Source organism: Pseudomonas sp. SDT291_1_S447 (assembly GCF_054070155.1).
In genome coordinates this window covers 1-57671 of record NZ_JBSVXS010000013.1, presented here as the reverse complement: position 1 = coordinate 57671, position 57671 = coordinate 1, and the positions used below count along the sequence as shown (strand labels likewise).

General features: G+C 59.5%; 51 protein-coding genes (1 of these 51 running past the window's edge). 29 read left to right on the top strand and 22 right to left on the bottom strand.

The window, feature by feature from the left end; all coding sequences use genetic code 11:
• Positions 1–396 carry the start of a hypothetical protein gene (locus ACW9IR_RS07125; RefSeq protein WP_457462393.1) on the bottom strand. Its footprint begins 672 nt before the window's first position, so 396 of the gene's 1068 nt are visible here — the first part of the coding sequence; the start codon lies at positions 394–396; the stop codon falls past the left edge of the window.
• A 110-nt stretch (positions 397–506) separates the two neighbouring features.
• A complete protein-coding gene (locus tag ACW9IR_RS07120; RefSeq protein ID WP_007918829.1) occupies positions 507–710 on the bottom strand; it encodes a hypothetical protein in 204 nt (67 codons plus the stop codon).
• A 243-nt stretch (positions 711–953) separates the two neighbouring features.
• Between ACW9IR_RS07120 and ACW9IR_RS07115 the strand changes: the two genes are divergently transcribed.
• The 4 genes from ACW9IR_RS07115 (at position 954) to paoC (ending at position 6901) form a co-directional block, all read left to right on the top strand.
• On the top strand, positions 954–2708 hold the full coding sequence (locus ACW9IR_RS07115; protein WP_110719469.1) for an L-lactate permease: 1755 nt from the start codon (positions 954–956) through the stop codon (positions 2706–2708).
• Between the two features lie 421 nt (positions 2709–3129).
• Positions 3130–3753, top strand: coding sequence for an aldehyde dehydrogenase iron-sulfur subunit PaoA (gene paoA, locus ACW9IR_RS07110; protein WP_095118347.1), 624 nt, complete (start codon positions 3130–3132; stop codon positions 3751–3753).
• Positions 3750–4706 (top strand): FAD binding domain-containing protein, encoded by a 957-nt coding sequence (locus ACW9IR_RS07105; RefSeq protein ID WP_457462390.1) that lies wholly within the window; start codon positions 3750–3752, stop codon positions 4704–4706. The genes paoA and ACW9IR_RS07105 overlap by 4 nt, the downstream gene beginning before the upstream one ends.
• Positions 4703–6901, top strand: coding sequence for an aldehyde oxidoreductase molybdenum-binding subunit PaoC (gene paoC / locus ACW9IR_RS07100; protein WP_457462388.1), 2199 nt, complete (start codon positions 4703–4705; stop codon positions 6899–6901). The genes ACW9IR_RS07105 and paoC overlap by 4 nt, the downstream gene beginning before the upstream one ends.
• 328 nt (positions 6902–7229) lie before the next feature.
• Here paoC and ACW9IR_RS07095 read toward each other — a convergent pair whose 3' ends face one another.
• Positions 7230–7706, bottom strand: coding sequence for a (R)-mandelonitrile lyase (locus ACW9IR_RS07095; protein ID WP_457462386.1), 477 nt, complete (start codon positions 7704–7706; stop codon positions 7230–7232).
• A gap of 97 nt (positions 7707–7803) precedes the next feature.
• Here ACW9IR_RS07095 and ACW9IR_RS07090 point away from each other — a divergent pair, with 97 nt between their 5' ends.
• Positions 7804–8697 (top strand): LysR family transcriptional regulator, encoded by an 894-nt coding sequence (locus ACW9IR_RS07090; protein WP_150730264.1) that lies wholly within the window; start codon positions 7804–7806, stop codon positions 8695–8697.
• Between the two features lie 359 nt (positions 8698–9056).
• Here ACW9IR_RS07090 and ACW9IR_RS07085 read toward each other — a convergent pair whose 3' ends face one another.
• Positions 9057–10001 carry an aldo/keto reductase gene (locus ACW9IR_RS07085; RefSeq protein WP_181429353.1) on the bottom strand — a complete coding sequence of 315 codons (945 nt, stop codon included), beginning with the start codon at positions 9999–10001 and terminating at the stop codon, positions 9057–9059.
• A gap of 112 nt (positions 10002–10113) precedes the next feature.
• Between ACW9IR_RS07085 and ACW9IR_RS07080 the strand changes: the two genes are divergently transcribed.
• Both ACW9IR_RS07080 and ACW9IR_RS07075 read left to right on the top strand, forming a co-directional pair.
• Complete coding sequence (locus ACW9IR_RS07080) at positions 10114–10884, top strand: alpha/beta hydrolase (protein ID WP_110719463.1); 771 nt, start codon at positions 10114–10116, stop codon at positions 10882–10884.
• Positions 10885–11157: 273 nt separating this feature from the next.
• Positions 11158–12024: a CAP domain-containing protein gene (locus tag ACW9IR_RS07075; protein WP_102899259.1), complete on the top strand. Its 867-nt coding sequence runs from the start codon at positions 11158–11160 to the stop codon at positions 12022–12024.
• Here the strand turns inward: ACW9IR_RS07075 and ACW9IR_RS07070 are convergent.
• The 3 genes from ACW9IR_RS07070 to ACW9IR_RS07060 form a co-directional block, all read right to left on the bottom strand.
• Positions 11994–12935, bottom strand: coding sequence for a DHH family phosphoesterase (locus ACW9IR_RS07070; RefSeq protein ID WP_457462382.1), 942 nt, complete (start codon positions 12933–12935; stop codon positions 11994–11996). The two genes, ACW9IR_RS07075 and ACW9IR_RS07070, sit on opposite strands and share 31 nt — an antisense overlap.
• A gap of 127 nt (positions 12936–13062) precedes the next feature.
• A complete protein-coding gene (locus ACW9IR_RS07065) occupies positions 13063–14346 on the bottom strand; it encodes a Zn-dependent hydrolase (protein WP_457462380.1) in 1284 nt (427 codons plus the stop codon).
• Positions 14347–14490: 144 nt separating this feature from the next.
• Complete coding sequence (locus tag ACW9IR_RS07060; protein ID WP_457462378.1) at positions 14491–15975, bottom strand: NCS1 family nucleobase:cation symporter-1; 1485 nt, start codon at positions 15973–15975, stop codon at positions 14491–14493.
• Between the two features lie 626 nt (positions 15976–16601).
• Between ACW9IR_RS07060 and hydA the strand changes: the two genes are divergently transcribed.
• The 3 genes from hydA (at position 16602) to preA (ending at position 20841) form a co-directional block, all read left to right on the top strand.
• On the top strand, positions 16602–18041 hold the full coding sequence (gene hydA, locus ACW9IR_RS07055) for a dihydropyrimidinase (protein ID WP_122843432.1): 1440 nt from the start codon (positions 16602–16604) through the stop codon (positions 18039–18041).
• Between the two features lie 157 nt (positions 18042–18198).
• Positions 18199–19566, top strand: a complete 1368-nt coding sequence (locus ACW9IR_RS07050; RefSeq protein ID WP_102899379.1) for an NAD(P)-dependent oxidoreductase — start codon at positions 18199–18201, stop codon at positions 19564–19566.
• Positions 19567–20841, top strand: a complete 1275-nt coding sequence (gene preA / locus ACW9IR_RS07045) for an NAD-dependent dihydropyrimidine dehydrogenase subunit PreA (RefSeq protein ID WP_077573438.1) — start codon at positions 19567–19569, stop codon at positions 20839–20841. It abuts the gene before it with no gap.
• Positions 20842–21128: 287 nt separating this feature from the next.
• Here the strand turns inward: preA and ACW9IR_RS07040 are convergent, their stop codons facing one another.
• Positions 21129–21749, bottom strand: coding sequence for a TetR/AcrR family transcriptional regulator (locus tag ACW9IR_RS07040; RefSeq protein WP_038365564.1), 621 nt, complete (start codon positions 21747–21749; stop codon positions 21129–21131).
• 139 nt (positions 21750–21888) lie between these two features.
• Between ACW9IR_RS07040 and copC the strand changes: the two genes are divergently transcribed.
• Positions 21889–22251, top strand: coding sequence for a copper homeostasis periplasmic binding protein CopC (gene copC / locus ACW9IR_RS07035; protein ID WP_102899264.1), 363 nt, complete (start codon positions 21889–21891; stop codon positions 22249–22251).
• A 3-nt stretch (positions 22252–22254) separates the two neighbouring features.
• The gene (gene copD, locus ACW9IR_RS07030; protein ID WP_457462374.1) at positions 22255–23112 is read left to right on the top strand and encodes a copper homeostasis membrane protein CopD; all 858 of its coding nucleotides are present in this window, start codon (positions 22255–22257) and stop codon (positions 23110–23112) included.
• 114 nt (positions 23113–23226) lie between these two features.
• On the opposite strand, the gene ACW9IR_RS07025 is transcribed toward copD, so the two are convergent.
• Both ACW9IR_RS07025 and ACW9IR_RS07020 read right to left on the bottom strand, forming a co-directional pair.
• On the bottom strand, positions 23227–24369 hold the full coding sequence (locus ACW9IR_RS07025; RefSeq protein WP_223027695.1) for an HlyD family secretion protein: 1143 nt from the start codon (positions 24367–24369) through the stop codon (positions 23227–23229).
• Entirely contained in the window at positions 24366–26021 is a 1656-nt protein-coding gene (locus tag ACW9IR_RS07020; protein WP_457462371.1) for an MFS transporter, read from the bottom strand. Before ACW9IR_RS07020 ends, ACW9IR_RS07025 begins: the two co-directional genes overlap by 4 nt.
• Positions 26022–26329: 308 nt before the next feature.
• On the opposite strand from ACW9IR_RS07020, the gene ACW9IR_RS07015 reads away from it, so the two are divergent.
• From ACW9IR_RS07015 to ACW9IR_RS06990, 6 genes are all read left to right on the top strand, one after another.
• Positions 26330–27625 (top strand): OprD family porin, encoded by a 1296-nt coding sequence (locus ACW9IR_RS07015; protein ID WP_457462369.1) that lies wholly within the window; start codon positions 26330–26332, stop codon positions 27623–27625.
• 276 nt (positions 27626–27901) lie between these two features.
• Positions 27902–28726, top strand: coding sequence for an NAD-dependent epimerase/dehydratase family protein (locus tag ACW9IR_RS07010; protein ID WP_457462367.1), 825 nt, complete (start codon positions 27902–27904; stop codon positions 28724–28726).
• Positions 28727–28756: 30 nt separating this feature from the next.
• On the top strand, positions 28757–29650 hold the full coding sequence (locus ACW9IR_RS07005) for an SMP-30/gluconolactonase/LRE family protein (protein WP_457462365.1): 894 nt from the start codon (positions 28757–28759) through the stop codon (positions 29648–29650).
• Between the two features lie 64 nt (positions 29651–29714).
• Positions 29715–30686: a TRAP transporter substrate-binding protein gene (locus ACW9IR_RS07000; protein ID WP_095118327.1), complete on the top strand. Its 972-nt coding sequence runs from the start codon at positions 29715–29717 to the stop codon at positions 30684–30686.
• A gap of 76 nt (positions 30687–30762) precedes the next feature.
• Positions 30763–31290: a TRAP transporter small permease gene (locus tag ACW9IR_RS06995; RefSeq protein ID WP_102899272.1), complete on the top strand. Its 528-nt coding sequence runs from the start codon at positions 30763–30765 to the stop codon at positions 31288–31290.
• On the top strand, positions 31290–32570 hold the full coding sequence (locus tag ACW9IR_RS06990; RefSeq protein ID WP_102899273.1) for a TRAP transporter large permease: 1281 nt from the start codon (positions 31290–31292) through the stop codon (positions 32568–32570). Before ACW9IR_RS06995 ends, ACW9IR_RS06990 begins: the two co-directional genes overlap by 1 nt.
• Positions 32571–32614: 44 nt before the next feature.
• Here ACW9IR_RS06990 and ACW9IR_RS06985 read toward each other — a convergent pair whose 3' ends face one another.
• From ACW9IR_RS06985 to ACW9IR_RS06975, 3 genes are all read right to left on the bottom strand, one after another.
• A complete protein-coding gene (locus tag ACW9IR_RS06985; RefSeq protein WP_102899274.1) occupies positions 32615–33415 on the bottom strand; it encodes a sulfite exporter TauE/SafE family protein in 801 nt (266 codons plus the stop codon).
• Positions 33416–33424: 9 nt separating this feature from the next.
• Positions 33425–34669, bottom strand: a complete 1245-nt coding sequence (locus tag ACW9IR_RS06980) for an FAD-dependent oxidoreductase (RefSeq protein WP_457462362.1) — start codon at positions 34667–34669, stop codon at positions 33425–33427.
• A gap of 164 nt (positions 34670–34833) precedes the next feature.
• Positions 34834–35175: an ArsR/SmtB family transcription factor gene (locus tag ACW9IR_RS06975; protein ID WP_457462360.1), complete on the bottom strand. Its 342-nt coding sequence runs from the start codon at positions 35173–35175 to the stop codon at positions 34834–34836.
• A gap of 91 nt (positions 35176–35266) precedes the next feature.
• Between ACW9IR_RS06975 and ACW9IR_RS06970 the strand changes: the two genes are divergently transcribed.
• Both ACW9IR_RS06970 and ACW9IR_RS06965 read left to right on the top strand, forming a co-directional pair.
• On the top strand, positions 35267–36130 hold the full coding sequence (locus ACW9IR_RS06970) for an MBL fold metallo-hydrolase (RefSeq protein WP_457462358.1): 864 nt from the start codon (positions 35267–35269) through the stop codon (positions 36128–36130).
• Positions 36131–36255: 125 nt separating this feature from the next.
• The gene (locus ACW9IR_RS06965) at positions 36256–37113 is read left to right on the top strand and encodes a tyrosinase family protein (protein ID WP_457462356.1); all 858 of its coding nucleotides are present in this window, start codon (positions 36256–36258) and stop codon (positions 37111–37113) included.
• Between the two features lie 3 nt (positions 37114–37116).
• Here the strand turns inward: ACW9IR_RS06965 and bkdR are convergent, their stop codons facing one another.
• A complete protein-coding gene (gene bkdR / locus ACW9IR_RS06960) occupies positions 37117–37605 on the bottom strand; it encodes a Bkd operon transcriptional regulator BkdR (RefSeq protein WP_016985245.1) in 489 nt (162 codons plus the stop codon).
• 185 nt (positions 37606–37790) lie between these two features.
• Here bkdR and ACW9IR_RS06955 point away from each other — a divergent pair, with 185 nt between their 5' ends.
• The 5 genes from ACW9IR_RS06955 (at position 37791) to ACW9IR_RS06935 (ending at position 43973) form a co-directional block, all read left to right on the top strand.
• Positions 37791–39026, top strand: a complete 1236-nt coding sequence (locus ACW9IR_RS06955) for a 3-methyl-2-oxobutanoate dehydrogenase (2-methylpropanoyl-transferring) subunit alpha (RefSeq protein WP_110719448.1) — start codon at positions 37791–37793, stop codon at positions 39024–39026.
• 1 nt (position 39027) lies between these two features.
• Positions 39028–40086, top strand: a complete 1059-nt coding sequence (locus ACW9IR_RS06950; protein ID WP_003224000.1) for an alpha-ketoacid dehydrogenase subunit beta — start codon at positions 39028–39030, stop codon at positions 40084–40086.
• On the top strand, positions 40087–41358 hold the full coding sequence (locus ACW9IR_RS06945) for a dihydrolipoamide acetyltransferase family protein (protein ID WP_457462352.1): 1272 nt from the start codon (positions 40087–40089) through the stop codon (positions 41356–41358).
• Positions 41359–41365: 7 nt separating this feature from the next.
• Positions 41366–42739: a dihydrolipoyl dehydrogenase gene (lpdA, locus tag ACW9IR_RS06940; protein ID WP_457462350.1), complete on the top strand. Its 1374-nt coding sequence runs from the start codon at positions 41366–41368 to the stop codon at positions 42737–42739.
• A 214-nt stretch (positions 42740–42953) separates the two neighbouring features.
• The gene (locus tag ACW9IR_RS06935) at positions 42954–43973 is read left to right on the top strand and encodes a branched-chain amino acid aminotransferase (protein ID WP_008086978.1); all 1020 of its coding nucleotides are present in this window, start codon (positions 42954–42956) and stop codon (positions 43971–43973) included.
• A 269-nt stretch (positions 43974–44242) separates the two neighbouring features.
• Here ACW9IR_RS06935 and ACW9IR_RS06930 read toward each other — a convergent pair whose 3' ends face one another.
• The 3 genes from ACW9IR_RS06930 to ACW9IR_RS06920 all read right to left on the bottom strand — a co-directional run bounded on the left by ACW9IR_RS06930 (position 44243) and on the right by ACW9IR_RS06920 (position 47190).
• Positions 44243–45067, bottom strand: coding sequence for a TIGR03915 family putative DNA repair protein (locus ACW9IR_RS06930; protein WP_102899281.1), 825 nt, complete (start codon positions 45065–45067; stop codon positions 44243–44245).
• Positions 45064–46284, bottom strand: a complete 1221-nt coding sequence (locus ACW9IR_RS06925; RefSeq protein WP_007915071.1) for a putative DNA modification/repair radical SAM protein — start codon at positions 46282–46284, stop codon at positions 45064–45066. The genes ACW9IR_RS06930 and ACW9IR_RS06925 overlap by 4 nt, the downstream gene beginning before the upstream one ends.
• Positions 46285–46440: 156 nt before the next feature.
• The gene (locus ACW9IR_RS06920) at positions 46441–47190 is read right to left on the bottom strand and encodes an ArsR/SmtB family transcription factor (RefSeq protein WP_102899282.1); all 750 of its coding nucleotides are present in this window, start codon (positions 47188–47190) and stop codon (positions 46441–46443) included.
• Between the two features lie 79 nt (positions 47191–47269).
• Here ACW9IR_RS06920 and ACW9IR_RS06915 point away from each other — a divergent pair, with 79 nt between their 5' ends.
• Positions 47270–48373, top strand: coding sequence for a cytochrome P450 (locus ACW9IR_RS06915; RefSeq protein WP_457462347.1), 1104 nt, complete (start codon positions 47270–47272; stop codon positions 48371–48373).
• Positions 48374–48500: 127 nt separating this feature from the next.
• Here ACW9IR_RS06915 and ACW9IR_RS06910 read toward each other — a convergent pair whose 3' ends face one another.
• Both ACW9IR_RS06910 and ACW9IR_RS06905 read right to left on the bottom strand, forming a co-directional pair.
• Positions 48501–49820 carry an Nramp family divalent metal transporter gene (locus ACW9IR_RS06910; RefSeq protein WP_102899284.1) on the bottom strand — a complete coding sequence of 440 codons (1320 nt, stop codon included), beginning with the start codon at positions 49818–49820 and terminating at the stop codon, positions 48501–48503.
• A 71-nt stretch (positions 49821–49891) separates the two neighbouring features.
• Positions 49892–50428 (bottom strand): chalcone isomerase family protein, encoded by a 537-nt coding sequence (locus ACW9IR_RS06905; protein ID WP_457462345.1) that lies wholly within the window; start codon positions 50426–50428, stop codon positions 49892–49894.
• A gap of 147 nt (positions 50429–50575) precedes the next feature.
• On the opposite strand from ACW9IR_RS06905, the gene ACW9IR_RS06900 reads away from it, so the two are divergent.
• A complete protein-coding gene (locus ACW9IR_RS06900) occupies positions 50576–51349 on the top strand; it encodes a hypothetical protein (RefSeq protein ID WP_457462343.1) in 774 nt (257 codons plus the stop codon).
• 84 nt (positions 51350–51433) lie between these two features.
• Positions 51434–51991 (top strand): DcrB/PsbP domain-containing protein, encoded by a 558-nt coding sequence (locus ACW9IR_RS06895; protein ID WP_150693983.1) that lies wholly within the window; start codon positions 51434–51436, stop codon positions 51989–51991.
• Here ACW9IR_RS06895 and ACW9IR_RS06890 read toward each other — a convergent pair.
• A complete protein-coding gene (locus ACW9IR_RS06890; RefSeq protein ID WP_457462341.1) occupies positions 51981–52697 on the bottom strand; it encodes an alpha/beta hydrolase in 717 nt (238 codons plus the stop codon). The genes ACW9IR_RS06895 and ACW9IR_RS06890 overlap by 11 nt on opposite strands.
• Before the next feature lie 239 nt (positions 52698–52936).
• Between ACW9IR_RS06890 and ACW9IR_RS06885 the strand changes: the two genes are divergently transcribed.
• On the top strand, positions 52937–55216 hold the full coding sequence (locus ACW9IR_RS06885) for an nSTAND3 domain-containing NTPase (protein WP_457462339.1): 2280 nt from the start codon (positions 52937–52939) through the stop codon (positions 55214–55216).
• Positions 55217–55269: 53 nt separating this feature from the next.
• On the opposite strand, the gene ACW9IR_RS06880 is transcribed toward ACW9IR_RS06885, so the two are convergent.
• Together ACW9IR_RS06880 and ACW9IR_RS06875 are read right to left on the bottom strand one after the other, a co-directional pair.
• On the bottom strand, positions 55270–56382 hold the full coding sequence (locus ACW9IR_RS06880; protein ID WP_457462337.1) for a succinylglutamate desuccinylase/aspartoacylase family protein: 1113 nt from the start codon (positions 56380–56382) through the stop codon (positions 55270–55272).
• A gap of 198 nt (positions 56383–56580) precedes the next feature.
• Positions 56581–57360, bottom strand: a complete 780-nt coding sequence (locus tag ACW9IR_RS06875; protein WP_016775210.1) for an ABC transporter substrate-binding protein — start codon at positions 57358–57360, stop codon at positions 56581–56583.
• Positions 57361–57671: the final 311 nt, after the last annotated feature.

Below are 57671 nucleotides of genomic sequence, written 5' to 3'. Positions count from 1 at the left end.
TTCGGCGCCGCGCTCCGGTTTCAAGTTGAATCCGGTACCACAGGTACCATGCCCCAACTGAGTCATGACCTGGAGATACAGGTCTTTTTCCGGCGGCAATTTGATTTCCAGATAACCACGGGCGTCTTTGGGTGCGGCGACGCTCATGCCGACCCGGCGCTGGCTCTCGGCGATAAACAGATTGTTCAGCGGCCCGGTGCTCATGCCATCGCAATGCTCGGCATCGAAATAATTGAGGGTGGCATTGGACATGTTAGCGACGAAACGCAGTTTGGCTGCGTCAGGCACGCTGGCGTCCTGATAAGTCCCCGTCTGCGTGCAGCCGACGAGTGCAAAAGCGGCTACGACAGAGCTGAACAGCGCAGGCGAATAGCGCAGAAAAGAAGCGACAGACATGATCATCCTTGGAGGAAGGCGCGAAAAAGCGGCGATGCTACTGAATTGCCACTACTGCGTCCACCCTCGTCATGTCTGTTCGCTTGGGTGTCTACCGATTATTTCACGGCTCAGTCATCATCCCGATCGCGATAGTAACGACGCCCGTCGCGGCGATCATCGCGATCATCCCAACGCCGATCGTGGTCGTAATTGCGGCCATGATCGCGGTCGTAATGCCGGCCATGGCGGTGGTCATCATCAAAATCCGCGACGCAGCCGCCGAGCAATACGGCGGCAGTCACAGTCAGCAGCATCGTTGTTGCACGCTTCATTCAACACTTCCCTAAAACCAAGGTCTTGACGACGGAATCGGCGACGCCGCCCACGCCTTCAGGACGCGGTGCGCGCAGCCGCAGATACGACCGGGCAAATCAGCGTTGATTCAGTGGCCACCATTGACCGTTGGTCGCCCCGTCCGCGCTGTACGAGCGGCGGCGAAATGCCACCTATACTGCTTGCAACCTAGCCCCACGCAATGGATCTGCGCCCTCAATAACAACAAGCAGAGGTGGACCATGGTCTGGCAGCAAATTTACGACCCGTTCGGCAACCCGGTGATCTCCACGCTCATGGCCGCCGTACCGGTGGTGGTGATGCTCGCGGCGCTGGCGTTCTTCCACGTCAAGGCGCATCTGGCGGCGCTGCTGGCGCTGGCTTCCGCCCTGCTGATTTCGATTTTTGCCTTCGGCATGCCGGCGAGCATGGCGGGCTCTGCGGCGTTGTTTGGCGCGGCCAATGGCTTGTTGCCGATCGGCTGGATCGTCCTCAACATCATCTTCCTGCATCGCCTTACCACCGAGAACGGCTCGTTTAAAGTGCTGCAGGATTCTCTCGCGCGCATCACCGATGACCGTCGTTTGCAGTTGCTGCTGATCGCGTTTTGCTTCGGTGCGTTTTTCGAAGGTGCGGCGGGATTCGGTACGCCGGTGGCGGTAACCGGGGCGATTCTGATCGGTCTCGGTTTTTCGCCGCTGGCCGCGTCCGGTCTGGCGCTGATCGCCAACACCGCCCCAGTCGCATTCGGCGCGCTAGGCACGCCGATCATCACGCTGGCCAAAGTCACCGGGCTGGATGAAATGGAGCTGTCGATGATGGTCGGTCGGCAGTTGCCGTTTTTCTCGGTGCTGGTGCCGTTCTGGTTGATCTGGGCGTTTGCCGGTTGGCGCAAGATGCTGGAGATCTGGCCAGCGATTCTGGTGGCGGGCGTCAGCTTCGCGATCCCGCAATTTCTGGTATCTAACTACCACGGGCCGATGCTGGTGGATGTGATCGCCGCGCTGATTTCCATGGCCTGCCTGACGCTGTTCTTGAAGGTGTGGAAACCGGCGACCATTCACACCTCCGCTGCGCTTTCGGGGCGTGTCGACAACTCCAAGGTCGATGAAGAAAAAATCACTGCCAGCGCCGCGTTCAGCGATCAGGCGCGCCCGGCGGTGATGCGCGCATGGATGCCATGGATCATCCTCACCGTGTTTGTGTTTGCCTGGGGCACGCAGGGCTTCAAGAATATGTTCGACACCCGTCCGGCGATTGATCCGGTCACCCAGTCGGCCAAGCTTGATCCCGCCGGCAAACCGCTGCGCGAGGCCAACCCGATTTTCGCCCCGGCGGTGACGTTCACCAGCCTGCACCTGCAAATCGAAAAGGTCCCGCCCGTGGTTGCCGCGCCGAAAGCGGAAGAAGCGGTGTACAAATTCACCTGGCTCACCGCCACCGGCAGCGGGATCTTGCTGGCGGCGATTGTCGGCGGTTTGCTGATGGGCTATTCGATTCCGCAACTGATCAAGCAATACCTGCGCACGTTGTGGGTGGTGCGGTTTTCGCTGATCACCATTGCGGCGATGCTGGCGCTGGGATTCCTCACGCGCTACTCGGGACTCGACGCGACCATGGGTCTGGCGTTTGCGGCGACGGGGATTTTCTATCCGATGTTCGGCACCTTGCTCGGTTGGCTGGGTGTGGCGTTGACCGGTTCGGATACGGCGTCGAACGTTCTGTTTGGCGGGTTGCAGCGGGTGACGTCGGAACAGCTCGGGATCAGTCCGGTGCTGATGGCGGCAGCGAACAGTTCCGGTGGGGTGATGGGCAAAATGGTCGACGCACAATCGATCGTGGTCGCCTCCACCGCGACCCGCTGGTATGGGCATGAGGGCGAGATTCTGCGCTACGTGTTCTTCCACTCGATCGTGTTGGCGATCCTGGTCGGTGGGCTGGTGACGTTGCAGGCGTATGTGGCGCCGTTTACACATATGGTGGTTGGCTCGCATTAGCCAGGTACACCCCATTCCCCTGTGGGAGCGAGCTTGCTCGCGAAGGCGTCCGTTCAGTCAGTGAAGAGGTTGACTGTGCCGGCCTCTTCGCGAGCAAGCTCGCTCTCACAGGGTTCAGGTTGTTAGTGAAATGGTGGTTACAGCGCAGATCCTTGTAGGAGTGAGCCTGCTCGCGATAGCGGTGTGTCAGTCACCACATCGCTCACTGGTCTATCGCTATCGCGAGCAGGCGAAGGCCTACAGGGGATTGTGTCGTACCGTCGATTAATGAGCTACGCACATAACTCTATAGCGAAAATCCGACAAAACCTTTTCCTCTCTCCGGCAGTCACTCCTTAACGAGACCGGCGATGACGCTGGCTGCCCGCTTGGGCCATCCACGACCCTGCTGCCCTGATGAAGAGAGAAAAGGAATCGAACCATGACGATTTCCCGACGCGGATTTCTGATCCTCGGCGCCGTGACCGCCACCGCCTTCGCGATGCCGCCGTTTATCAGCCTCAAGGCCTACGCGGCCAATCTGGAGCAACCGGCCATGAGCAAAGTGACGATCAACGTCAACGGCAAGCCGCGTGCGCTTGACGTCGACACCCGCACCACCCTCCTTGATGCCCTGCGCGAGCACCTGCACCTGACCGGCAGTAAAAAAGGCTGCGACCACGGCCAGTGTGGCGCCTGCACGGTGATCGCCGATGGTCGACGCATCAACTCGTGCCTGACCCTGGCGGTGATGCACGAAGGCAGTGAGATCACCACCATCGAAGGTCTCGGCATGCCCGACAATCTGCACCCGATGCAGGCCGCATTCATCAAGCACGACGGCTATCAGTGTGGCTATTGCACACCGGGGCAGATTTGCTCGGCGGTGGCGGTGATCAAGGAAATCCGCGATGGCATTCCCAGCCACGTCAGTGAAAGCCTCACCGAGGCGCCACGGTTGATTGCCAGTGAGTTTCAGGAACGCATGAGCGGCAACATCTGCCGCTGCGGTGCCTACTCGAACATCATCGAAGCGATCACTGAAGTCGCGGAGGTGCCGGCATGAGACCGTTCAATTACAGCCGCGCCGACTCCCCCGCCGCGGCCGCCGCACAAGCAGCACAAGTTGAAGGTGCGCGGTTTATCGCTGGCGGCACCAACCTGCTCGACCTGATGAAACTCGACATCGAAACGCCGTTGCACCTGATCGACGTCAATCACCTTGGCCTGGACCAGATCGAAGCCACGCCCGAAGGCGGATTGCGCATCGGTGCGCTGGTGCGCAACACCGATCTGGCCGCCGACGCGCGCATCAGAAAAGACTACGCCCTGCTCTCCCGCGCCCTGCTCGCCGGGGCTTCCGGGCAGTTGCGCAACATGGCCACCACCGCCGGCAATCTGTTGCAACGCACGCGCTGTCCCTACTTCTACGACACGAATCAGGCCTGCAACAAACGCCAACCCGGCAGCGGTTGCGCAGCGATTGGCGGAGTCAGTCGGCAACTGGGCATCATCGGCGTCAGCGACGCGTGCATCGCCACGCACCCGAGCGACATGGCAATTGCCATGCGCGCGCTCGATGCGCAGATTGAAACGGTGAAACCCGATGGCACGACCCGCAGCATCGCCATGGCCGATTTCCATCAATTGCCCGGCACCACGCCGAACATCGAAACCAGCCTCACGCCCGGCGAGTTCATCACCTCGGTGACATTGCCCGCACCGCTTGGCGGCACTCACGTTTATCACAAGGTGCGCGATCGCTCGTCCTATGCGTTCGCGCTGGTGTCGGTCGGTCTGATCCTGCAAAAGGACGGCAGCGGCCGCATCGCCGTCGGCGGTATCGCGCCGAAACCCTGGCGGGTTGAAGCCGCCGAAGCGTTGCTGCCCCAAGGCGCCAAAGCGGTCAGCGCACGCCTGCTCGACGGCGCCACGCCGACCCACGACAACCAATTCAAACTGACCCTGGTCGAGCGCACGCTCGGTTCGGTGTTGGCGCAAGCGAGGGATGAAGCATGAAATTCGACACGCCCGCCACCACCAACTCGATCGACCAGTTGAAGGTCATCGGCCAACCCACCGACCGCATCGAAGGCCCGCTGAAAACCAGCGGTCAGGCGCCTTACGCCTACGAGCAGCATGAGGCGGTGGCCAATCAGGCTTACGGTGTCATGGTCGGCTCAGCCATCGCCAAGGGCCGCATCAACAATATCGATCTTGAACAGGCGAAAGCCGCGCCGGGTGTGCTGGCCATCGTCACCGCCGCCAACGCCGGCAAGCTCGGCAAGGGCAAATACAACGCCGCGCATTTGTTGGCCGGGCCGGAGATTCAGCACTATCACCAGGCTGTTGCACTGGTGGTTGCCGAGACGTTCGAGCAGGCCCGTGCGGCTGCGCAATTGGTCAAGGTCGACTACGTCGCGGCCAAAGGCGAGTTCGATCTGGCCAGCGTGCGTGGCCAAGGCGTCGAGCCGAAAGACGAGTTGCCCGACGTCAGCCACGGTGATTTCGCCAAGGCCTTCGCCGCCGCGCCGGTGCAGTTCGATCAGACCTACACCACGCCGGATCAGTCCCACGCGATGATGGAGCCGCACGCCACGCTGGCGGCTTGGAAAGGCGATCAACTGACCTTGTGGACGTCGAACCAGATGATCGCGTGGAGCGTCGGCGACATCGCCACAACGCTCGGTTTGCCCAAGGAAAAGGTGCGGCTGATTTCGCCGTACATTGGTGGCGGTTTCGGCGGCAAGTTGTTCGTGCGCGCCGATGCGATTCTTGCCGCCCTCGGTGCGCGCATGGCTGGCAGGCCGGTAAAAGTCGCCCTCGCCCGCCCGCAGATCGCCAACAACACCACCCACCGCCCGGCGACGATTCAGCGCATTCGCATGGGCGCGACAGCGGACGGCAAACTCACTGCGATCGCCCACGAAGGCTGGTCGGGCAATCTCGCGGAAGGCAAAGTCGAGGTTGCGGCGCAGCCGAGCCAGTTGTTGTACGCGGCGGAAAATCGCCTGGTCAGCATGCGCCTTGCGCCGCTGGATTTGCCCGAAGGCAACGCCATGCGCGCACCCGGTGAAACCCCGGGGCTGATGGTCCTGGAAATTGCCATGGACGAGATGGCCGAGCAGCTCAAGCTTGATCCGGTCCAGTTCCGCATTCTCAACGACACGCAGGTCGATCCGGTGAAAACCGAGCGGCCGTTTTCGCAGCGGCGCCTGATCGAATGCCTGCAAACCGGTGCCGAGAAATTCGGTTGGGACAAACGCAATGCGCAACCAGGTGCACGGCGTGAGGGTCGCTGGCTGATCGGCATGGGCGTCGCGGCGGCGATCCGCAACAACCTGCTGGTCAAGTCGGGCGCGCGGGTGCGGCTGGAGCACGATGGCAAGGTCACGGTAGAAACCGACATGACCGATATCGGCACCGGCAGCTACACGATCATCGCGCAGACGGCGGCCGAGATGATGGGCGTTGGTTTGAAGGATGTGAGCGTGCATCTGGGCGATTCGAACTTTCCGGTGTCCGCAGGTTCCGGCGGGCAATTTGGCGCTAACTGCTCGACTGCCGGGGTGTATGCCGCGTGCATGAAGCTGCGTGAGGCGGTGGCTGGCAAGTTGGGCATGGCGGCGGATCAGGCGGAGTTTGTCGACGGTGAGGTGCGCGTCGGCAGCAAGAGCTTGCCATTGCGCAATGCGACTGAAGGCGGCGCGCTCGTAGGCGAGGACAGCATCGAGTTCGGTGATCTGGCCGAGAAGTATCAGCAGTCGACCTTCGGTGCGCATTTCGTCGAAGTCGCTGTCGACGCTGCCACCGGTGAAGTACGCGTGCGGCGCATGTTGGCGGTGTGTGCAGCGGGGCGGATTCTCAATCCGAAAGCGGCGCGCAGCCAGGTTATCGGCGCGATGACTATGGGCGTTGGTGCGGCGTTGATGGAAGAGTTGGCGGTGGACAAGAAACTCGGCTTTTTCGTCAATCATGATCTCGCCGGATATGAAGTGCCGGTGCATGCCGATATTCCGCATCAGGAAGTGATTTTTCTTGATGAGACCGATCCGGTGTCTTCGCCGATGAAGGCCAAAGGTGTTGGTGAGTTAGGGATTTGCGGGGTCAGTGCGGCGGTGGCGAATGCGATTTACAACGCCACGGGGGCTAGGGTGCGGGAGTATCCGATTACGCTGGACAAGATTTTGTCGTCGTTGCCGGAGATGATCTGAAAGCCCCGGAAAAGCCCCTCACCCTAGCCCTCTCCCAGAGGGAGAGGGAACCGATTGGGGGATATTGGAGAATTTCACCGACCTGAAAGCTCCAATGTGAATCCATAATCGACTCGGTCTCTCAAGTCGATGTATGACGCAAGACACTGCGGTCGGCCCCCTCTCCCTCCGGGAGAGGGCTGGGGTGAGGGAAATTGGAGAATTTCACCGACCTGAAAGCTTCAATGTGAATCCATAATCGACTCGGTCTCCCAGGTCGATGTATGACGCCAGACACCTCGGTCGGCCCCCTCTCCCTCCGGGAGAGGGCTGGGGTGAGGGAAGCGCTTCACTCGGAACGCGAATACTGCTCATCACTCACCTGCTCCATCCACTCCACCACCTTGCCATCCTGCACTTCAGCAATAGCAATATGCGTCATCGCCGTAGTCGGCGCCGCCCCGTGCCAATGCTTTGCCCCCGGCGCGATCCACACCGTATCCCCAGGACGAATCTCACGCACCGGCTGCCCCCATTCCTGCACAAACCCGGAACCGGCCGTGACGATCAATGTCTGTCCCAACGGATGCGTGTGCCAAGCGGTACGCGCGCCCGGCTCAAATGTCACCGTCGCACCACTGACCCGCGCCTCGTCTGTGCCTTTGAACGGCGCATCGACACGAACAGTGCCTGTGAACCAATCCGCCGGGCCTCTGGCCGAAGGTTGCGAGCCATTGGGCGTGACCGTCACACGCGGGGTTTCATCGGCCTGCACCTCACCCGCCAACAGAGATAGGGTCAACGCAGAAGCAGCAATCGGGTTCATGGTGGTTCCTCCGGATATTCAATGCCACCACTGTATCGACACCAACTCTTCAGATAATCGACTAGAATTAAAAAAAACTTATGCAGGACACTCATCAATGCTTCGGGAAAACGCCACTGACCTCCTCGCCTTCCTCGCCGTAGCCCGCGAGCGCAGTTTCACCAAAGCGGCGGCCAAACTCGGCGTATCGCAATCGGCGCTCAGCCACACGATTCGCGCCCTCGAAGCCCGTTTGGGCCTGCGTCTGCTGACCCGCACTACTCGCAGCGTCTCGCCCACCGAAGCCGGTCAACATCTGCTGCAAACCATCGGCCCGCGCTTCGAAGAAATCGAACTGGAACTCGCGGCGCTGAGTAACCTGCGCGACACCCCCGCCGGAAAGCTTCGCATCAGTGCCACCGATCATTCGCTGGACTGGCTGCTGCGCCCGGTGCTCAAAGACTTTCTGCCGCAGTACCCGGACATCGCCGTCGAAGTCTGCTGCGATTATGGTTTCGTCGACATCGCCGGCCAGGGTTTCGACGCCGGCGTGCGCCTGGGCGAAGACGTCGCACAAGGCATGATCGCCACCCGCATCGGTCCCGACATGCGCATGGCGGTGGTGGGTTCACCCGCCTATTTCGCCAAACGCACCCCGCCGCAAACGCCAAGGGATCTGACCGACCACGCCTGCAATAACCTGCGCCTGCCCACCAATGGCGGGTTGTACAGCTGGGAATTCGAAAAGGCTGGGGAAAGCCTGAAAGTGCGAGTATCCGGGCAGATCACCCTGAACGGCGTCTACCCGTTGCTCGACGCTGCGCTGGACGGTTTTGGCCTGAGTTACATCCCGGAAAACGTCGTCGCGCCGTATCTGGCCGACGGTCGTCTACTGCAGGTGCTGGAGGATTGGTGCCCGACGTTTGCTGGATATCACCTGTATTACCCGAGTCGACGTCAGGCAGCACCGGCGTTTGCGTTGTTGCTGGAGGCGTTGCGCTATCGCGCTTGAGCGACTTGTCACGTTTTAAAGCAACCCGCAGCGCCCCAAGACGCCTTGGCTATCTGCACGGCCGCGTACACAGAGTTCGCCGTCACTGTTGCAATCTGCCCGCGCTGCATGCCCAGACAAACATACTGTTCGTTATGGGCGTACGCAGCGAACAAAATCAGCAAGAGACAAACCCCGGTGCAATAGGTGAACCTGCGGCCTTGCACGTCCATGATCGTTCTTCTTTGGTGAGGCAGGAATCTCCATACTCACCGACAAACACCCCCCTTCCAACTGTCAGATATGACAGTCTTTCAGACCGTTTCGAAATTAATACAACCCTGAACCAACGCGAAGTCGCGATCGTTTGGCGAGCTCGATCAACCCATCAACGCAATCAGTTGATGCCGCTGCGCATCCGTGAGCATCGGCCCGAACCCGGCCTTGGCGTTATCGGCCATGTAACGTGGATTGCCCGTGCCCGGGATCACGCAGGTCACCGCTGAATGCGAGAGCAGAAACTTCAACGCCAGTTGCGGCCAACTGTTGACCTGCACGTCCGACACCCAGCCCGGCAGCGGTTTGCCTTTGAGCCGGGCCAGCAGTCCCCCGCCACCGAACGGCCGATTACAGATCACTGCCACGCCACGCTCGCGACACAGTGGCAGAATGCGTTTTTCCACGCCACGGTCATCGAGGGCGTAATTGATTTGCAGAAAATCCAGTTGTTCGGCCTTCAGCACCGCTTCGACTTCTTCATAGGCCGAGTCCGTGTAATGGGTGATGCCGATGTAACGGATGCGCCCCTGGGCTTTCCATTCACGCAGGGTCGGCAGGTGGGTCTGCCAGTCGAGCAGGTTGTGGATCTGCATCAGGTCGATGCGTTCGGTGCGCAGCAGGCTGAATGACTGCTCCATCTGCGCGATGCCCTCCTCGCGTCCGCGCGTCCACACTTTGGTCGCCAGAAACGCCGGCGAGCGTGGTTCGTGGATCGACAGCAGTTCGCCGGTGGTTTGTTCGGCACGGCCATACATCGGTGAACTGTCGATCAGCGTGCCGCCCTTGGTGAACAGTTCATCAAGCACCGCCGGCAACTGCCGGTAGGCCGGATCGCCGGGCGCGACGTCGAAGCCGCGATAGGTGCCCAGACCCACGATGGGCAGCGACTCGGCGCTGGACGGGATGGCGCGGGTCTGCATGGCGTGGCCTCCGGTAGTCGCGGACGTGGTGGTTGTGGCCAACGCCCGATCAAAGGTGAAGACCGCCGAAACCCCGGCAGCCAGCGTGAGCAATCGGCGACGGGAGTAACCCTCAGTGTGGCTCATGCTGGTTCTCCTGCTGCGTGGATCTGTTGCATGTTGTGTGTGCGAGCGGCCCGGTTGCAGGGCTGGACTACACTGCGACAGCGATTCTTCACACACCGTTAAAAGTAGCCGAATGTCCCGAACCCTGATGTCACTCGTCGCATTGATCGTTGCCGTGTACCTGGTGCTGTGTGCGGCGCTGTTCTTTTTTCAGCGCTCGCTGATCTATTTTCCGCAGCCCAATGCCTTCACTTCCGCTGACTCACGGATGACACTCTCGATGCCGGACGCACAGGTTTCGGTGGTCACTCGTGAGCGCGTCGGCGCGCGGGCGTTGATCTATTTCGGCGGCAATGCCGAGGATGTGTCGCGCAATCTGCCGGAGTTTGCCGAGGCGTTTCCTGATTACGCGGTGTATCTGCTCAACTATCGCGGTTTCGGTGGCAGCGACGGTTCAGCGTCCGAGGCGGCGATTGCCGAGGATGCGCTGGCGCTGTTTGATCAGGTCTACGCCAGTCACCCGCAGGTTGCCGTGGTCGGGCGCAGCCTCGGTTCCGGTGTCGCGATACGTCTGGCCAGTCAGCGGCCGGTGCAGCAGCTGATTCTGGTGACGCCTTACAACAGCCTTGAAGAAATCGCGGCGCGGCAATATCCGTGGGTGCCGGTGCAGTGGTTGCTCAAGGATCGCTTTGAATCCGGTAAATACGCCGCGCATATCCGCGTGCCGACGTTGCTGCTCGCGGCCAGTGACGATGAGGTGATTCCGCGCGCCAGCACCGAGCGTTTGCTGGAAAATTTCCCGCGCGGCGTGGCGGTGCTCCGGGTGGTGCCGGATTCGGGGCATAACTCGATCTCGGATCGTGCTCAGTACTTGCAGTGGATGGGGGATGTGTTGAATCGCTGATGTTGTTTGCCTGTGATTGTTGTGCTGTTGCTATTGGCCCCATCGCGAGCAGGCTCACTCCTACAGGGGAACGCATTCCAAATGTAGGAGTGAGCCTGCTCGCGATAGCGTCATCCGGCGCAACATAGCGCTCTGTTTGATTCCACTGTTCGTCGCTTCGCCGTAAAGCCTTCACCGCCCCTTGAACCAAGTCCAAAAAGCCCAGTCCTACTCGCGCCGCTTTCTGCGGTTCACTCAACTTTTGCGCTGTCCTCCTTCAGAGCTGCCCGTCTCATGCGCCACGCCGTTCGCTCGTCTCGCTTGGTTTCGCTGTGCCTGCTGATCCTTTCGCCGCTGTTCGCTGCAACCGCCCATGCCGGTGCGGAGCGGCAACTGGTGGCTGCCATCAACGACTATCGTGCCCATCCGCAACGCTGCGATCGACGCCCGGCGCAACGGCTGGCACCGTTGGCGCTGAAGTCGAACCTGGCCTTGCCGATCGGTTATCGCTATGCCGGCGGCATGCGTGAAGCGTTGAAGTCATCCGGGTATTCCGCCGTGGCGGTGCGCAGTATTCGCGTGGTCGGGGCCGAGGACGCCGAGGAGGCTTTCGACCTGCTGCAGGACGAGCACTGCGCCGCGCTGCTGGATGCCAGCTACGCCGACATCGGCGTCAGCCGCTCGCGCAATGAGTGGCAAGTGGTGTTGGCGCAACCAGTGCTCGACCATCGCGTCGGCGATAACCGCAGCGTCGGCAAGGCGCTGCTCGCTGAGGTCAACGCCGCGCGCGCCCGGCCACGGATGTGTGGACGCCAGCGCTTCGCCGCCGCCCGGCCATTGAGCTGGAACGCCGCGCTAGGCGCCGCCGCACAGGGGCACAGCAAAGCCATGGCTTACGGCAACTACTTCGCCCACCGCGATCCGGACGGCGACATGCCCGCCGATCGCGCCCGCGCGGCCGGCTATCGTGGTCGGCAAATTGGCGAAAACATCGCTGCCGGGCAGAGTTCACCGGGCAAGGCCATGGCCGGATGGCTGGCCAGTCCCGGGCATTGCGCCAACCTGATGAACCCGATGTTTACCCAGGTCGGCGCCGGGTTTGCCAGTGAGGCGCGCAGTGATGAAGGGGTTTACTGGACGATGCTGTTTGGTGCGCAGTGACTGTCAGCGTCCAGCCCCAATTTCAACAGTTCCTTGCGCAGCATCGACGGCGCCCGCACGGCCAATCCGGCCTGCCAGTCGAGTGGCAACAAGCGATTGAGCTTTTGCTGGCTGACCTCGGTTGGCGCCAGAAAGCAGCTTTTGTGGTCGCGGATACTGATCATATTCAGCAGCCAGTCATCGCCCTGCTGCGCCATCCAGCCATTGATCATCGGCCGGTGCTTTCGCAGCAAGGCGTCGGCATCCCATACCGTCATTTGCGCGAAAAAGCCTGGCAGGTTGCTCTCGGGTTTCATCCGTTTCGAGTCGGTTGCCAACGCAGCGGCAAGGTTCGACTCGATGCTGGCCTGGCATTCGAGAAAATATTGCCGAGGCCAGTCTGTCGGCAGTTTTGCCCGTGAAGCGAGGTCGGCGTAGGCCTCGATGTCCGCTGGCGTGGTCATCTGCCCGGTGAAATTCAGCGTGTTGTCGAGAATCGCGGTGGCCAGTAATGCGGCACTTTGCACGCTGATCTGCGGCAGCACACCGGCCGTCTGCCAGCGCTGAAAAACCTGAGTTGCCGCCGCGCCGATCAGGCGAATATCGGCGGCAGACCCAAGCTTCTGCTGCCAATAGGTTTCGTACCCTGGATGGTGATCGATGATTTCTACCACCCGCTTGAGCACCACCAACGGGTCGAAATGGTGATAGTCCGAGACATCGACCATGACAAACTCATCGTCCAGCGTCGGCAGGTAATCGTCGAAAGCAGCAGCCCAGCCGAGCACGGTTTGCGAAACACTGGCGTTAGGTTGTGCGCTACTGACGGCGCGGGCGGGAATACCTTGCAGGTTGAGCAATTCTGCGTAGGCGATGCAGCAGGCGTAGGCGTCGATGTCCAGATAGGACGCGCCGGAGGTGATGATTTTCATGGGCCGGCAAATTCGCACATAGTCATGACGTTGTGGTGACAGCGAAAAGATCGCCGCCTCCGGCAGTTCCTGCACAGGATTTATGGTTTACCCGTAGGAGTTGCCGAAGGCTGCGATCTTTTGATCTTCAAGCCGCCCGCTGCCCTCCCGCGACCATCGCCGAAGCCGCCAGCATCGCCCGCAACAACACCGCACACCCGGCCGCCAGATCATCCGGCGCGGCGTTCTCGATTTCGTTGTGGCTGATGCCGCCTTCGCACGGCACGAAGATCATCCCGGCCGGGCCGAGTTCGGCGAGGAAAATCGCGTCATGGCCGGCGCCGCTGACGATGTCCATATTCGACAAGCCAAGCCCTTTCGCTGCGCCGCGCACCGCTTCCACACAGCCTTTTTCGAAGTACAGCGGCGGGAAGTCTGCTGTCGGCGTCAGTTCGAAAGTCAGACCGTGTTCTTCACAGGTGGCCTCGATGACTTGCTTAACTTCGGCAATCATCGAGTCCAGCCGCGCCGGTTCCAGGTGACGGAAGTCGAGGGTCATGCGCACTTCGCCGGGGATGACATTGCGCGAACCGGGATAGGCTTGCAGGCAACCGACCGTGCCGCAGGCGTGAGGTTGATGGCCGAGGGCGGCGCGGTTGACGGCGCCGACGATCACCGAGGCGCCGACCAGCGCGTCTTTACGCAAATGCATCGGCGTCGGGCCGGCATGCGCTTCGACGCCGCGCAGCTTGAGGTCGAACCACTTCTGCCCCAACGCGCCCAGCACGACGCCGATGGTTTTCTGTTCGTCTTCGAGGATCGGGCCTTGTTCGATGTGTGCCTCAAAATAGGCGCCGACCTTATGCCCGCTGACGTTGCGCGGACCGGCGTAACCGATGGCGTTGAGCGCTTCGCCAACGGTGACGCCGTCGGCATCGACTTTGGCGAGGGTTTCTTCGAGGGTGAATTTCTCCGCAAACACCCCGGAGCCCATCATGCACGGGGCGAAGCGCGAGCCTTCTTCGTTGGTCCAGACCACCACTTCCAGCGGCGCTTCGGTTTCCACGCCGAGGTCGTTGAGCGTGCGCAGCACTTCGACACCGGCGAGCACGCCGAAACAGCCGTCGAACTTGCCGCCGGTGGGTTGGGTATCGATGTGGCTGCCGGTCATCACCGGTGGCAGGTTGGGATTGCGCCCGGGACGACGGGCGAAGATGTTGCCGACGGCATCGACGGTGACGCTGCATCCGGCGTCCTTGCACCATTGCACAAAGAGGTCGCGGGCCTGGCGGTCGAGGTCAGTCAGGGCCAGGCGACAGACACCGCCCTTGACCGTCGCGCCGAGTTTGGCCAGCTCCATGAGCGAGGCCCATAGACGATCGCGGTTGATGTGCTGATGGCTCGATTGCAGAACGTCTACGGCTGCGTTCATGGGGATCTCCTCAGGCTGCTTTTCTTATGAGTTTCTTCAGATACATCTCTGCCGCAAGTGAGGCCGTCTTCGCGAGCAAGCTCGCTCCCACACTTGGAATGCGTATCCCTGTGGGAGCGAGCTTGCTCGCGAAGAGGCCTGCATTCACACCGCAGATTTCACTACTGACGGACTGGCGCGCATCACGCACAACCCGTAATAAATAATCCCGCCCAGCGCAGAGCCGGTGAACCAGCCATAGCTGTAAAACCAGCTGAACGCATCGCTGCCCAGCGACAACAAGGTCAACACCACCGGCACCCCGAACGCGAGAAACCCGGCCCAGTTCCACGCCGGATACACGTCATCGCGGTACAACCCAGCCAGGTCCAGTCGCTGTTTCTTGATCAGGAAATAGTCCACCACCATGATCCCGGCAATCGGCCCGAGCAGGCTCGAATAACCGAGCAGCCAATTGGAATACACAGTTTCCAGGCTCACATCGGAAACGATCAGACCGAGTTTTTTCAGCAGTTCATGCCCCATCAACAACAGCCCGACCAACCCGGTCAGCAACACCGCTTTGGTGCGGTTGATCACTTTGGGCGCGATGTTCTGAAAGTCATTGGTCGGCGAAACAATGTTGGCGGCGGTGTTGGTCGACAGCGTGGCGATGATGATCAACGCCATGGCCACCGCCACCCACACCGGACTCTGGATATGACCGATCAGAGTGACCGGATCGGAGACGGTCACACCGACCAGTTTCACCGACGCGGCAGTCATGATCACGCCGAGGGACGCGAACAGAAACATGGTCAGCGGCAGGCCGAAGATCTGCCCGAGAATCTGATCTTTCTGGCTCTTGGCGTAACGGCTGAAGTCCGGAATGTTCAGCGACAACGTCGCCCAGAAGCCAACCATCGCGGTCAGCCCCGCCGCAAAGTAACTGACCACGCTGGCACCCTCCGGACGCTTGGCCGGAATCGCCAGCAGTTCGGTCATCGACACATTGGGCATCGCCCACACCAGCAGACCGATGCCGACCGCCACCAGCAACGGCGCCGACAACGTCTCCAGCCACTTGATCGACTCGGCACCGCGAATCACCACCCACAGGTTCAGCGCCCAGAAGATCATGAAGCCAATCACCTCCCCGGTGCCACCGAGGGATTTCCAGCCCTCGAACACCGAGCCGAGAAACAGGTGAATCGCCAGCCCGCCGAACATCGTTTGAATGCCGAACCAGCCACACGCCACCAACGCCCGAATCAAACACGGCACGTTGGAACCGAGAATACCGAACGATGAGCGCAGCAACACCGGAAACGGGATGCCGTACTTGGTGCCGGGAAAGGCGTTGAGCGTGAGCGGAATCAACACGATGACGTTGGCGAACAGAATCGCCAGCAACGCTTCACCGACCGTCAGGCCAAAGTAGGCGGTGAGCACGCCGCCGAGGGTGTAGGTCGGCACGCAGATCGACATGCCGACCCACAGCGCGGTGATGTGCCATTTGTTCCAGGTTCGTTCGCGCACCTTGGTCGGTGCCATGTCGTGGTTGTAACGGGGACTGTCGAGGACGTCACTGCCGGCTTCGAGTTCGAACAAGCCGTCGCGCTCGGTCACTTGCGATCTGTTCTGTTGCATGGCCGCTCCACTGTTCTTCTGATTATTTTTTTGCTCATCAGGCGGCTGACACACGAGGGTGCGAGCCGGACGATGGCCGGAGGAACTGACAACTTTCGTGCACCGGCCATGGTGTCAGCGGCGGCATCAATAAACGTGCCGGGTGCCCCGCTTGCGCATCGGGCCGAGCGTTAAACGCTTTGCAACTTTCTGATATTCATCAGTTTTAATTATTCACCGGATGAGTTCGCGGAAACTTGTCTGGGTGCTCAGGCTAAACACCTGGCAAGTTGTCCGAACAGACAGGACTCAATCTGGTGCACTGCATTTATTTTCATCGTGAGCGAGCAACCGCAGCTCAACTTCAAGCGGCTGATTTCACATAGGAAATCTTGCTCATATTTCCATCCTGTCAAGTGCGTCAAAATGGTGAGCAGCCTCACCATTTTGGTGATTTCCTATTTTTATCGTTATTTTTCAAACACTTAAAACAGTCATAAGCTTATAAAAAATAATCTTGCTCTATTGCAAATCTGCGACTAGTTTCTATTCCTGACAGCGCTGACAGGAATACACCTTGCAACGCCGTACATCAATAAAACATCTAGAACCGGCACAAGTCGGTCAATGCCTGCGAGGAACTCGGAATGTCTCTGTTGATCCGTGGCGCCACCGTTGTTACCCATGATGAAAGTTATCGCGCCGACGTCTATTGCGCTGACGGCGTGATCAAAGCCATCGGTGAAAACCTTGATATTCCCGCCGGCGCCGAAGTGCTCGACGGCAGCGGCCAATACCTGATGCCCGGCGGCATCGATCCGCACACGCACATGCAACTACCGTTCATGGGCACCGTGGCCAGTGAGGATTTCTACAGTGGCACGGCGGCCGGTCTGGCCGGTGGCACCACATCGATCATCGATTTCGTGATTCCCAATCCGCAGCAGTCATTGATGGAAGCGTTTCATCAGTGGCGCGGCTGGGCGGAAAAGTCGGCTTCCGACTATGGCTTCCACGTCGCGATCACCTGGTGGAGCGAGCAGGTGCGTGAGGAAATGGCCGAGCTGGTCAGCCATCACGGCATCAACAGCTTCAAGCATTTCATGGCGTACAAGAACGCGATCATGGCCGCCGATGACACGCTGGTGGCGAGTTTCGAGCGCTGCCTGGAACTCGGCGCGGTGCCGACCGTGCACGCGGAAAACGGTGAATTGGTTTATCACCTGCAACGCAAGTTGATGGCCCAGGGCATCACCGGGCCGGAAGCGCATCCGCTGTCGCGGCCGTCGCAGGTTGAAGGTGAGGCGGCGAGCCGGGCGATTCGTATCGCTGAAACCATCGGCACACCGTTGTATCTGGTGCACGTTTCGACCAAGGAAGCCCTCGACGAAATCACCTATGCGCGCAGCAAAGGCCAACCGGTGTATGGCGAAGTCCTCGCCGGGCATTTGCTGCTCGACGACAGCGTCTATCAGCACCCGGACTGGCAGACCGCTGCCGGTTACGTGATGAGCCCGCCGTTCCGTCCGCGCGGCCATCAGGAGGCGCTATGGCACGGACTGCAAAACGGCAATCTGCACACCACCGCGACTGACCACTGCTGCTTCTGCGCCGAGCAAAAAGCCGCCGGGCGCGACGACTTCAGCAAGATTCCCAACGGTACGGCTGGCATCGAAGATCGCATGGCGGTGCTGTGGGACGAAGGCGTTAACAGTGGACGTTTGTCGATGCAGGATTTCGTCGCCCTCACCTCCACCAACACCGCGAAGATCTTCAACCTCTATCCGCGCAAAGGTGCGATTCGCGTCGGCGCCGATGCCGATCTGGTGCTGTGGGACCCGCAAGGCACCCGCACCATTTCCGCCAAGACCCACCATCAGCAGGTGGACTTCAACATCTTCGAAGGCAAGACCGTGCGCGGCGTGCCGAGCCATACCGTCAGCCAGGGCCGGGTGGTCTGGGCCGATGGTGATTTGCGCGCCGAGCGTGGTGCCGGGCGGTACATCGAACGGCCGGCGTATCCGGCGGTGTTTGATTTGCTGAGCAAGCGGGCTGAGCAACATAAGCCAGTTGCTGTGAAACGCTGACATCCAGGCCTTCGGCCTTCGCGAGCAAGCTCGCTCCCACATTTGAAATGCATTCCCCTGTGGGAGCGAGCTTGCTCGCGAAGAGGCCATCCAGAACGCCACAAAAACCACTGCCCATCAGAGGCAGAGAACCTCAATAACCGTGAGGCAAAAAACCGTGATCGAGACCCTCAACCATCTCCCCCACCCGCACGAAAGCGCGGCCGCCCTCGCCGGGCATTTCACCGATCTGGCGCCGCCGCTCAACGACCGGCAGGCGCATCTGGAAGCCTCGCGCTGCCTGTATTGCTATGACGCGCCATGCGTCAATGCGTGCCCGAGCGAGATCGATATCCCGTCGTTCATCCGCAACATTCATCAGGACAACGTCCCTGGCGCGGCGCAAAAAATTCTCTCGGCGAACATCCTTGGCGGCAGTTGCGCACGAGTCTGTCCAACCGAAATCCTCTGTCAGCAAGCCTGCGTGCGCAACAACGCTCAGGAATGCGCGCCGGTGCTGATCGGCCTGCTGCAACGCTACGCCGTCGACAACGCACACTTCACCGAGCACCCGTTCCAGCGCGCCGCCACCACCGGCAAAAGGATTGCCGTGGTCGGCGCCGGCCCCGCCGGCTTGTCCTGCGCGCACCGCAGCGCCATGCACGGTCACGACGTGGTGATTTTCGAAGCACGGGAGAAGGCTGGCGGTCTCAATGAATACGGGATCGCCAAGTACAAACTGGTCGACGACTATGCGCAGAAGGAACTGGATTTCCTCTTGCAGATCGGCGGCATCGAGATTCGTCATGGGCAAAAACTCGGCGAGAATCTGACGCTGAGTGAACTGCATCAACAGTTCGACGCGGTGTTCCTCGGCCTCGGCCTCAATGCCAGCAAACAGCTCGGCCTGTCCCACGAAGATGCCCCGGGCCTGCTCGCCGCCACCGATTACATCCGCGAACTGCGCCAGGCCGATGACCTCACGCAACTGCCGCTGGCCGAACGCTGCATCGTCCTCGGCGCCGGCAACACCGCGATCGACATGGCCGTGCAAATGGCTCGCCTCGGTGCCCGTGATGTGAATCTGGTGTATCGCCGTGGCGCCGCCGACATGGGCGCAACCGGTCACGAACAAGACATTGCCAAAGCCAATCAGGTGCGCCTGCTGACCTGGGCGCAACCGGAAGAGGTGCTGCTCGACGCTCACGGCCATGTGCGCGGCATGCGTTTCGCTCGCACCGATCTGGTCGACGGTCGCCTGCAAACTACCGGCGAAACCTTCGAACTGGCCGCTGATGCGATCTTCAAAGCCATCGGCCAGGCCTTCGACGGCAGCGCCCTCGCCGACCCGTTGGCCCGTGAACTCAAGCGTCAGGGCGAACGCATTCAGGTCGATGAAAACCTGCGCACCAGCATCCCCGGCGTGTATGCCGGCGGCGACTGCACCAGCCTCGATCAGGACCTCACCGTGCAAGCCGTGCAGCACGGCAAACGCGCCGCCGAGGCGATCAACGTTCAACTGATGCTTAACGTGGAGGCTGCGTAAATGGCCGATTTGTCGATTGTCTTCGCTGGCATCAAAGCGCCGAATCCGTTCTGGCTGGCCTCCGCGCCGCCGACTGACAAGGCCTACAACGTGGTTCGCGCTTTCGAAGCGGGCTGGGGTGGCGTGGTGTGGAAAACCCTCGGAGAGGATCCGGCGGCGGTCAACGTCTCGTCGCGTTACTCAGCGCATTACGGCAACAACCGCGAAGTGCTCGGCATCAACAACATCGAGCTGATCACCGACCGTTCGCTGGAAATCAACCTGCGCGAAATCACTCAGGTGAAGAAGGACTGGCCGGATCGCGCGCTGATCGTTTCGCTGATGGTGCCGTGCGTCGAGGAGTCGTGGAAACACATTCTGCCGCTGGTGGAAGCCACGGGTGCTGACGGCATCGAATTGAACTTCGGTTGCCCGCACGGCATGCCCGAACGTGGTATGGGCGCGGCGGTCGGTCAGGTGCCGGAGTACGTCGAGCAGGTGACGCGCTGGTGCAAGACCTATTGCTCGCTGCCGGTGATCGTCAAGCTGACGCCGAACATCACCGACATCCGCGTCGCCGCCCGCGCGGCCCATCGCGGTGGCGCCGATGCGGTGTCGCTGATCAATACGATCAACTCGATCACCAGTGTCGATCTGGAGCACATGGTCGCCCTGCCCACCGTCGGCAGCAAAAGCACCCACGGCGGTTACTGCGGCTCGGCGGTGAAGCCGATTGCGCTGAACATGGTCGCCGAAATCGCCCGCGATCCGCAAACCCAGGGCCTGCCGATCTGCGGCATTGGCGGCATCGGCAGTTGGCGCGATGCGGCGGAATTCATGGCGCTGGGCAGCGGCGCGGTGCAGGTGTGCACGGCGGCGATGCTGCATGGCTTCCGCATTGTCGAGGAGATGAAGGACGGTTTGTCGCGGTGGATGGACAGTCAGGGTTACGCCAACATTGCCGAGTTTTCCGGGCGTGCGGTGGGCAATACCACCGACTGGAAGTACCTCGACATCAACTATCAGGTGATCGCGAAAATTGACCAGGACGCATGCATTGGGTGCGGGCGTTGCCATATTGCTTGTGAGGACACTTCACACCAGGCGATCGGCAGTCTGAAGCAGGCGGACGGCACGCATAAATATGAAGTGATTGATGAGGAGTGTGTGGGTTGTAACTTGTGCCAGATCACTTGTCCGGTGGCGGATTGCATAGAGATGGTGCCGATGGAGACTGGGAAACCGTTTCTGGACTGGAATCATGATCCGCGCAATCCGTATCACGTTGCGGTCTAGATCGCCGACTGATCCAACAGCCCCCTCACCCTAACCCTCTCCCAAAGGGAGAGGGGACTGATTGGGGGATGCTGCAAAACTCCGCCGACCTGAAAGCGCTGTTGTGAATCCATAATCGACTAGGGGTTCACAGGTAAGAACTGCTTTGAATCCTTAATCGAAACAGGCACAGGCTCGGACGGCTTTTTGAACCATAATCGACCGGATTTTTCAGGTCGATGTAACTCGCAAGACACTTCGGTCGGCCCCCTCTCCCTCCGGGAGAGGGCTGGGGTGAGGGTCTGCTTTTAGGGCTCCAACCCGATCCCACGCAAGATCACACTCGTCACCGTCTGCACCGCCCGCTCGAACTGCATATCCGACAACGGCTGATGTTCATTCAGAATATTCACCTGATGATCAAAGTCAGCATAGTGCTGGGTCGACGCCCAGATCATGTACAGCAGACTCGACGGCTCCACCGGCAGAATCCGCTTGTCCTCGACCCACTGGCGAATCTTCGCTTCCTTCATCTTCGCCCAGTCATACAGGCTGACATCCAGCGCCTCACCCAAGGTTGGCGCGCCGTGGATGATTTCGTTGGCCCAGACTTTCGAGCCGTACGGCCGACTGCGCGAGTGGTTCATCTTGGCGCGGATGTAGCTGCTCAGCACCACGCGCGGGTCGTCGAACATTTCGAAGCACAGTGCGTCCTGCTTCCACACTTCCAGCAGGTCGAACAGCACCGCGCTGTACAGCTCGCTCTTGGTGCTGAAATAGTAATGCAGGTTGGAACGCGGCAGTTGCACTTCAGCCGCGATGTCGGCCATGGCGGTGCCGCCGAAGCCTTTTTCGGCGAAGACTTTTTCCGCCGCCAGGAGAATTTTCTCGACGTTACTGCGACGAATCTCGATCTTGTGATTGCCCATGAGGGCTCCCTGACAACAGCGTTGCCCAAGACTAGCATCCGCTCTGCTCCGCGGGCGACCGCTGCAAACAAAACTTCGTACTGGCGGCAGCGGATGGCTAAACTGACGCTTCTTCACTCCTGCCTCAGAGGTATTCGCGATGCTGTTCAAGAACGTCCTGACCACCACTGCCCTGCTCGCTTCGCTGTTCGCCGCATCTTCCGTATTCGCCCACGCCCACCTGAAAAGCCAGACCCCGGCCGCCGACAGCACCGTCGCCGCCCCTGCCGATTTGCGCCTGACCTTTTCCGAAGGCGTCGAAGCCAGTTTCACTAAAGTTACCGTGACCAAGGATGGCGCACCGGTCGCGGTCAAGGCGCTGACCACCGAAGGCGACAAGAAAACCCTGATCGTCACCCCTGCTGCACCGCTGACCGCTGGCGAGTACAAAGTCGAATGGCACGCGGTGTCGGTCGATACGCACAAAAGCGAAGGCGCTTATCAGTTCAAGGTTGGTCAGTAATTCATGAGTGAAGCGCTGGTGCTGTGCCGCTTTGTGCATTTCATCGTGGTGTTGATGCTGTTCGGGGCCTGGCTGTTCAGGCCGGTGCTGCTCAAGGATGAAGCGCTGCAAGTGGATCGGCACCTGGCGCGACTGGCGCGTTGGCTGGCTGCGGTGGCGCTGGTCAGCGGGATTGTCTGGGCACTTTTGATCACTGCGAGCATGGCCGGCTCGGCAGCGGCGGCGTTTGATCCGGATACGGTTGCGCTGGTGCTGGGCAATACGTTTTTTGGTCAGGTATGGCGCTGGCATTTGCTGATCAATGCCGCGCTGTTGGCGCTGTTGTTTACGCCTTGGCGCTCAAGCATGCCGATGCGACTGGGCTTAAGCGCATTGTTGCTCGCGACCCTGGCCCCGGTCGGACACGGCGCCATGCTCGACGGGTTGAGCGGGCAATTGCTGATTCTCAACCAGATCGTGCATCTGACCTGCGTGGCGGCGTGGCTGGGCGGATTGTTGTTGCTGGTGATGATTCTGCGTCAGCCGACGGAACCGATGCGTGAAGTATTGCGGCGTTTCAGCGGCCTCGGTTATGCGCTGGTCGCGGGGCTGCTGCTGACGGGATTGATCAATGTGCGCGTGCTGACCGGCCAGTGGTGGCCGACGCCGTTGTTCAGCGGGTTTGCGTTGATTCTGTTGATCAAGGCGCTGATCGTACTGGGGATGCTTGGGTTGGCGCTGTTCAACCGCTTGCGGGTTGATGATTGCGAACAACGCATGGGCGCGCTCAGGCGCAGTGTGATGCTCGAATGGCTGCTCGGCATTGGCGCGGTGGCGGCCGTCTCGCTGCTCGGTACCCTACCGCCAATGATCGCTGGATAAACACCGTCCAAATGTGGGAGCGAGCTTGCTCGCGAAGGCGGTGTGTCAGATAAAGAAATGTCACGGATACATCACTTTCGCGAGCAAGCTCGCTCCCACAGGGTTATGCATTGATCAGTGGGGTTGTGTATCGCCCGCTGCGGTGTCGATGCTGACGACCACCGACATCCCCGGCCGCAACCGTTCCTCTTCCTGCTGATCCGGATCGATGGTGATCCGCACCGGCACGCGCTGAGCAATTTTCACAAAGTTGCCAGTAGCGTTATCCGCCTGTAACAAGGCAAATTCCGACCCCGTCCCCGGGGAAATATGCTGCACATGCCCGGTGAATTTGCGGTGGTTCAAGGCATCGACAGTGAAGCGCACCGGTTGCCCGACCCGCACATTATCCATCTGTGTTTCCTTCATGTTGGCGATCACCCATTTCTGGTTCGGCACCAACGCCATCAACTGCGCCCCGGAGTTGACGTAGGCGCCGAGGCGCACGCCGATCTGCCCAAGCTGACCGTCACGCGGGGCAACGATGCGCGTATTCGACAGATCGATTCGCGCCAGTTGCACCGCCGCTTCGGCGCTGGCCACTGCCGCTTCCAGCGAGCCGCGATTGACGATCACCGTTTGCAGATCCTGACGGGCGATTTCCAGATTGGCCTTGGCCTGCGCGACCGCCGCAATGCTTTGCGCATTGGCCGCCAGCGCCACGTCCATCTCGCGTTTTGACACCGATCCGTCGCGCACCAATTCCTGGTTACGACGAAGATCGGCCTCGCTTTTGCGCAACTGCGCTTCGCTGTCAGCCTGTACGGCCTGACGCAATTTGATCGTCGCCTCGGCGCTGTTGCGTTGCTGCACCACATTGGCCAATGCAGCTTTCTGCACCGCCAGCTGCGCCAGCGACTGGTCGAGACGCTGCTGATAGATGCGGTCGTCCAGCCGCACGAGCAAATCGCCGGCCTTCACATACTGGAAATCCTGCACCGGCACTTCATAGACGTAACCGGCGAGCTGCGGGCCGATGATCGTCACCTGCCCGCGCACCAACGCGTTTTCGGTGGTTTCGACCGCACTGCTGAACGGCGGCAATTGCCAGGCATACAGCACGATCAGCACACCAACGATGGCAATCGCGGCAAACCCCAGCGAGGAAATAATGCGCACCCGCAGCGAACGTGGTTCGGTGTTTGGCGATGACGGCGGCGCCTCACCTTCGGGCGTGGCAGCGATGGCATTGGTGGTAGTGGTGGTCGGTTCGGTCATGAAGAAGTGGCACCGCTCGAAGGTGTGGATGGCGCCGTGGCGACGGCTTTGGTGGTGCTCATCAGCCACAGCGCACGAATGGACAGCCAGATCATGGTCAACACCGCAATCACGGCGATCAGCATGAACACATCGTTATAGGCCAGCACGTTGGCCTCACGGGTAGCGGCGTTGGACAGGCTGCGAATCCCCGCCAGGTTGCGCAGACTCGGGTCGGCCAGCAACGAGCCGTACGCCGAGCCGCCGCTCTGCACGCGTGCGGCCACCAAAGGGTCAGACAGCGTCAGGTGCTCAACGATTTGACTGGAATGAAATTTTTCCCGGACGATCTGAAAAGTGCCCAGAAGTGCCGCACCGAGCAGGCCGCCGAGGTTATTGCAGATCCCGAACAGCACCGAAAAGCTCACCAGATTGCGCGGATTGGTCAGCACGTTGCGCGTGCCGAAAACCATGGTCGGGCCGAGGAAAAACGTGCTGCCGAAGGCCAGCAGAAACTGACTGAAGTAAAGATTTTGCGGGCGGGTCAGGTTGTTGGAAAAGCTGTCCATCACCGACCCGGTAGCCATCAGACCCAGCGAGATGATCAACGGCATCAGCAGGTGCTTGGGGTCGATCGTCAGTGCGCTGGTCAACAGTCCCGCGACACTGCCGATCAGCATCACCACATACAGGCTGTGCAACTGCTCGTAGCCCATGTTCAGGTTCTGCATGAAACCCACCGCACCGGTGGACTGCTCCGAGGTGACCATGCGAATCAGGGTCACCGCTAGCGCGAGGCGGATCATCGTCCCGCTGCCCAGCCAACGGGTCATCAGCAGCGGGTTGCTGCGGTTATGTTCGATGGCCAGACCGGCGATGATCAAGGCAATCGAAGCAGCCAACGCATAGCCAATCCAGTCGGCCTCCAGCCACCAGTCAATCCGCCCCAGCGACAACACCGCACACAGCAGCGCCACGCCAGTGGCGAGAATGGCGAAGGTGAGGAAGTCGAGTTTTTCGAAGGTTTTGAAACGGTCGCCGGGCGGTAATTTGAGCAGCAAAACGCAGCCGAGCGACAGTAACGCCATGCCCAGTTCGAACAGGTACAAGCCGCGCCATTCGGCGATCTGCAGCAAGTCTTCGGAAAATAATCGCGCCAGCGGCAGCGCCAGTTGCGAGGTGCCGAGGCCGAGCACCAGCGCCTTCAGCCGCCACTTCGCCGGGAACGCCTGGACCATGTAATACAGGCCCAGCGAACTCAGCGCCGCGCCGACCATGCCGTGGGCCGCGCGCACCGCCACCGCCGAATTGAGGTCATTGACGAACAGATGGCCGAAGGTCACCAGCGCATACAACACCAGGAACACTTCGGTGAACGCGCGCAAACCGAACTGCTGGCGAAACTTCACCAGCAGCAGGTTCATCGACACGTTGGTCATCACGTACGCCGCCGGTAACCAGGCCATTTCCGCCGTGGTCGCACCGAGTGCGCCTTGCAGATAAGGCAGATTGGCCACCACCAGCGAGTTGCCCAGACCACCGGTCACCGCCACCAGCAAACCGACCAGCGCGTAGGCCAGACGCTTGGGGTTGGAGTGCAACGGCGTCGAGGGGGAACCGGGCAGACTGGGCTTTTCGTGGGGCTGCCAGTTGCGCGGGGCGTATTGATCCATGGAAAGGCCTTGTGCGGAAGGTGGGTGAAGTTTGCCGCAAATTCACCGGCAACACACATCCCATGGACAACACAAATCCCTTGTAGGAGTGAGCCTGCTCGCGATCGCGTTGTATCAATGATGGAAATGTCGACTGATACACCGCTATCGCGAGCAGGCTCACTCCCACAAGGGTTCTGTGTGATGGTCGGAGTCATCGCACAACTTGCTGTTGACATTCCCGTAAAACCTAGGAAATATCCGCACCCATGTTGTACGACGACGTATAACAAATAATAAAAACAACAAACGAAACAGGGAGCGTCACAGTGAGCACACTCGTCTGCAGTTCCGTCCGCCCTTCCCGTCTTTCCGTCACCCGCCCGCGTACCGCTTTAAGTCTGATCGGCTGCAGCAGCCTCGCCCTCGCCTTGCCGATGAGCGCCGAAGCCGAAGGTTTTCTCGACGACAGCAAAGCCACGCTGAACCTGCGCAACGCCTACTTCAACCGCAACATCGTCAACCCGGCCAACCCGCAGGGCAAGGCTGAGGAGTGGACGCAGAACTTCATCCTCGACGCCAAGTCCGGCTTCACTCAAGGCACCGTCGGTTTCGGCATTGATCTGCTGGGAATGTATTCGCAGAAACTCGATGGCGGCAAAGGCACCGGCGGCACACAACTGTTGCCGATCCACGATGACGGGCGCCCGGCGGACAATTTCGGACGGCTCGGCGTGGCGCTGAAAGCCAAGGTGTCGAAGACTGAATTGAAGGTCGGCGAGTGGATGCCGGTGCTGCCGATCCTGCGTTCCGATGATGGCCGCTCGCTGCCGCAGACCTTTCGCGGAGGCCAGATCACTTCCACCGAGATCAATGGCCTGACCGTCTACGGCGGCCAGTTCCGCGGCAACAGCCCGCGCAACGATGCGAGCATGGAAGACATGTCAATGAACGGCCGTGGCGCGTTCACTTCCGATCGCTTCAACTTCGGCGGCGGCGAGTACAGCTTCAACGACAAGCGCACGCAGGTTGGTGTTTGGTACGCCGAACTCACGGACATCTACCAGCAGCAGTATTTCAACCTCAGCCACAGCCAGCCGTTGGGCGACTGGACGCTGGGTGCCAACCTCGGTTTCTTCACCGGCAAGGAAGACGGCAGCGCCCAGGCCGGCGACCTCGACAACAAGACTGCGTTCGCCCTGCTTTCGGCCAAATACGGTGGCAACACGTTCTATGTCGGCCTGCAAAAACTCAGCGGCGACGACGCGTGGATGCGGGTCAATGGCACCAGCGGCGGCACCCTCGCCAACGACAGTTACAACGCCAGTTATGACAACGCCAAGGAACGTTCCTGGCAACTGCGCCACGACTACAACTTCGTCGTACTCGGCGTTCCCGGTCTGACCCTGATGAACCGCTACATCAGCGGCGACAACGTGCACACCGCCACCACCAATGACGGCAAGGAATGGGGCCGCGAGTCGGAACTGGCCTACACCGTGCAAAGCGGGCCACTGAAAAATCTCAACGTGAAATGGCGTAACGCGACGATACGCCGGGACTTCAGCACCAACGAGTTTGATGAAAACCGGATCTTTATCAGTTATCCGATTTCGTTGTTATAACCACCAGGCGCCGCAAACCCCCTGTAGGCCTTCGCCTGCTCGCGATAGCGGTGTGTCAGCCGCCTCTTCCTCAACTGGCACACCGCTATCGCGAGCAGGCGAGGCCTACAGGGGATTGCATTGCAAGGAGGGAATTGTGCTGAAGGGAGAGGAACCGGGCCTTCCGTCATCTACACCAAAAGTCGCGTTGACAAGTTCCGGAAACCCTACCGATACTTCAGCGCAGTCATACGACAACCTACAACAAACCTAATAACAATCGTGTAAGGGATTGCCATGACATCTACCTCCACTCCCCGCGCCCCGTTCAACCGTCTGCTGCTGACCGGCGCCGCCGGTGGCCTGGGCAAAGTCCTGCGCGAACGGATGCGCCCTTATGCCCATGTCCTGCGCCTGTCAGACATCGCCGCTCTCACCCCGGCCGTCGATGACCGCGAAGAAATCGTCCTCTGCGATCTGGCCGACAAACACGCCGTGCATCAACTGGTCGAAGGCGTCGATGCGATCCTGCATTTCGGCGGCGTCTCCGTGGAGCGGCCATTCGAAGAAATCCTCGGCGCCAACATCAGCGGTGTGTTTCACATCTACGAAGCGGCGCGCCGGCATGGCGTGAAGCGGGTGATCTTCGCCAGCTCCAACCACGTCATCGGCTTTTACAAACAGGACGAACCGCTCGACGCCAGCTCCGCACGCCGCCCCGACGGTTACTACGGCTTGTCCAAGTCCTACGGCGAAGACATGGCCAGTTTCTACTTCGATCGCTACGGCATCGAGACCGTCAGCATCCGCATCGGCTCCTCGTTCCCAGAGCCGCAGAACCGCCGAATGATGCACACCTGGCTGAGCTTCGACGACCTCACGCAATTGCTCGAACGCGCGCTGTACACGCCGAACGTCGGCCACACCGTGGTCTACGGCATGTCCGCCAACAAAGACGTCTGGTGGGACAACCGCTTCGCCAGCCACCTCGGGTTCGAAGCGAAGGACAGCTCCGAAGTGTTCCGCGAAAAGGTCGAAGCACAGCCAATGCCGGCCGCCGACGACCCGGCGCGAATCTATCAGGGCGGCGCGTTTGTCGCCGCAGGTCCGTTCGGCGACTGATCACTCTGACAACGACGCAAAGGAATGAGTATGCAAGCCGAATTGATCGTTGATGCCCGCAACGCCGTGGGCGAAAGCCCGGTCTGGGTGGCAGAGGAAAACGCGCTGTACTGGGTGGACATTCCCAACGGCGGCCTGCAACGCTGGAGCGCTGACACGGGCCATGTGCATGCCTGGAAAACCCCTGAGATGCTCGCCTGCATCGCCCGCCACAGCCGTGGCGGTTGGGTCGCCGGCATGGAAAGCGGCTTCTTCCATCTGCACCCGCACAGCGACGGCAGCCTCGATAGCGAGCGACTTGCCAGCGTCGAGCACGGCCGCAAAGACATGCGTCTCAACGATGGCCGCTGCGACCGTCAAGGCCGCTTCTGGGCCGGCAGCATGGTGCTGAACATGGGCCTGAGTGCGCCCGAAGGCCGGCTCTACCGCTACGGTGCCGGGCAGTCTGGCGTGATCGAAGCGCAGCTCGACGGCTTCATCGTGCCCAACGGCCTCGGTTTCAGCCCCGACGGAAAAACCATGTACCTGTCCGATTCGCACCCCGACGTGCAATTGATCTGGACGTTCGATTACGACACCGAGACCGGCACGCCGTCGAACCGCCGTGTTTTCGTCGACATGAACCACTTCCCCGGCCGCCCCGATGGCGCTGCTGTGGACGCCGAAGGTTTCTACTGGATTTGCGCCAACGACGCCGGCCTCATTCACCGTTTCGCCCCGGACGGTCGTCTTGATTTCTCACTGGCCGTGCCGGTGAAAAAACCGACCATGTGCGCCTTCGGTGGAACCCGGATGGACACCTTGTTCGTCACCTCGATTCGCCCCGGCGACGACCACGATCCGCAATCCCTGGCCGGCGGCGTGTTCGCCCTGAATCCCAACGTCAAAGGCCTGCCGGAACCGCTGTTCGACGATTTGCTGTAACACCCGCCTCTGCTGCACCGCTGCGCCTTGAACACAACAATAACAAGACTGGAGACTCACCCCCATGAACTTCAAACGCACCTTGCTGGCCGCTGCACTCCCGCTGATGTTTACCTTCACTGGCGCCGCTCAGGCACTGCAACTCAAATTCGCTGACATTCACCCCGCCGGTTATCCAACCGTGGTGGCCGAAGAAAACATGGGCAAGACGCTGACCAAGGAGACCAACGGCGAACTGACCTTCCAATACTTCCCTGGCGGTGTGCTGGGCTCCGAAAAGGAAGTCATCGAGCAGATGCAAGTCGGCGCGGTACAGCTGTCTCGCGTCAGCCTGGGTATCGTCGGCCCCGTGGTTCCGGACGTGAACGTGTTCAACATGCCGTTCATCTTCCGCGATCACCAACACATGCGTAACGTCATCGACGGCGCAGTGGGCGACGAGATCCTCGACAAAATCACCAATTCCGAATTCGGCCTGGTGGCCCTGGCCTGGATGGACGGCGGCACGCGCAACGTCTACACCAAGAAACCGGTGCGCAAGCTCGAAGACCTCAAGGGTATGAAAATTCGCGTGCAAGGCAACCCGATGTTCATCGACATGATGAACGCCATGGGCGGTAACGGCATCGCCATGGACACCGGCGAGATCTTCAGTGCCCTGCAGACCGGCGTGATCGACGGCGCGGAAAACAACCCGCCAACCCTGCTCGAACACAACCACTTCCAGAATGCGAAGTACTACAGCCTGACCGGTCACCTGATCCTGCCAGAACCGATCGTGATGTCGAAAATCACCTGGGAAAAACTGACGCCGGATCAACAGGCGCTGGTCAAGACAGCCGCCAAGGCTGCCCAGGCCGAAGAGCGTGTGCTGTGGGACAAGAAGTCCGCTGCCAGTGAAGAAAAACTCAAGGCCGCCGGCGTCGAGTTCATCGAGGTCGACAAAAAACCCTTCTACGACGCCACCGCACCGGTGCGGGAAAAGTACGGCGCGAAGTATGCCGACCTGATCAAGAAAATCGAAGCCGTTCAGTAACGCCTCCCGCTCCGTCCTCATGAACAAGGCCCGGTGCGCCCGATGACTGCGGCGCGCCCGGTTACGGTGGAACCCGATGAAGAATCTACTGCTGCGTATCAACGACAAGATCTACATGACGTGCATCTGGGTCGCCGGCCTTTCCGTCCTGGCGATTTCCCTGATGATTCCCTGGGGCGTGTTCGCCCGCTACGTGCTGGGCACCGGTTCGAGCTGGCCCGAGCCGACGGCGATCCTGCTGATGATGGTGTTTACCTTCATCGGCGCCGCCGCCAGTTACCGCGCCGGCGCGCACATGGCCGTGGCCATGCTCACCGATCGCATGCCGCCACACGTGCGATCCGCAGCGGCGATTTTTTCCCAGCTGCTGATGGCGGCGATCTGCATCTTCATGACGATCTGGGGCGCCAAGCTGTGCATGTCCACCTGGAACCAGTTCATGGCGGCCCTGCCCGACCTGCGCGTTGGCGTGACCTATTTGCCGATTCCCGTGGGCGGCTTGCTGACGCTGATTTTCGTGCTGGAAAAACTCTTGCTCGGTGACCAGAGCAAACGGCGCGTCGTGCAGTTCGACCTGGTTGAAGAAAGTGAAGGTGCCGCTTAATGGACGCTCTGATACTGCTGGGCAGTTTTATCGCTTTGATCCTGATCGGCATGCCGGTCGCCTACGCGCTCGGCGCGGCCGCTCTGATCGGTGCATGGTGGATCGACATTCCGTTCCAAGCGGTGATGATTCAGGTCGCCTCGGGGGTGAACAAATTCTCGCTGCTGGCCATTCCGTTCTTCGTACTGGCCGGTGCGATCATGGCCGAGGGCGGCATGTCCCGTCGCTTGGTGGCGTGTGCCGGGGTGCTGGTGGGGTTTGTCCGCGGCGGCCTGTCACTGGTCAACATTGTCGCCTCGACCTTTTTCGGCGCGATCTCCGGTTCGTCAGTGGCCGACACCGCGTCGGTGGGTTCGGTGCTGATTCCGGAAATGGAGCGCAAGGGCTATCCACGGGATTTCTCCACCGCCGTGACCGTCAGCGGTTCGGTGCAAGCCCTGCTCACTCCGCCAAGCCATAACTCGGTGCTCTACTCCCTGGCCGCCGGTGGCACGGTTTCGATTGCCTCGCTGTTCATGGCGGGCATCGTGCCGGGCTTGCTGATGAGCGCCTGCCTGATGGTGCTGTGTCTGATTTTCGCGAGAAAACGCAATTATCCCAAGGGTGAAGTGATCCCGATGCGCCAGGCGTTGAAAATCGTCGGCGAAGCCCTCTGGGGCCTGATGGCGATGGTGATCATCCTCGGCGGCATCCTGTCCGGCATCTTCACCGCGACCGAATCGGCGGCCATCGCCGTGCTCTGGTCGTTCTTCGTGACCATGTTCATCTACCGCGACTACAAGTGGAGCGAACTGCCGAAACTGATGCACCGCACGGTGCGGACGATTTCGATCGTGATGATCCTGATCGGTTTCGCCGCGAGCTTCGGCTACATCATGACCCTGATGCAGATTCCGGCGAAGATAACCACGATGTTCCTGACCCTGTCGGACAACCGCTACGTGATCCTGATGTGCATCAACGTCATGCTGCTGTTGCTCGGCACGGTGATGGACATGGCGCCGCTGATCCTGATCCTGACGCCAATCCTGATGCCGGTGATTCTCGGCATCGGCGTCGATCCGGTGCAGTTCGGCATGATCATGCTGGTGAACCTTGGGATCGGATTGATAACGCCGCCGGTGGGTGCGGTGCTGTTTGTCGGTTCGGCGGTGGGCAAGGTCAGTATCGAGAGCACCGTGAAAGCGTTGCTGCCGTTCTATGCCGTGCTGTTCCTGGTGTTGATGTTGGTGACTTACGTGCCGGCACTGTCGCTGTGGTTGCCGCATCTGGTGTTGTAAGCCGACAAAAAGATCGCAGCCCTTGATGGGCTGCGGTTTTTGCTTTACGCCCGCAACAACATATACCCCGCCACCACCAGACAGACACTGGCAAACCCCACCTGCAACGCCCGCGCCGGCACTCGCGCGCAGAGCTTGCGGCCGATGATCATGCCGACAATGCTGGCGACAATAAACGCCGCGCCCTGCCCGTCAATCCGCACACCGGCGTGAAACGAGCCGATCACCCCGATTGCCGAGATCAGACTGATCACCATCAACGACGTGGCGACAATTCCGCGCATCTGCACATCGGTCAGTTGCTTGAACGCCGGCACGATCAAAAAGCCGCCACCGACACCGAGCAATCCGGACACCACGCCGGTAATTGCGCCCAGCGCCGCCAATGTAGCCGTGCATTTGGCGGTCCAGTCGAAGCGCCCGGTTTCTTCATTGAGCATGCAGTTCTTCTGGCCCCAACTGGCGTGCCCGTGATCACTAGGCCCCTCCTGCTGGCGCTCGCGGCGCAGCATGCGCCAGGCCACCATGACCATCAGCAGACTGAACAGAACCATCAGGATTTTCTCCGACAACTGGTGCGCGAAGTAAATGCCCAACGGCGAAAACACCGCGCCCAACGCCGCAATCAACAGCGCCGCGCGATAGCGCACCAAGCCATGACGCAAACCGTCGATAGCACCAACCGCCGCCGCACTGCCCACCGCAAACAACGCCACCGGCGCTGCCTGAGTCATCGTCCAGCCAAGCCCGAGCACCAGCGCCGGCACCGCAAGAATGCCACCGCCGGCCCCGGTCAAGCCGAGGACCAACCCCATCACCACGCCAAACAGACTTGCCAGCAACATAGGGTTTTCTCAATCAACCTTGGACAGACCAGTCAGCCACTCGCGGCCCTTGAGCATGCCGTTCCAGTAGAACCACGGCAGCAAGGTTGCCTTTAGAAACCATGCCGAACGCCGCGCCACGGTCGGGTCCATAGGAAAGGTCGGCAGCAACTTCCCGGCATAACCGAATTCGGCGAGGATCACCTTGCCCTTCTCCACCGTCAGCGGGCAGGAACCATAACCGTCGTACTTCAGCGGCAGTGGGTGTTGCTTGCGCAGGGCGAGCAGGTTTTCCGCGACCACCACCACTTGCTTGCGCACCGCTGCGGCGGTTTTCGCGTTGCTGGTGCCGCAGATATCGCCGAGTGCAAACACCTCGGGATAACGCGGATGCTGCAGGCTGTGCGGATTGACTTCGCACCAGCCGGCGGCATCGGAGAGAGGACTTTGGGCGATGAAGTCCGGCGAGATCTGCGGCGGCACGACGTGGAGCAGATCGAATGTTTTCGCCACACGGGTGACGTTGCCGTCAGCGTCCTTGATTTCGAACCACGCGGTTTTCGCCGGGCCGTCGACCTTGACCAGATTTGAATTGAACGCCAACTGCGCGTTGTACTTTTCGATGTACTTCATCAACGGCGGGACGAACGTCGCCACGCCAAACAGTGCAGCGCCGGCCAGATTGAATTCGACCTTGATGTTGTTCAGCACGGCGGTTTTGAGCCAGTGATCGCAGGACAGATACAACGCCTTTTGCGGTGCGCCGGCGCATTTGATCGGCATCGCCGGTTGGGTGAACAGTGCTTTGCCGCCGCGCAGTTTCTGCACCTGATCCCAGGTGTATTGCGCGTGCTGGTAGCTGTAGTTGGAGGTGACACCGTGCTGGCCGAGGCTTTCCTGCAGGCCTTCGATTTTGTCCCAGGCCAGACGCAGGCCGGGGCAGACAATCAGGTTCTGATAGCTGACGGTACGTTGATCGTTGAGGGTGAGTTGGCGTTTGTCCGGGTCGATCGCGGTGACTGCCGCTTGCAGCCAGTTCGCTTGCTTTGGCATGACCTTGTTCATCGGCCGTGCGGTGTCTTTGACGTCGTAGGCACCACCGCCGACCAGCGTCCACGCCGGTTGATAGTAATGCTGGGCGCTGGGTTCGATCACGGTAACTTTCAGAGCCGGATCACGTTTGAGCAGACTGGCGACAAAACCGATACCGGCCGTACCGCCGCCGATGACCACGATGTCTGCACTGATGGATGGGCCCCAGTGTTGATCGTTCATTGCTTGTTCCTTTTACTGCACGCAAGGATTTCTCAGCCTTCACACAAATCCATTGTAGGAGTGAGCCTGCTCGCGATAGCGGTGGGTCAGCCATATCTTTATTGACTGATACACCGCTATCGCGAGCAGGCGAAGGCCTACAGGGGTTGTGTGTTGGCTGGCATTTATTGATGGCCGAGACTTTTCAGCACGGCGCCGCAATACAACCCGGAGAGGGTTTTCATTACCTGAATGACTTCCGGACTGGCGAGCCCATAAAAAATGTACTTGCCTTCACGACGGGTCGCGACCATCCCTTCATCGCGCAGGATGCCCAATTGCTGGGACAGCGTCGGCTGGCGCACGCCGGTCATCTTTTCCAGTTCGCCGACGTTGCGCTCACCCTGAGTCAGTTGACAGAGGATCAACAGGCGATCCTCATTGGCCATGGCCTTGAGCAACGCGCAGGCCTTGGAGGCCGAGGCGCGCAGTTGGGCGACTTCACATTCGGTCAGACTGGATTGCATTTGCACGATGCCTTCAAGGTCACTTAAGCTGCGAACATTATGTTTTTAGATAAAGTGTTGCAACCCATTTCCCTTGTTCAGGTTGGTGTCCATGCCCGCGCAGATTGAATCGTTCCTCGACCCCGCCTCTTCGACCTACAGCTATGTGGTCTATGAAGCCGACGGCGGGCAATGCGCAATCGTCGATCCAGTGCTCGATTACGACGGTGCTGCCGGGCGCACCTGCACCGTGCAGGCCGACAAAATCATCGCCTTCGTTCGCGCGCACAGCCTGCAGGTACAGTGGCTGCTGGAAACCCACGCCCACGCCGATCACCTGTCTGCCGCGCCGTATCTGCGCCGGGAACTGGGCGGGAAAATCGCTATCGGTGAATCGATCAGCAAAGTGCAGAACGTGTTCAAGGCGCTGTTCAATCTGGAGCCGGAGTTCTGCGTCGACGGCTCGCAGTTCGATCACCTGTTTGCACCTAACGAATCATTCCGCATCGGCAATCTCAAGGCTACGGCCCTGCACGTCCCCGGCCACACCCCGGCGGACATGGCTTATTTGATCGATGGCGAGCAGATTCTGGTGGGCGATACGCTGTTCATGCCGGACGTCGGCACCGCGCGTTGCGACTTTCCCGGCGGCAACGCCCATCAGTTGTTTGCTTCGATCCACAAACTGCTGGCCTTCCCCGCCAGCGTGAAACTCTACGTTTGCCACGACTATCCGCCCGAGGGTCGCGCCTCGCAGTGTCAGAGCACGGTCGGCGAGCAGCGCAAAAACAATATTCATGTGCATGACGGGATCGATGAAGCGGCGTTCGTCGAGATGCGTACAAAACGTGATGCCGGGCTGGGCATGCCGACGCTGTTGCTGCCGGCGATTCAGGTGAATGTGCGGGCGGGGAATTTGCCACCGGCGGAGGAAAACGGCGTGGTTTACCTGAAGATTCCGCTCAATTCCCTATAGGAAAAAACCGCTCGGGACGTCGCCGGATTATTTTTCCTACAAACGCTGGCGATAGTGATGAACTGGTGAAAATCCTCTCAGCGATCAGACTCCATTGGGCAAACATTCAATGGAGTTTTCGCAATATGGATATTCGTCGCAATCACCGTGATATGACCGCGCAGCAGAAATCCGCATTCATCGATGCCATCCTGAGGCTGAAGAACAACGTCGACAGCGTACTGCGCCCCGGACAGCAAAGCCGCTACGATGATTTTGTGCAGATCCACAAAAACTCGATGGGCCGGGGCAATCCGCTGACGCCCAACCCGCATCGAAGCCCGCTGTTCTATCCGTGGCACCGGATTCTGATCCGCCAGTTCGAACTGGCCCTGCAGTCCGCCGCCAATGACCCGACCATCACCCTGCCCTACTGGAACTGGCAACTGACCGGCGCCGACAACCCCTTCACCTCGGACTTCATGGGTTCAAACGGTGACAACCTGCAAGACCAGCGCGTCACCGGCGGCCCGTTTTCCAGAGAGCAATCACAGTTCGAAGTGAGAGTCTGGGACGAGGGCATCGGCAACACCGGCATTCGTCGAGATCTCGGGGCAAACGGCGCACTGCCCACCGCAGAGACCGTCATATCGACGCTCAACAGGACGCCATACTGGATAGAAGCAAGCGGCTGGGAAAACATCTCGGAAACCGAACTGCACAATCCGGTACATGCGTGGATAGGCGGCAGCATGGCGCAAGCCGCCTCACCCAATGATCCGATCTTCTTCCTGCACCACTGCTACCTCGACTTGTTGTGGGAGCGCTGGAAACATCAGCACCCTGGCACACCCGGTTTTACCAATGAGGCCGGCTCGGCAGACATGAACGAAACCGTGCTGATCTTTCATCCGGCCAATGAACTGGCGCCCTGGGCGCAAACCTTTACCATCCAGCAAACCCTCTTCACCGCCGAGCTCGATTACCGCTATGACTACATCTGACCCTCAACTGCCCAGCGTCAAACCGTTAGCGGGTAACGGCAGCGCGGTCTTGTAGCGCACCTGCTTCAGCGCAAAGCTTGACCGGATATTCGCCACACCCGGCACTTTGGTGAGGAAGTCCATCATGAAGCGTTCCAGCGACTGAATGGTCGGCACCAGGACCCGGATGAGGTAATCCGGGTCTCCGGCCATCAGATAGCACTCCATCACTTCGGGACGATCGGAAATGGCTTCCTCGAAATGCTGCAGCGCTTCCTCGACCTGTTTCTCCAGGCTGACATGGATGAACACGTTCACGTGCAGCCCCAGCAGGTCGGCATCCAGCAGCGTCACCTGTTCGCGAATCAGGCCTAATTCTTCCATCGCTTTGACCCGGTTGAAGCACGGCGTCGGCGACAGGTTCACCGAGCGCGCGAGGTCGGCGTTGGTGATGCGCGCATTCTCCTGAAGGCTGTTGAGAATGCCGATGTCGGTACGGTCCAGTTTGCGCATGAGACAAAACCACCTGTTTTTTATGTTTATGCAGAATTTCTATCTGCAAATCGTCTCCAGCGCAACGAAACAGAGATAAATATTCTTCTTGCCCGGGCCTATGATTGTTGTAGGACAAGATTTCTTCTACCGAAGAATGACTGCCAGCTCACTACAAGAAATTCACAAGATCGAGCGTAGAAGCCATGACCCAAGCGTATGAACCGCTGCGTCTGCACGTCCCTGAACCCTCGGGCCGTCCAGGCTGCAAAACCGATTTTTCCTACCTGCATCTGACCGATGCCGGTACGGTGCGCAAACCTCCCGTCGATGTAGAACCTGCCGACACCGCCGACCTGGCGCGTGGGCTGATTCGTGTGCTAGACGATCAGGGCAACGCCCTCGGCCCATGGGCTGAAAACGTGCCGGTAGAGATCCTGCGTAAAGGCATGCGCGCCATGCTCAAGACGCGGATCTACGACAACCGCATGGTGGTCGCCCAGCGTCAGAAAAAAATGTCGTTCTACATGCAGAGCCTTGGCGAAGAAGCCATCGGCAGTGCTCAGGCCCTGGCCTTGAACATCGACGATATGTGCTTTCCGACCTACCGTCAGCAAAGCATTCTGATGGCCCGCGAAGTGCCACTGGTCGACCTGATCTGCCAACTGCTGTCCAACGAGCGCGATCCGCTCAAGGGCCGGCAGTTGCCGATCATGTACTCGGTCAAGGAAGCGGGTTTCTTCACCATCTCCGGCAACCTCGCCACCCAGTTCATTCAGGCGGTCGGCTGGGGCATGGCTTCAGCAATCAAGGGCGACACCAAAATCGCCTCGGCGTGGATCGGTGACGGTGCCACCGCCGAATCAGACTTCCACACCGCCCTCACCTTCGCCCACGTTTATCGTGCGCCGGTGATCCTCAACGTGGTGAATAACCAATGGGCGATTTCGACCTTCCAGGCCATCGCCGGTGGTGAAGCCACCACCTTCGCCGGACGCGGCGTCGGTTGCGGCATCGCTTCGCTGCGCGTCGATGGCAACGACTTCTACGCGGTGTATGCGGCATCTGCCTGGGCCGCCGAACGCGCGCGCCGCAACCTCGGCCCGACCATGATCGAATGGGTCACCTACCGCGCGGGCCCGCACTCGACCTCCGACGATCCGTCGAAATATCGCCCGGCCGATGACTGGAGCCACTTCCCGCTCGGCGATCCGATCGCCCGCCTCAAGCAGCACCTGATCAAGGTCGGCCACTGGTCGGAGGAAGAACACACCGCCGTCAGCGCCGAGCTCGAAGCCGAGGTGATTGCCGCGCAGAAACAGGCCGAACAGTACGGCACCCTCGCCGGCGGCCAGATTCCTAGCGCCGCGACCATGTTCGAAGACGTCTACAAAGAGATGCCGGAGCACTTGAAGCGCCAGCGTCAGCAGTTGGGGATCTGACATGAACGATCACAACAACAATATTCAGTTGGAAACCGCCATGACCACGACCACCATGACCATGATCCAGGCCCTGCGCTCGGCAATGGATGTGATGCTTGAGCGTGATGACAATGTCGTCGTGTTCGGTCAGGACGTCGGCTACTTCGGCGGCGTATTCCGTTGCACCGAAGGCCTGCAGACCAAATACGGCACCTCACGGGTGTTCGACGCACCGATCTCGGAAAGTGGCATCGTCGGTGTGGCCGTCGGCATGGGCGCCTACGGTCTGCGTCCGGTCGCCGAGATTCAATTCGCCGACTACGTCTACCCCGCTTCCGACCAGATCATTTCCGAAGCGGCGCGCCTGCGTTATCGCTCGGCTGGCGAGTTCACCGCACCAATGACCCTGCGCATGCCTTGCGGCGGCGGCATCTACGGCGGTCAGACCCACAGCCAAAGTATCGAGGCGATGTTCACTCAGGTCTGCGGCTTGCGCACCGTGATGCCGTCCAACCCGTATGACGCCAAAGGCCTGCTGATCGCCTCCATCGAAAACGATGACCCGGTGATCTTCCTTGAGCCGAAACGCCTGTACAACGGCCCGTTCGACGGCCACCACGACCGCCCGGTGACGCCGTGGTCGAAACACCCGCAAGCCCAGGTTCCGGACGGTTACTACACCGTGCCGCTGGATGTTGCCGCGATCACCCGTCCGGGCAAGGATGTGACCGTGCTGACTTACGGCACCACCGTTTACGTGTCGCAAGTCGCTGCCGAAGAATCCGGCGTCGATGCCGAAGTCATCGACCTGCGCAGCCTGTGGCCGCTGGACCTGGAAACCATCGTCAAGTCGGTGAAGAAAACCGGCCGCTGCGTGGTGGTACACGAAGCCACCCGCACCTGCGGTTTCGGCGCCGAGCTGGTGTCGCTGGTGCAAGAGCATTGCTTCCATCACCTGGAAGCGCCGATCGAACGCGTCACCGGTTGGGACACCCCCTACCCGCACGCGCAGGAGTGGGCGTATTTCCCAGGGCCGTCCCGAGTGGGCGCGGCGTTGAAACGGGTCATGGAGGTCTGAATGGGCACGCACGTTATCAAGATGCCGGACATCGGCGAAGGCATCGCAGAAGTAGAGCTGTCGCAGTGGCACGTCAAGGTTGGCGATCTGGTCGTTGAAGATCAGGTGCTGGCGGACGTGATGACCGACAAGGCGATGGTCGATATTCCCTCGCCGGTACACGGCAAGGTGATTGCCCTCGGGGGTCAGCCGGGTGAAGTAATGGCGGTTGGCAGTGTGCTGATCAGCATTGAGGTTGAAGGTGCCGGTAACTTGAAAGAGTCCGCCGCACCTGCGCCTGTTAAAGAAGCACCGGTTGCGCCGAAAGTTGAGGCCGTTGTTCAGAGCAAACCTGCTCCAGCCGCCCCGCGTCCGGCGGCTGCTTGCCAAGGCCCGATGGTTGCTCGCGAAGCGGACGAACGCCCGCTCGCCTCGCCGGCCGTGCGCAAACATGCGCTGGATCTGGGGATTCAATTGCGTCTGGTGCGCGGTTCCGGCCCGGCCGGTCGTGTGCTGCACGAAGACCTTGAAGCCTATCTGGCGCAAGGTCAGTCCAACGCTTCAGCACCAGTCGCCGCCGCTTACGCCCAGCGTAACGACGAAGAACAGATCCAAGTGATCGGCATGCGCCGCAAGATCGCCCAGCGCATGCAGGACGCTACACAGCGTGCCGCACACTTCAGCTATGTCGAAGAAATTGATGTCACCGCAATTGAAGAACTGCGCGCGCATCTGAATGAAAAACATGGCGCCAGTCGTGGCAAGTTGACCTTGCTGCCGTTCCTCGTCCGCGCGCTGGTCGTTGCCCTGCGCGACTTCCCGCAGATGAACGCACGTTACGATGACGAAGCCCAGGTCATCACTCGCCTCGGCGCGGTGCATGTCGGCGTCGCCACGCAAAGCGATGTCGGCCTGATGGTGCCGGTGGTGCGTCACGCCGAGGCGCGCAGCCTGTGGGACAGCGCCGCCGAGATTTCGCGTTTGGCCAACGCCGCGCGTAATGGCAAAGCCAGCCGCGATGAATTGTCCGGCTCGACCATCACCCTGACCAGCCTCGGTGCGCTGGGCGGCATCGTCAGCACCCCGGTGTTGAACCTGCCGGAAGTGGCGATCGTCGGCGTCAACAAAATCGTCGAACGGCCAATGGTCGTCAAAGGCCAGGTGGTGATCCGCAAGATGATGAACCTCTCCAGTTCCTTCGATCACCGCGTGGTTGACGGCATGGACGCGGCGCTCTTCATCCAGGCCATTCGTGGCTTGATCGAACAACCTGCCACTTTGTTTGTGGAGTAAGGCGCGCATGCAATCTCTGAACACTACGCTGCTGATCATCGGCGGCGGCCCCGGCGGTTATGTCACGGCGATCCGCGCCGGGCAACTGGGCATCCCGACGATTCTGGTCGAAGGCCAATCGTTGGGCGGCACCTGCCTGAACATCGGCTGCATTCCTTCGAAAGCGCTGATTCATGTGGCTGAGCAGTTTCACCAGACGCAACATCACAGCCAGCATTCGGCGCTGGGCATCAGCGTTTCCGCGCCGAGCCTCGACATCACTAAAAGCGTCGAGTGGAAGGACGGCATTGTTGATCGCCTGACCACCGGCGTCGCTGCCTTGCTGAAAAAGAACAAGGTTCAGGTCATCAATGGCTGGGCCAAAGTCATCGACGGTAAAACCGTCGATGTCGGCGACACGCGCATCCAGTGCGAGCACTTGGTGCTGGCCACCGGTTCGACCAGCGTCAATCTGCCGATCCTGCCGATTGGCGGGCCGATCATCTCCTCCACCGAAGCGCTGGCGCCGAAATCCGTGCCGAAACGTCTGGTGGTGGTTGGCGGTGGTTACATTGGTCTGGAACTGGGCATTGCTTACCGCAAGCTCGGTGCCGAGGTCAGTGTGGTCGAGGCGCAGGATCGCATCCTGCCGGCCTACGACGCCGAACTGACGCAACCGGTGCATGACGCGCTGAAGCAGCTGGGCGTGAAGCTGTACCTCAAACACAGCGTGCTGGGATTCGACGGTACTTTGCAGGTGCGCGATCCGGAGGGCGAAACCCTGAATCTGGAAACGGATCAGGTGCTGGTCGCCGTTGGTCGCAAACCGAATACCCAGGGCTGGAACCTTGAAGCACTGAATCTGGACATGAACGGTTCGGCAATCAAGATCGACAGCCGCTGCCAGACCAGCATGCGTAACGTCTACGCCATCGGCGATCTGAGCGGCGAGCCGATGCTGGCCCACCGCGCCATGGCCCAAGGCGAGATGGTTGCCGAGTTGATCAGCGGCAAAACCCGCGAGTTCAACCCGACAGCGATTGCCGCCGTGTGCTTCACCGACCCGGAACTGGTGGTAGTCGGCAAGACCCCGGACGAGGCCAAGGCTGCCGGGTTGGACTGCATCGTTTCCAGTTTCCCGTTCGCCGCCAATGGCCGGGCGATGACGCTGGAGTCGAAAAGCGGCTTCGTACGCGTGGTCGCTCGTCGGGATAATCATGTGATTGTTGGCTGGCAAGCGGTGGGCGTCGGGGTTTCCGAATTGTCGACAGCGTTTGCGCAAAGCCTGGAAATGGGCGCGCGGCTGGAAGACATCGGCGGCACCATTCACGCGCATCCGACATTGGGTGAAGCGGTGCAGGAAGCGGCGTTGCGTGCTTTGGGGCATGCGTTGCACCTGTAGGCCCCTTCGCGAGCAAGCTCGCTCCCACATTTGGAATGCATTCCCCTGTGGGAGCGAGCTTGCTCGCGAATTCCTGAGGGCAACACGATTTATCTGTGTGTCATCCGATAGTCCGGGCTGCGAAACCGCTCAAGAATGAAGTATTGTTGTGCCCATCCAAAAAACGTCAGAAGCCTTGAACCGTTTCGACGGTTGTTCAGTGATAGAGGGTGTCATGGGTAACGAAAGCATCAATTGGGACAAGCTGGGTTTTGATTACATCAAGACCGACAAACGCTATCTGTCGTACTTTCGCGATGGCGAGTGGGACAAGGGCACCCTGACCGAAGATAACGTGCTGCACATCAGCGAAGGCTCGACGGCCCTTCACTATGGCCAGCAGTGCTTCGAAGGCATGAAGGCCTATCGTTGCAAGGACGGCTCGATCAACCTGTTCCGCCCGGACCAGAACGCCCTGCGCATGCAGCGCAGCTGCGCGCGTCTGCTGATGCCGACGGTCGACACCGAGCAGTTCATCGAAGCCTGTAAAGCCGTGGTTCGCGCCAACGAGCGCTTCATCCCGCCATACGGCACTGGCGGCGCGCTGTACCTGCGCCCGTTCGTGATCGGCGTGGGTGACAACATCGGCGTGCGCACTGCACCCGAGTTCATCTTCTCGATTTTCTGCATTCCGGTCGGTGCTTACTTCAAGGGCGGCCTGACCCCGCACAACTTCCAGATCTCCAGCTACGACCGCGCTGCCCCACAAGGCACCGGCGCAGCCAAGGTCGGTGGCAACTACGCCGCCAGCCTGATGCCGGGCTCGAAAGCGAAGAAAGCCAACTTCGCCGACGCGATCTACCTGGACCCGATGACCCACACCAAGATCGAAGAAGTCGGTTCGGCCAACTTCTTCGGGATCACCCACGACAACAAGTTCATCACCCCGAACTCGCCGTCCGTTCTGCCAGGCATCACCCGCCTGTCGCTGATCGAACTGGCGAAATCGCGTCTGGGCCTGGAAGTGGTTGAAGGCGACGTGCTGATCGACAAGCTGTCGGACTTCAAGGAAGCCGGCGCTTGCGGTACGGCTGCAGTGATCACGCCGATCGGTGGTATCAGCTACAACGACCATCTGCATGTGTTCCACAGCGAGACCGAAGTCGGCCCTGTGACCCAGAAGCTCTACAAAGAGCTGACTGGCGTGCAGACCGGCGACATCGAAGCGCCAGCGGGTTGGATCGTCAAGGTTTGATTTGACGGGTGTTGATGTAGAAAAGCCCTCCACCGAGTGATTGGTGGGGGGCTTTTTTTGTGGCGTTTGGCGCAGTATTTGTGGCGTGCTTGAGATTTTTTCCCCCTCACCCCAGCCCTCTCCCCCAGGGGGGCGAGGGGGAAAGGGGGCCGATCTTTGTGGTATTCGAAATGTGAGTTCAACGCGAGCTTTCAGGTCGATGGAGGGCGGGAGAACACCTCGGTAGGCTCCCTCTCCCTCCGGGAGAGGGCTGGGGTGAGGGTAGGCTTTTAGCTCTTCAAGGCAATCCGTTTACCTGCACGATCAGCAATCCCACTCGCCTGCCCATTCTGCTGCTTACCCATTCGCGCCTGCGTAATCAACCCGGGAATCAACTCCCCCTCCGGCAGATTCTTCCAGAACCGTGCCGGCAAATGCCCTTGCATGACCTTCTCGTTCAACCGCGCTGGATTAAAGATGTGGCTGTAATACGTCAGCCACAGATCACCATGAGGATCGTCGACATTCTGCGCCAACTGCTGCCATTCCTGCGGGCATTGACGCTGATGAATCAGTTGCTCGCCATCGTAATAAACCCCATCGCGCGGCGTGGCGATCAACCAGCGGTGGCGGCCCATGCGCCCGATGAAGTGCTCGCTGGCGCTGTGCAGAATGTCGTGGGCCGGCTCATGCCACGCCACGTACTGCGGACCCACGCTGGATGACGGGCGTTCGATGAAGCGCACAAATGCATGCAGATGATGGGCTTCGCGATTGACTTGTTTGATCCGTCGCTGCAGTTCGCTGCCGAGTTTGTCCCCGGCCATCATCGCCGTGCGGTCGCCATGGCTGACGCGCCACAACACTTCATACAACAGGCTCCAGCGTTGATCTCCGCGATAGCGTGAGGCTTGTTCCAGGGTGTCGATCAGCGCACGTGGGATTCTCGCCATAAATGGCCCCTGCCCTTCAGGCACCGGATCATCACTTGCAAACAGATCACCCACACCCTCCGAGGCCCAGCTCACCAGACTCGGGTCGACTTCATGGCTCAGCAGCCAGCGCGCCTGTTGGCGCCAGGTGTCGAACAGGTCGTCGCAATCAAGATTGATCATCCCCACAGCCCCATCTGCTGCGGCATTGGCCGGTCGCGCAGTTGCTGATAGAGCAAATGGCTGGTGACCTCGGCCTGCTGCGGGTGATAGTCGCTGGTGATGATGAACGGCTTGGCCTTGGCCAGCACGCAGCGCATGCGCGCGACGTCTTCGTAACGAATGCGCCGCTGTCGACGTAGCTCGACCAGACGTTCGGTGGTGCGCAAACCAATCCCGGGAATACGCGCGATCAACGACGCTTCAGCGCGGTTCAGATCCAGCGGGAACACTTCGCGATTCTGCAACGCCCAGGCCAGTTTCGGGTCGATGTCCAGCGCCAGATTGCCCGGGCCCTTGAGCAATTCATCGGCGCTGTAGCCGTAGCTACGCAAGAGAAAATCGGCCTGATACAAACGGTGTTCGCGCATCAGCGGCGGCGCGGCCAGCGGTACGCTTTTCGGGCTGTCGGGGATCGGGCTGAAGGCCGAATAGTAGACCCGACGCAAACGGAAATTGCCGTACAAGGCCTGGGCGCTGTGGAGGATGGTGCTGTCGTCGGTGTCGTCGGCGCCGACAATCAGTTGCGTGCTCTGCCCGGCGGGGGCGAACTTCGCCGAGCGCGGCTCGTTTAACACAGTCTGCACGCCGGTGTAGATGGTGTTCATCGCCTGCTTGATCGACTTGATGTCCTTCTCCGGCGCCAGCACTTGCAGGCTGGCATCGGTAGGCAGTTCGATGTTGACGCTCAGGCGATCCGCATAGCGCCCTGCTTCTTCGATCAATGCCGGATCGGCTTCGGGAATGGTCTTGAGATGGATGTACCCGCGAAACTCATGCTCTTCGCGCAGCAGCTTCGCCACCCGCACCAGTTGCTCCATGGTGTAGTCGGCCGAGCGGATGATCCCCGAACTGAGAAACAGCCCGCTGACGCAGTTACGCCGGTAGAAATCCATGGTCAGCGCTACGACTTCTTCGGGGGTGAAACGGGCACGCGGAACATCACTGGAACGGCGGTTGACGCAGTACTGGCAATCGTAAAGGCAGAAGTTGGTCAGCAGAATCTTCAGCAATGACACGCAGCGCCCGTCCGGCGTGTAGCTGTGGCAAATGCCCATGCCATCGGTCGAACCCAAGCCGCTCTTGCCTTCGGAACTGCGCTTGGGCGCGCCGCTGCTCGCGCAGGAGGCGTCGTACTTGGCGGCGTCGGCGAGGATGCTCAGCTTGTCGATGATTTGCATGGCGCGGGCCCTTTACTGTTTGCATATACAGTATAGAGTCGTCTGCGGTGATACAAGGTGGCAGATGCGCCCCTCGTCGGTCAGAAGCTGAAAATCAAAAGATCGCAGCCTTCGGCAGCGCCTACAGGAGTCGCGTACACCCAATAAATCTCAGCCCTACCCAATCCATGTAGGAGCTGCCGCAGGCTGCGATCTTTTGATCTGCCCGTCTACCGGCCACTCAACGCCAAACCGCGCGCTGATCTCCTTGCGCCCCAGCGCCGTCACCGCCAACGCCCGACTGTCCAGATCCTGTGTCACCCACTTGCGCTTCAACGCGGTCTGCAACAACGCCGCGCCCAGTGAACCACCGAGATGCGGCCGGCGCATGCTCCAGTCCAGGCACGGGCAGGCAAACTTGCGACGCAGGGTCGTCAAGTCCTGCGCTTCAATGCCCAAACCAAGAAACAACGCCTCGCCGGTGTCACTCAAGCGATACGCCTGCTCGTCGGTTGCCACCAACCAACCGCCCTCGATCAAACGGTCATGCAGCAACACCGCCAGCGTCCCAGCCATGTGGTCATAGCAGGTGCGGGCGAATTGCAGGCGATCCGGAGTGTGCGCCTTGAACGTCGGCGCCGCATTCTGGCCAATCACCATCAACGCTTCCAGCGCCTGCGCCACCCGCTGATCGGCGAGGCTGTAATAGCGATGACGGCCCTGCACATGCAGGCGCACCAGGGCCAGATCCTTGAGTTTCGCCAAGTGCACACTGGCGGTGGAGGCGCTGACTTCGGCGATCGTCGCCAACTCGGTGCTGGTGCGCGCGTGGCCGTCCATCAGCGAACAGAGGATTTTCGTCCGCGCCGGCTCGGCGATGGCGGCGGCCACCTGCGATACGCCGATGTCTTGATGTTCTGCGTGCATAGTTCGCTCCCGGACGAATCATCGTCGTTGCGCAGTGGAGATAGTAGCAACACTTTCCCCGCCGACAAGGATGCACACCATGAACCCGATCAGCGCCGCAACGCATGCCGATCCTTATCCCTACTACGCCGAACTGCGCGCAGCAGGTGGACTGACGTTTCATCCGGATCTGAAACTTTGGGTCGCCAGCAGCGCCCGTGCGGTGTGTGCGGTGCTGGCCCACGCCGATTGCCGCGTGCGTCCGGCGCAGGAGCCGGTGCCCAAAGCGATTGCAAAAGGCATGGCCGGCAAAGTCTTTGGCCAACTGATGCGCATGAATGACGGCGAACGCCAGCGCTGCCCGCGCTCTGCGATTGAGCCGGAGTTGGCCGCGCTCGACCTTGAGGCCGTCAACAGACTGGTTGCCACGCGGCTGATCACAGCGGACGCCGACGGTGTGTACAAGGCAATGTTTCGTGGCCCGGTGTGCGTGGTCGCGGCGCTTTTGGGATTCACGCCGGCGCAGGCCCGGGCAGTCAGTGAACTGACGGCGGAATTCGTCGCCTGCCTGTCGCCGTTGAGCAATGACCTGCAATTGGCCGCAGCGGACGCGGCGGCCGAACACCTGCGCGGTTACTTTATCGAGCTGCTCGCCGAACCCGCCAGCGACTTCCTCAGCGCGATCCAACAGCGCTTCGCCGGCGATGAAGACACCCTGATCGCCAACCTGATCGGCCTCTGTTCGCAGACGTTCGAAGCCTGCGCCGGGCTGATCGGCAATACCCTGTTGGCGTTACGTCGTCAGCCGGAATTGCGCGGCGAATCCATCGATGCCCTGCTCAGCGAAGTCCAGCGCTTCGACCCGCCCGTGCAGAACACCCGGCGCTTTGTCGCCGCACCCTGCGAGATTGCCGGTGTGCGAGTCGCGACGGGCGATGTGATTCTGGTGCTGCTGGCTTCGGCCAATCGTGATCCGGCGCTCAACGAACGACCGGAGGAATTTGTGCCGCAGCGCGCCGACCGCCGCAGTTTCAGTTTCGGCAGTGGTCGGCACGAGTGTCCTGGGCAAGGGTTGGCGATGAGTATTGCCGGAGCTACGGTGCGGGAAATACTCGCAAAGGGCATCGATCTGAATTGCCTGAACTGGCACTACAGGCCTTCGCTCAATGGGCGCATTCCATTGTTCAGCGATATGTGCGCCTGACAGTCCGTCTTCGCGAGCAGGCTCGCTCCCACAGGGTTTTGGGGTGTACACACTGTTGTGATCACCTCGAACACTGTGGGAGCGAGCTCGCTCGCGAAGGGCCCAACCAGTCACTGCAAAATATGGCTCAAGCCGCCCACTGCAAAATCAACCAGCTGTTAGCGCCACTGATCACCACAAACAACCCCCACGCCAACACCCGTGTCGGCCAGCGATTCACAAACGGCCCCATCAGTTGTTTGTCGTTAGTCATTCGAATGAGTGGATACAAGGCAAACGGCAATTGCAGACTCAACACCACCTGACTCAACACCAGCAACTTGCCAATCGCGTTATCGCCCATCAGCCACACGCCAATAAACGCCGGAATCAGCGCCAGTCCGCGAGTAATCAAGCGTCGCTGCCAGCACGGGATCCGCAGGTTCAGGTAACCCTCCATGATCACCTGGCCGGCGATGGTGCCGGTGAAGGTCGAACTCTGCCCCGACGCCAGTAGCGCGACGCCGAACAACACACTGGCCAGCGCACCGCCGACCAGCGGATCGAGCAAGTGGTAGGCATCCTGAATGTCCACCACATCGGTGTGCCCGGACTGGTGAAACGCCGCCGCAGCGAGAATCAGGATCGCCGCATTGACCAGCAACGCCAGCGCCAGCGAACCGATGGTGTCGATGCGTGCCAGTTTTACCGCGTCCTGCTTGCTGGCCAGATCCTTGCCGATCATCCGCGTCTGTACGATCGAGGTGTGCAGGTAGAGGTTATGCGGCATAACTGTCGCGCCGAGAATACCGATCGCCAGGTACAACGGCGCCGCCTCGCCAATCGCCGCCAGTGACGGTTTGAAACCTTGGGCGACGTCGGGCCAGTACGGTTTGATCAGCAACAGTTCAACGAAAAAACACACACCAATGGTCGCGACCAATACCAGCATGATCGCTTCCAGACGGCGGAAACCGCGATTCTGCAGCGCCAGCACCAACAAGGTGTCGAACGCCGTCAGGGCGATACCGAAGGTCAGCGAACAGCCGAGCAGTAAGTGAAAGGCCAGCGCACAACCAAGCACTTCAGCCAGATCGGTGGCGATGATCGAGATTTCCGCCAGCACCCACTGCAGGCGCGCAGTCGGTGTGCTGTAGCGTTCACGGGACAGCTGCGCCAGATCGCGCCCGGTGGCGATGCCCAGTCGCGAGCACAAGCACTGCACGACCATGCCCGCCAGACTCGCCAGCAACACCACAAACAACAGGCTGTAACCGAAGCGTGAACCGGCCTCGATGGCGGTGGCCCAGTTGCCCGGATCCATGTAGCCGATCGACACCAGCAACCCGGGGCCGGCGAAACGCAGCACGCGTTTGAAGAACGAGGCGTTAGGGTCAACCGCAACACTGCCAGCCACTTCCGGCGGGCAAAACGGCGCGGTGGCGATTTTGGGCAAGCTGAATTTCACGCACACATCCAGAAACAAGTCGAAAGACGCAGCTTAGAGGTTTCCGCCGGAGCCTTGAAGTGCAAAAGAATCTATCGACTCACCCCCAACAACTGCTCGCGCAACTCGGGATTGCGCGTCCGTGGATCGAGCCAGATATCGAAAAACGCCCGGGCAAACAGCGGATCATCGATCTCATGCTGCAACTGCTGACCGACAAAAAACCGCGCGCCCTGCCCCGGCAGATAGACACCGGTAATGCGCGTGCCGGCTTGCACATCGACGAACGATTGCTGCATCTGTACCTGCCAACCGGCCAACTGCGCCGGACTGACGCGGGTACCGGCCAGGCGTTTGATTTCATCGACGCTGGCCTTGACCAGATCGTCGCGGGAAATGTTACGGCGGTAAATCAACTCCAGCGCAAACGGCTGACCGTCGACCAGGGGCCGCGCGGCACTCCACAGGCGCGCGTTGTAGACATCGAAACCAAATACGCTGAAATCGCCGGTGCCGATGATCTGCGCGCCGGGCACCGCGTCCTGCCAATTAGCCCAGGTTGGCGTCAACAACAGCGCCCACAAACCGATGCCGCAGCATCCACGCAACACCTTCGGTGTTCTATTCATCGCGGCATCGACTCCGGCAAGCCCTGATAATCAGAGCATAGCCGGGTATCGTCGCCGGCACTTTGTATACAAAAGCTGCGCACATAGGCAGCAATCGCCGATCGACAATGCTAACGTGGCGAACCTTCAACGGATGGAGACTCTTGCGTGCTGATCCTCAAACTGCTGCTGATTCCCGGTTTTCTGCTGCTGATTTCCCTGGCGGGCAAACGCTGGGGGCCGAGCGTGGCCGGGTGGCTGTCGGGGTTGCCAGTGGTGGTCGGGCCGATTCTGTTTTTCCTCGCCATCGAGCAGGGTCCGGCGTTTGCCGCGCAATCAGCGGTGGCGGCATTATCGGCGATGTTCGCGATGATTGCGTTCTGCATCACCTACGCGCAGGTGGCGCAACGGGCGAACTGGCCGTTAGCGCTGACGGCGTCGCTGTCGGTGTGGGCCGTCATCGCTGGGGTGTTGTCACTGATTCCGGCGTCGCTGCCGTTTTCCGTGGCGGCGGCGGCGATTGCGTTGATGGCATCGCCTTATCTGTTTCCCACAGTGCAACCGGTGCTCAGCGGCACGGCGCCGAAGTCGGACAAACTGATCTGGCGGATGATCGCCGGCGCCGCGTTGACGCTGGTGGTGACGATGCTCGCCAGCACCGTCGGCGAGCGCTGGAGCGGTTTGCTCGCGGTGTTTCCGGTGCTCGGCAGTGTGATGGCGGTGTTCTCGCAACAGACGCGCGGCCCGGCGTTTACCGCCGCACTGTTACGGGCGACGGCGACCGGCATGTATTCGTTTTCGGCGTTTTGTCTGGTCTCGGCATTGACCTTGCCAAGCATGGGCCTGAGCGGATTTGCCGTCGGTGTCGCGGTGTCGGTGGCGATGCTCGGCGTGACCAAACGCCTGTTGGCCCGTCCGCTGGCGAAAGCGCAGGCGCAATAACCACTCGGATCATTCGCGCTGGAACGCCCGCCCCCCTCCGTGGGATGATCGCCCGCCTCGCGCGACCATCCACCGGAGATTCACATGTCATTGTTGAGCAAAAAAACCGTCGTCCTGCTGGTGGCGGCCCTCGCCGGTTTCGGCGCCCTTCACGCGCAAGCGGCCAAGAAAAATGCCGGCACCGAGAAAGTCTCGATGCTCGAGGGCAAGTTCACCTTTGTGCTGCCAAAAGGTTTCGTCGCCGACCCGCTGCCGACCAGCCCGAGCGGGACCACCGGCACGATGTACACCAACGAGGCCACAAAAACCGTGGTCATTACCGCTGAAAACAAGATTCCCGAAGGCCAGCACGTCAAGGACAACGACGGGCAGTTCCTCGACGGCAGCGTGTCGAGTTTCATCGAAGACCAACGCAAGGCCCTGCCGGACTTCAACAAACTCAGCGAGAAGAGCCTGACCCAGAAAGGCACCGGCCTTGGCTTGCGTCAGGTCGACAGCACCGCGACCCAGGGCGGTGGCCAGACCCTCAACACCACGCTGATGGCCGGCTCCGGCACGAAGATGGCGCTGGTGCAGGTGATTTCCCGCGCCAGCGACAAGAAAGGTCACGATGCGCTGGTGAAAACCATCCTCAAGGATTGAGCTGCTGCAACCAGCCGTTCAAGTCGCGCAGCTCGGCCGCACTGATACTGTGGCCGATGCCGGGGTAGGCATGGAACTGTGGTTTATAACCGAGTTTCTGTAACTGAGCGTTGGCCTCGGTGCCGTTCTTATACGGCACCGGATCATCGGCGGTGCCGTGGCCGATAAAGATGTTCAGCGGCAACGGCTGCTGTTCGGCCTTGAGCTCACTCTTCAACACCGGCAACAAACGCCCGCTCAACGCGGCGATCCCACCGACCGCCACTGGCGGCCGCAGCCCGACCTCGTAGGTCATCATCGCGCCCTGGCTGAAACCGATCAGGTACACCTTGCTCGGGTTGGTGTGATATTTCTGCGCCGCTTGCGCGATAAAGTCGCGCAGTTTCTGGCCACTGACCTTCAGATCATCGGTCTCGCCGTTGTAGGCGCCTTCGCCTTTCTTGCGAAACCACTGGAAACGTCCTTCGCCGAGCGACAACGGTGCCTGCACCGACAGGTAGTTGTATTGCGCCGGCAGCTGAAATTTCATGCCGATCAGATCGGCCTCGTTACTGCCGTAGCCGTGCAGGAAAATTACCAGCGGCCGCGCTTCGGCATCGGCGTGAACCAGTTCGAGGTACTTGAGCGGCAGATCGGATTGCAGCGTGGTTTGCGCCTGCACAGCAGTGGACGCCAGCAGGGTCAAAAGAGCAAACACCTTCAACATAGAGCCTTCCTTCACGGAGTGTCGGGTTCGGGGGGAGCCTAACATCCTTAAAATCACACAAAAACTTCGTTTATCTCAGTGAAAAAATTGCTGCTGCAAGCACTCGCTCAACAATCCCACAGACAACACATTTCTAGACTATTTTTGCATTTCACACATATGCTCCTAATTTTCCGATTGCTACTGGCTTTAGCCAGTCATCGCTGGTGTCAATTTAAGGTTTATGGACGAGATAAAAAATGGCCAACACTCCGCCCTCAACTGTCCAGTCGACAGAAGTTTCCTACCAACTTCATTCACTCGGGTGGAAAGCATTTCAACAGCTTTGTTCAACGATACTAGGTGATATTTGGGGCCAGACGTTTCAGGTTTTTTCTGACACAAATGACGGGGGGCGTGATGGTGGCTTCAGTGGGACATGGAAAAACAAAGGTTGCGAAACTTTATCTGGGACCTTCGCAGTTCAATGTAAATTCACTTCCAGCACACAAACAACCTTAAAACTTAGCGACCTAAGCGACGAGCTAAAAAAAGCGAATCGTTTAGCGTCCAAAGGTCTAGCACAAAACTATTTTATCTTTTCTAACGCCAAACTGACGGGAAGCAACGATGAGAAGATAAGAGAAGCCTTTGACGCCATTCCAGGCATTAATAAATTCTTTATTTATGGCGAAGAAAAAATTACAGCTTTAATCCATGAAAGCCCTCGACTGAGAATGTTAGTTCCACGCGTTTATGGTTTGGGCGACTTGAGTAAAATTCTGGACGAGCGTGCCTACGCACAAGGGGTTGAGATCCTAAGCTCTTTAGGAGATGACTTAAGAAAGTTTGTAATTACTGATGCCTATCAGCGTAGTGCCCGTGCTATCGTCGAGCATGGTTTTGTGCTTCTACTCGGTGAACCTGCATGCGGGAAATCTACTATAGCTGCAGCACTTGCCTTAGGAGCTACTGACGAATGGAAGTGTTCAACAGTTAAAATAACTAGCGCAGAAGACTTTATAAAGCACTCGAACCCGTACGAAAAAAATCAATTTTTCTGGGTTGATGATGCTTTCGGCGCTACCCAGATAGACGATCAAAAAACCATCGCATGGAACAGCACATTCCCTCACATCCAAGCAGCGATAAACCGCGGCGCGAAGGTAATATTCACTTCACGCAGCTACATATTTCAAGCAGCAAAAAAATATCTAAAAACCTCAGCCCTTCCAATACTCAAAGAATCGCAAGTTGTTATCAATGTTGAGCGAATGTCGTCTAGCGAAAAAGAACAGATTCTATACAACCATGTAAAACTTGGCTCACAGAACTTAGATTTCAAGAAAAGGATCAAGCCACACCTTAAAGCAACAGCAGCACTTAATCTATTTACTCCAGAAATCGCACGTAGATTAGGCAATAAAGAATTCACAAAGAGTCTCATCATATCTTCCCACGGTCTAGCTGACTTTGTTGAAAGGCCAATGGAGTTTCTAAAAGAAGTGATTGAGACTCTAGACATAAATAGTCGGGCTGCTATTGCACTGATATTCATGAGAGGCGGAGCCGTTCCGAGCCCCATAACTCTCGACGAGAAAGAGGAACGTGCTATTACTTTAATGGGCGGTAGCATTGGACAGGTACGCAATTCTCTATCCACTTTAAATGGAAGTTTAATAGCGAACATAAATCAAGACGGAAGCTATGAGTGGCATTTCAAACACCCAACAATCAGGGAAGCGTTCGCCTCCATGGTTGCTGAGGATCGTGAACTTATGGATATCTATATAGCCGGCACACCGCTACCTCAACTTTTCCGAGAAATTTCTTGCGGGAACATGAATATCCAAGGTGTGAAAGTCATCATTCCCACAAATAGGTATCCAGCCCTAATTAGCCGTATGCAAAGTCTGTTAGACGACCCTGCGAGTCACGACTCTCTCAATCGTTTTCTAACTCGTCGATGCGACTCAACCTTCCTCCAAAACTTCATCATTGCATACCCACAACACCTTGAAAACCTGCACATCAGATCCTATATGTCTGTAGTTTCTGACGTAGGCTTGATTGTAAGACTTCACATTAGCAATGCCTTACCTGAAGCCATGAGAATCAAGTATATAGAGAGAATAAAGTATCTAGCAGTTTCAATACCTGACTCGGACTTTCTGAAAGATAGCATCCGCCCAATTTTTGAGAATGAAGAACTAAGCAACATATTGAAAGAGGTACAAGAAAAGCTGTTGCCAAATCTCGCCGAAATTGTTGACGAATGGCATAACGACCACAATGAGTCCGAAGACCCATCAACCCACTTCGAAACACTTAAGTCCGCGTTAAGAGACTACCAAGAAGCCTTATCAAGCTCTGAAGGCACACACGAAATAATAGAAGAAGCCTTAGACAGCATTGACATATCCATTGACGATTTACGACAAAACTATTATGCCGAACAAGAGCCAGACTATTCCTATAGAGAGTCGTATAGACTACCGACAAATGAATCTCGCTCAATTTTTGACGACATAGACAAATAAATAACTGTTGAGTTGCTCATACTTCCATATATGAGCAACTACACTGATCAGTTTCAGTCGTTGGTCAATTTCCCTGTACGAAACGCCACCCGCCCCGCCACTTTCGCCTGCCAGATCCCCGGCTCGGTATAGCGCCCGCGATCCAGCGCAAACAACACGCCACTGGTGCCGGCGCGCACGGTGGTCACGCGATCCTGCAACGGATCCACCACTTCAAACAACGCATCACCCTTCTCCACCCACTCGCCAGCATTGCGCAGAAAACTCACCACGCCATGGTGCGGCGCGAACAGGTATTCGGTGCCCTCGAACGGCAGACCTTCGCAGCACTCGCTCGGTGCCGTCGGCCATTCGCCGCTGATAAAACCCTGCTCAGCGAGGAAACCGAGAATCGCCTCACAATTTGCCTGCGCCTGATCGACCCGGGTGTCGCCCATGCTGCCCAGCTCCAGCGTGGTCGCCAGATTCGCTGCTGGAATCGCGGCATTCGGGAACGCCCGCGCCAGACGCAGCCACGGCGTCGAGCAGGATTCATCGAACGAGCTGCCGCCGGAATCTTCACACAACAGCGCCACGCCAGCCTTCAAACGTGCCGCCAGCGATTGCCACTGTGGCCAGTGCTGCGGCAGCGCGTACAAGTGAATCGCCGCATCGAAATCACAATGCAGATCGAGGGTGATGTCGGCATCGCAGGCATGGCGCAGCAACAGGCGATGCAAGGCTTCCAGTTGCGAGGCCGGTGCCGGCAGCTCATCGAACACCTGGCCCATGGTTTGGCGGATCAGTGCAACGTTGGCCTCGGCATCAGTGCCCAGACGCTCACCGATCAACGCCGCGACCGGTGCGCTAAGTTCCACGAAGGCACGGTTGAAGTTCTTGCCGCTGCCCAGTTCAAAGCGGCCCATGTGCGCACCTTGCACGTGTTGATCGAGGCCGATCGGGTTGGCCACCGGTACCAGTTCGATCACGCCCTGCAAACGGCCTTGCTGTTCCAGCGCATTGAGGCGCTGCTTGAGTTCCCACGCGGTGCGCATGCCCGGCAGTTCATCGGCGTGCAGGCTGGCCTGGATGTACACCTTGCGGGTGCCCGCGCCGTAGCGAAACACGCTGAGCGAGCGTTCGCTGCCCAAGTGGCTCCAGGGCAGAACATGGTCGATGCGTTGCATGGGTAACTCCTCACTATCTGGATCACAAAGATCCCCTGTAGGAGTGAGCCTGCTCGCGATAGCGGTTTAACATTCAACATAATCGTTGTCTGACACACCGCTATCGCGAGCAGGCTCACTCCTACAAGGGTCTCACCACAATTAGAGCGCAAAAAAAGTGGCCACCGCGCAAACGGGGCCACTTTTTTCTACGGCGTATTAATGGCCGTACACATCAAAGTCGAAGTACTTGTCCTGGACTTTCTTGTACTCGCCATTGGCGCGGATTTCGGTGATGGCTTTGTTGAATTGCTCGGCCAGCGCGGTATCGCCCTTGCGCACCGCAATGCCGGCGCCGCCGCCGAAGTACTTGGCGTCTTCGTAGGTCGGGCCAACGAATTCAAAACCTTTGCCGGCGTCGGTTTTCAGGAAACCGTCGCTGAGGTTGACCGAGTCGGCCAGCATCGCGTCGATACGCCCGGAAACCATGTCGAGGTTGGCTTCCTGTTGCGAGCCGTAACGCACCAGGTCGATACCGGCCGGCACCAGTACTTCGGTGGCGTAACGGTCGTGAGTACTGGCACGCAGCACGCCGACTTTCTTGCCTTTAAGCTCGGTCAGCGGGTCTTTGACACCGGAGCCTTCCTTCATCACGAAGCGCGCCGGGGTGTGGTAGTACTTGATAGTGAAATCGACGTTCTTTTTGCGGTCGTCGGTGATGGTCATCGACGACAAGATCGCGTCGATCTTCTTCACTTTCAGCGCCGGGATCAGGCCATCGAATTCCTGCTCGACCCAGGTGCATTTGACTTTCATCTGCGCGCACAGCGCATCGCCGATATCAACGTCGAAACCGGTGAGTTTGCCGTCAGGGGTTTTCATCGAGAATGGCGGGTAACCGGCTTCGATACCGATGCGGATCGGCTTGGCGTCTTCGGCCACAGCGGTCAGGGACAACATCGACAGTGCCAGGGCACCGAACATCACTAGCTTCTTCATTTATAACTCCTGTGTGCGGAGGCTTTTATTGGCAGCTTTCGATTCAGCGTTCGGTCATGGCCAATTGGCTACAAAAACCGAAGTGGCCGGCAGTCTATGGCGGCGCGCACAGGGTAAATTGTGTTTAAGCGACAAATACTTATGAAAAATCGGCGCACCGATTGACCGGGGTCAACGGGTGCGCCGTCGTGGTGCAGAGGCTGTAGGACAAGAGCATTTCCAGCGCAGAAAATCGCTGATTTCCCTGTAGGAGCTGCCGCAGGCTGCGATCTTTTGATCTGTTTTTTTTACCATCAAGATCAAGAGATCGC

Coding starts and splice junctions, on each gene's coding strand:
- ACW9IR_RS07115 (WP_110719469.1), top strand. CDS start 954: ATGGTCTGGCAGCAAATTTACGACCCGTTCGGCAACCCGGTGATCTCC.
- ACW9IR_RS06990 (WP_102899273.1), top strand. CDS start 31,290: ATGGACGCTCTGATACTGCTGGGCAGTTTTATCGCTTTGATCCTGATC.
- ACW9IR_RS06995 (WP_102899272.1), top strand. CDS start 30,763: ATGAAGAATCTACTGCTGCGTATCAACGACAAGATCTACATGACGTGC.
- ACW9IR_RS07000 (WP_095118327.1), top strand. CDS start 29,715: ATGAACTTCAAACGCACCTTGCTGGCCGCTGCACTCCCGCTGATGTTT.
- ACW9IR_RS06890 (WP_457462341.1), bottom strand. CDS start 52,697: ATGTTGAAGGTGTTTGCTCTTTTGACCCTGCTGGCGTCCACTGCTGTG.
- ACW9IR_RS07070 (WP_457462382.1), bottom strand. CDS start 12,935: ATGAAAATCATCACCTCCGGCGCGTCCTATCTGGACATCGACGCCTAC.
- ACW9IR_RS06915 (WP_457462347.1), top strand. CDS start 47,270: ATGAACCCGATCAGCGCCGCAACGCATGCCGATCCTTATCCCTACTAC.
- ACW9IR_RS07010 (WP_457462367.1), top strand. CDS start 27,902: ATGACATCTACCTCCACTCCCCGCGCCCCGTTCAACCGTCTGCTGCTG.
- lpdA (WP_457462350.1), top strand. CDS start 41,366: ATGCAATCTCTGAACACTACGCTGCTGATCATCGGCGGCGGCCCCGGC.
- ACW9IR_RS07095 (WP_457462386.1), bottom strand. CDS start 7,706: ATGAACCCGATTGCTGCTTCTGCGTTGACCCTATCTCTGTTGGCGGGT.
- ACW9IR_RS06895 (WP_150693983.1), top strand. CDS start 51,434: ATGTCATTGTTGAGCAAAAAAACCGTCGTCCTGCTGGTGGCGGCCCTC.
- ACW9IR_RS06950 (WP_003224000.1), top strand. CDS start 39,028: ATGAACGATCACAACAACAATATTCAGTTGGAAACCGCCATGACCACG.
- ACW9IR_RS06985 (WP_102899274.1), bottom strand. CDS start 33,415: ATGTTGCTGGCAAGTCTGTTTGGCGTGGTGATGGGGTTGGTCCTCGGC.
- ACW9IR_RS07020 (WP_457462371.1), bottom strand. CDS start 26,021: ATGGATCAATACGCCCCGCGCAACTGGCAGCCCCACGAAAAGCCCAGT.
- ACW9IR_RS07105 (WP_457462390.1), top strand. CDS start 3,750: ATGAGACCGTTCAATTACAGCCGCGCCGACTCCCCCGCCGCGGCCGCC.
- ACW9IR_RS06930 (WP_102899281.1), bottom strand. CDS start 45,067: ATGATCAATCTTGATTGCGACGACCTGTTCGACACCTGGCGCCAACAG.
- ACW9IR_RS07025 (WP_223027695.1), bottom strand. CDS start 24,369: ATGACCGAACCGACCACCACTACCACCAATGCCATCGCTGCCACGCCC.
- hydA (WP_122843432.1), top strand. CDS start 16,602: ATGTCTCTGTTGATCCGTGGCGCCACCGTTGTTACCCATGATGAAAGT.
- ACW9IR_RS06965 (WP_457462356.1), top strand. CDS start 36,256: ATGGATATTCGTCGCAATCACCGTGATATGACCGCGCAGCAGAAATCC.
- ACW9IR_RS06875 (WP_016775210.1), bottom strand. CDS start 57,360: ATGAAGAAGCTAGTGATGTTCGGTGCCCTGGCACTGTCGATGTTGTCC.
- ACW9IR_RS06905 (WP_457462345.1), bottom strand. CDS start 50,428: ATGAATAGAACACCGAAGGTGTTGCGTGGATGCTGCGGCATCGGTTTG.
- ACW9IR_RS07060 (WP_457462378.1), bottom strand. CDS start 15,975: ATGCAACAGAACAGATCGCAAGTGACCGAGCGCGACGGCTTGTTCGAA.
- ACW9IR_RS06880 (WP_457462337.1), bottom strand. CDS start 56,382: ATGCAACGCATCGACCATGTTCTGCCCTGGAGCCACTTGGGCAGCGAA.
- ACW9IR_RS07005 (WP_457462365.1), top strand. CDS start 28,757: ATGCAAGCCGAATTGATCGTTGATGCCCGCAACGCCGTGGGCGAAAGC.
- ACW9IR_RS06920 (WP_102899282.1), bottom strand. CDS start 47,190: ATGCACGCAGAACATCAAGACATCGGCGTATCGCAGGTGGCCGCCGCC.
- ACW9IR_RS07065 (WP_457462380.1), bottom strand. CDS start 14,346: ATGAACGCAGCCGTAGACGTTCTGCAATCGAGCCATCAGCACATCAAC.
- ACW9IR_RS06975 (WP_457462360.1), bottom strand. CDS start 35,175: ATGCAATCCAGTCTGACCGAATGTGAAGTCGCCCAACTGCGCGCCTCG.
- copC (WP_102899264.1), top strand. CDS start 21,889: ATGCTGTTCAAGAACGTCCTGACCACCACTGCCCTGCTCGCTTCGCTG.
- paoC (WP_457462388.1), top strand. CDS start 4,703: ATGAAATTCGACACGCCCGCCACCACCAACTCGATCGACCAGTTGAAG.
- bkdR (WP_016985245.1), bottom strand. CDS start 37,605: ATGCGCAAACTGGACCGTACCGACATCGGCATTCTCAACAGCCTTCAG.
- ACW9IR_RS06925 (WP_007915071.1), bottom strand. CDS start 46,284: ATGCAAATCATCGACAAGCTGAGCATCCTCGCCGACGCCGCCAAGTAC.
- ACW9IR_RS06955 (WP_110719448.1), top strand. CDS start 37,791: ATGACCCAAGCGTATGAACCGCTGCGTCTGCACGTCCCTGAACCCTCG.
- ACW9IR_RS06945 (WP_457462352.1), top strand. CDS start 40,087: ATGGGCACGCACGTTATCAAGATGCCGGACATCGGCGAAGGCATCGCA.
- ACW9IR_RS07085 (WP_181429353.1), bottom strand. CDS start 10,001: ATGAGCCACACTGAGGGTTACTCCCGTCGCCGATTGCTCACGCTGGCT.
- preA (WP_077573438.1), top strand. CDS start 19,567: ATGGCCGATTTGTCGATTGTCTTCGCTGGCATCAAAGCGCCGAATCCG.
- ACW9IR_RS06885 (WP_457462339.1), top strand. CDS start 52,937: ATGGCCAACACTCCGCCCTCAACTGTCCAGTCGACAGAAGTTTCCTAC.
- copD (WP_457462374.1), top strand. CDS start 22,255: ATGAGTGAAGCGCTGGTGCTGTGCCGCTTTGTGCATTTCATCGTGGTG.
- ACW9IR_RS06935 (WP_008086978.1), top strand. CDS start 42,954: ATGGGTAACGAAAGCATCAATTGGGACAAGCTGGGTTTTGATTACATC.
- ACW9IR_RS07040 (WP_038365564.1), bottom strand. CDS start 21,749: ATGGGCAATCACAAGATCGAGATTCGTCGCAGTAACGTCGAGAAAATT.
- paoA (WP_095118347.1), top strand. CDS start 3,130: ATGACGATTTCCCGACGCGGATTTCTGATCCTCGGCGCCGTGACCGCC.
- ACW9IR_RS07120 (WP_007918829.1), bottom strand. CDS start 710: ATGAAGCGTGCAACAACGATGCTGCTGACTGTGACTGCCGCCGTATTG.
- ACW9IR_RS06970 (WP_457462358.1), top strand. CDS start 35,267: ATGCCCGCGCAGATTGAATCGTTCCTCGACCCCGCCTCTTCGACCTAC.
- ACW9IR_RS07080 (WP_110719463.1), top strand. CDS start 10,114: ATGTCCCGAACCCTGATGTCACTCGTCGCATTGATCGTTGCCGTGTAC.
- ACW9IR_RS07075 (WP_102899259.1), top strand. CDS start 11,158: ATGCGCCACGCCGTTCGCTCGTCTCGCTTGGTTTCGCTGTGCCTGCTG.
- ACW9IR_RS07090 (WP_150730264.1), top strand. CDS start 7,804: ATGCTTCGGGAAAACGCCACTGACCTCCTCGCCTTCCTCGCCGTAGCC.
- ACW9IR_RS06980 (WP_457462362.1), bottom strand. CDS start 34,669: ATGAACGATCAACACTGGGGCCCATCCATCAGTGCAGACATCGTGGTC.